58 protein-coding genes, 4 tRNA genes and 2 pseudogenes (2 of these 64 only partly in view) are annotated in these 57,671 nt (G+C 43.6%); 45 read left to right on the top strand and 19 right to left on the bottom strand.

Features of this window, described 5'->3' with window-relative positions; all coding sequences use genetic code 11:
• Positions 1–150, top strand: the 3' end of a protein-coding gene (locus tag BXO87_RS10740) for a VOC family protein (protein WP_032875338.1). It extends 231 nt beyond the left edge of the window; only the last 150 of its 381 coding nucleotides appear in the window; its start codon lies off the left edge, out of view; its stop codon occupies positions 148–150.
• A 31-nt stretch (positions 151–181) separates the two neighbouring features.
• Here the strand turns inward: BXO87_RS10740 and BXO87_RS10735 are convergent, their stop codons facing one another.
• The gene (locus BXO87_RS10735) at positions 182–1,513 is read right to left on the bottom strand and encodes an MFS transporter (RefSeq protein WP_038460605.1); all 1,332 of its coding nucleotides are present in this window, start codon (positions 1,511–1,513) and stop codon (positions 182–184) included.
• 179 nt (positions 1,514–1,692) lie between these two features.
• Here BXO87_RS10735 and BXO87_RS10730 point away from each other — a divergent pair, with 179 nt between their 5' ends.
• A complete protein-coding gene (locus tag BXO87_RS10730; RefSeq protein WP_038460603.1) occupies positions 1,693–2,589 on the top strand; it encodes a CPBP family intramembrane glutamic endopeptidase in 897 nt (298 codons plus the stop codon).
• Here the strand turns inward: BXO87_RS10730 and BXO87_RS10725 are convergent.
• From BXO87_RS10725 to BXO87_RS10715, 3 genes are all read right to left on the bottom strand, one after another.
• On the bottom strand, positions 2,586–4,655 hold the full coding sequence (locus tag BXO87_RS10725; protein WP_038460601.1) for a thioredoxin domain-containing protein: 2,070 nt from the start codon (positions 4,653–4,655) through the stop codon (positions 2,586–2,588). The two genes, BXO87_RS10730 and BXO87_RS10725, sit on opposite strands and share 4 nt — an antisense overlap.
• A gap of 411 nt (positions 4,656–5,066) precedes the next feature.
• On the bottom strand, positions 5,067–5,384 hold the full coding sequence (locus tag BXO87_RS10720; RefSeq protein ID WP_228842193.1) for a DoxX family membrane protein: 318 nt from the start codon (positions 5,382–5,384) through the stop codon (positions 5,067–5,069).
• A gap of 253 nt (positions 5,385–5,637) precedes the next feature.
• On the bottom strand, positions 5,638–6,141 hold the full coding sequence (locus BXO87_RS10715; protein WP_038464541.1) for an RrF2 family transcriptional regulator: 504 nt from the start codon (positions 6,139–6,141) through the stop codon (positions 5,638–5,640).
• Between the two features lie 195 nt (positions 6,142–6,336).
• On the opposite strand from BXO87_RS10715, the gene BXO87_RS10710 reads away from it, so the two are divergent.
• Both BXO87_RS10710 and BXO87_RS10705 read left to right on the top strand, forming a co-directional pair.
• Complete coding sequence (locus tag BXO87_RS10710; protein ID WP_038460596.1) at positions 6,337–6,978, top strand: FMN-dependent NADH-azoreductase; 642 nt, start codon at positions 6,337–6,339, stop codon at positions 6,976–6,978.
• 316 nt (positions 6,979–7,294) lie between these two features.
• Positions 7,295–7,693 carry a hypothetical protein gene (locus tag BXO87_RS10705; RefSeq protein WP_051590124.1) on the top strand — a complete coding sequence of 133 codons (399 nt, stop codon included), beginning with the start codon at positions 7,295–7,297 and terminating at the stop codon, positions 7,691–7,693.
• Between the two features lie 169 nt (positions 7,694–7,862).
• On the opposite strand, the gene BXO87_RS10700 is transcribed toward BXO87_RS10705, so the two are convergent.
• Positions 7,863–8,774 carry a DMT family transporter gene (locus BXO87_RS10700; RefSeq protein ID WP_038460593.1) on the bottom strand — a complete coding sequence of 304 codons (912 nt, stop codon included), beginning with the start codon at positions 8,772–8,774 and terminating at the stop codon, positions 7,863–7,865.
• A 127-nt stretch (positions 8,775–8,901) separates the two neighbouring features.
• Here BXO87_RS10700 and BXO87_RS10695 point away from each other — a divergent pair, with 127 nt between their 5' ends.
• Positions 8,902–10,350 carry an aminotransferase-like domain-containing protein gene (locus BXO87_RS10695; RefSeq protein WP_038460590.1) on the top strand — a complete coding sequence of 483 codons (1,449 nt, stop codon included), beginning with the start codon at positions 8,902–8,904 and terminating at the stop codon, positions 10,348–10,350.
• 42 nt (positions 10,351–10,392) lie between these two features.
• Here BXO87_RS10695 and BXO87_RS21270 read toward each other — a convergent pair.
• Positions 10,393–10,531: pseudogene (locus BXO87_RS21270) on the bottom strand (DUF255 domain-containing protein); the annotation flags it as partial.
• 426 nt (positions 10,532–10,957) lie between these two features.
• On the opposite strand from BXO87_RS21270, the gene BXO87_RS10685 reads away from it, so the two are divergent.
• The 3 genes from BXO87_RS10685 to BXO87_RS10675 all read left to right on the top strand — a co-directional run bounded on the left by BXO87_RS10685 (position 10,958) and on the right by BXO87_RS10675 (position 13,251).
• Entirely contained in the window at positions 10,958–11,917 is a 960-nt protein-coding gene (locus BXO87_RS10685) for a S8 family peptidase (RefSeq protein WP_228842194.1), read from the top strand.
• Between the two features lie 14 nt (positions 11,918–11,931).
• The gene (locus BXO87_RS10680; protein WP_038460585.1) at positions 11,932–12,717 is read left to right on the top strand and encodes an SAR2788 family putative toxin; all 786 of its coding nucleotides are present in this window, start codon (positions 11,932–11,934) and stop codon (positions 12,715–12,717) included.
• Positions 12,718–12,792: 75 nt separating this feature from the next.
• Positions 12,793–13,251 carry a hypothetical protein gene (locus BXO87_RS10675; RefSeq protein ID WP_038460583.1) on the top strand — a complete coding sequence of 153 codons (459 nt, stop codon included), beginning with the start codon at positions 12,793–12,795 and terminating at the stop codon, positions 13,249–13,251.
• A 128-nt stretch (positions 13,252–13,379) separates the two neighbouring features.
• On the opposite strand, the gene BXO87_RS10670 is transcribed toward BXO87_RS10675, so the two are convergent.
• Together BXO87_RS10670 and BXO87_RS10660 are read right to left on the bottom strand one after the other, a co-directional pair.
• Positions 13,380–13,925, bottom strand: coding sequence for a hypothetical protein (locus tag BXO87_RS10670; protein ID WP_007615038.1), 546 nt, complete (start codon positions 13,923–13,925; stop codon positions 13,380–13,382).
• An 820-nt stretch (positions 13,926–14,745) separates the two neighbouring features.
• Positions 14,746–15,531: a 3-hydroxybutyrate dehydrogenase gene (locus BXO87_RS10660; protein WP_032875362.1), complete on the bottom strand. Its 786-nt coding sequence runs from the start codon at positions 15,529–15,531 to the stop codon at positions 14,746–14,748.
• A 118-nt stretch (positions 15,532–15,649) separates the two neighbouring features.
• On the opposite strand from BXO87_RS10660, the gene BXO87_RS10655 reads away from it, so the two are divergent.
• Both BXO87_RS10655 and BXO87_RS10650 read left to right on the top strand, forming a co-directional pair.
• Positions 15,650–16,558 carry a LysR family transcriptional regulator gene (locus tag BXO87_RS10655; protein WP_038460581.1) on the top strand — a complete coding sequence of 303 codons (909 nt, stop codon included), beginning with the start codon at positions 15,650–15,652 and terminating at the stop codon, positions 16,556–16,558.
• Between the two features lie 104 nt (positions 16,559–16,662).
• Positions 16,663–17,064 (top strand): carboxymuconolactone decarboxylase family protein, encoded by a 402-nt coding sequence (locus BXO87_RS10650; RefSeq protein ID WP_076851330.1) that lies wholly within the window; start codon positions 16,663–16,665, stop codon positions 17,062–17,064.
• A gap of 208 nt (positions 17,065–17,272) precedes the next feature.
• Here the strand turns inward: BXO87_RS10650 and BXO87_RS10645 are convergent, their stop codons facing one another.
• Positions 17,273–18,139: a DUF1259 domain-containing protein gene (locus BXO87_RS10645; protein ID WP_076851329.1), complete on the bottom strand. Its 867-nt coding sequence runs from the start codon at positions 18,137–18,139 to the stop codon at positions 17,273–17,275.
• Positions 18,140–18,492: 353 nt separating this feature from the next.
• Positions 18,493–18,924, bottom strand: coding sequence for a GNAT family N-acetyltransferase (locus BXO87_RS10640; protein ID WP_047936364.1), 432 nt, complete (start codon positions 18,922–18,924; stop codon positions 18,493–18,495).
• Between the two features lie 120 nt (positions 18,925–19,044).
• Between BXO87_RS10640 and BXO87_RS10635 the strand changes: the two genes are divergently transcribed.
• The 7 genes from BXO87_RS10635 to BXO87_RS10600 all read left to right on the top strand — a co-directional run bounded on the left by BXO87_RS10635 (position 19,045) and on the right by BXO87_RS10600 (position 24,278).
• Positions 19,045–19,497, top strand: a complete 453-nt coding sequence (locus BXO87_RS10635; RefSeq protein WP_007615031.1) for a MarR family winged helix-turn-helix transcriptional regulator — start codon at positions 19,045–19,047, stop codon at positions 19,495–19,497.
• Positions 19,498–19,664: 167 nt separating this feature from the next.
• Positions 19,665–20,543 (top strand): YitT family protein, encoded by an 879-nt coding sequence (locus tag BXO87_RS10630; RefSeq protein WP_038460578.1) that lies wholly within the window; start codon positions 19,665–19,667, stop codon positions 20,541–20,543.
• 138 nt (positions 20,544–20,681) lie between these two features.
• Complete coding sequence (locus BXO87_RS10625; RefSeq protein ID WP_007409877.1) at positions 20,682–21,116, top strand: MarR family winged helix-turn-helix transcriptional regulator; 435 nt, start codon at positions 20,682–20,684, stop codon at positions 21,114–21,116.
• Between the two features lie 13 nt (positions 21,117–21,129).
• The gene (locus BXO87_RS10620; RefSeq protein WP_004393039.1) at positions 21,130–21,768 is read left to right on the top strand and encodes a nitroreductase family protein; all 639 of its coding nucleotides are present in this window, start codon (positions 21,130–21,132) and stop codon (positions 21,766–21,768) included.
• Between the two features lie 30 nt (positions 21,769–21,798).
• Positions 21,799–22,167 (top strand): DUF1304 domain-containing protein, encoded by a 369-nt coding sequence (locus tag BXO87_RS10615; protein WP_038460576.1) that lies wholly within the window; start codon positions 21,799–21,801, stop codon positions 22,165–22,167.
• Positions 22,168–22,500: 333 nt separating this feature from the next.
• Positions 22,501–23,718, top strand: coding sequence for an MFS transporter (locus BXO87_RS10605; RefSeq protein WP_076851328.1), 1,218 nt, complete (start codon positions 22,501–22,503; stop codon positions 23,716–23,718).
• Between the two features lie 50 nt (positions 23,719–23,768).
• Entirely contained in the window at positions 23,769–24,278 is a 510-nt protein-coding gene (locus tag BXO87_RS10600; protein ID WP_012118912.1) for a DinB family protein, read from the top strand.
• Between the two features lie 73 nt (positions 24,279–24,351).
• Here the strand turns inward: BXO87_RS10600 and BXO87_RS10595 are convergent, their stop codons facing one another.
• From BXO87_RS10595 to BXO87_RS10575, 5 genes are all read right to left on the bottom strand, one after another.
• The gene (locus BXO87_RS10595) at positions 24,352–25,014 is read right to left on the bottom strand and encodes a GntR family transcriptional regulator (protein ID WP_038460565.1); all 663 of its coding nucleotides are present in this window, start codon (positions 25,012–25,014) and stop codon (positions 24,352–24,354) included.
• Positions 25,015–25,093: 79 nt separating this feature from the next.
• Positions 25,094–26,638, bottom strand: coding sequence for a glycoside hydrolase family 32 protein (locus tag BXO87_RS10590; protein ID WP_038460562.1), 1,545 nt, complete (start codon positions 26,636–26,638; stop codon positions 25,094–25,096).
• Positions 26,639–26,711: 73 nt separating this feature from the next.
• Complete coding sequence (locus tag BXO87_RS10585) at positions 26,712–28,133, bottom strand: glycoside hydrolase family 68 protein (protein ID WP_032875393.1); 1,422 nt, start codon at positions 28,131–28,133, stop codon at positions 26,712–26,714.
• Between the two features lie 347 nt (positions 28,134–28,480).
• Positions 28,481–29,398 (bottom strand): DMT family transporter, encoded by a 918-nt coding sequence (locus BXO87_RS10580; RefSeq protein WP_007615014.1) that lies wholly within the window; start codon positions 29,396–29,398, stop codon positions 28,481–28,483.
• A gap of 180 nt (positions 29,399–29,578) precedes the next feature.
• The gene (locus BXO87_RS10575; RefSeq protein WP_038460560.1) at positions 29,579–30,508 is read right to left on the bottom strand and encodes a manganese-dependent inorganic pyrophosphatase; all 930 of its coding nucleotides are present in this window, start codon (positions 30,506–30,508) and stop codon (positions 29,579–29,581) included.
• 206 nt (positions 30,509–30,714) lie between these two features.
• Here BXO87_RS10575 and BXO87_RS10570 point away from each other — a divergent pair, with 206 nt between their 5' ends.
• Complete coding sequence (locus tag BXO87_RS10570) at positions 30,715–31,086, top strand: winged helix-turn-helix transcriptional regulator (RefSeq protein ID WP_007615010.1); 372 nt, start codon at positions 30,715–30,717, stop codon at positions 31,084–31,086.
• 36 nt (positions 31,087–31,122) lie between these two features.
• On the opposite strand, the gene BXO87_RS10565 is transcribed toward BXO87_RS10570, so the two are convergent.
• On the bottom strand, positions 31,123–31,608 hold the full coding sequence (locus BXO87_RS10565; protein ID WP_038460556.1) for a spore coat protein: 486 nt from the start codon (positions 31,606–31,608) through the stop codon (positions 31,123–31,125).
• A 133-nt stretch (positions 31,609–31,741) separates the two neighbouring features.
• On the opposite strand from BXO87_RS10565, the gene BXO87_RS20540 reads away from it, so the two are divergent.
• The 10 genes from BXO87_RS20540 to BXO87_RS10520 all read left to right on the top strand — a co-directional run bounded on the left by BXO87_RS20540 (position 31,742) and on the right by BXO87_RS10520 (position 41,849).
• A complete protein-coding gene (locus BXO87_RS20540) occupies positions 31,742–31,894 on the top strand; it encodes a hypothetical protein (RefSeq protein ID WP_004393059.1) in 153 nt (50 codons plus the stop codon).
• A gap of 243 nt (positions 31,895–32,137) precedes the next feature.
• Positions 32,138–33,073 (top strand): YybS family protein, encoded by a 936-nt coding sequence (locus BXO87_RS10560; protein ID WP_038460553.1) that lies wholly within the window; start codon positions 32,138–32,140, stop codon positions 33,071–33,073.
• Positions 33,074–33,103: 30 nt separating this feature from the next.
• The gene (locus BXO87_RS10555) at positions 33,104–35,083 is read left to right on the top strand and encodes a DHH family phosphoesterase (protein WP_038460551.1); all 1,980 of its coding nucleotides are present in this window, start codon (positions 33,104–33,106) and stop codon (positions 35,081–35,083) included.
• The gene (gene rplI / locus BXO87_RS10550; RefSeq protein ID WP_004393063.1) at positions 35,080–35,529 is read left to right on the top strand and encodes a 50S ribosomal protein L9; all 450 of its coding nucleotides are present in this window, start codon (positions 35,080–35,082) and stop codon (positions 35,527–35,529) included. Before BXO87_RS10555 ends, rplI begins: the two co-directional genes overlap by 4 nt.
• A gap of 6 nt (positions 35,530–35,535) precedes the next feature.
• Complete coding sequence (locus tag BXO87_RS10545; RefSeq protein WP_079891823.1) at positions 35,536–36,234, top strand: kinase; 699 nt, start codon at positions 35,536–35,538, stop codon at positions 36,232–36,234.
• Positions 36,235–36,321: 87 nt separating this feature from the next.
• Complete coding sequence (locus BXO87_RS10540; protein ID WP_004393067.1) at positions 36,322–36,978, top strand: PIG-L deacetylase family protein; 657 nt, start codon at positions 36,322–36,324, stop codon at positions 36,976–36,978.
• Positions 36,975–38,309: a glycosyltransferase family 4 protein gene (locus tag BXO87_RS10535; protein WP_038460549.1), complete on the top strand. Its 1,335-nt coding sequence runs from the start codon at positions 36,975–36,977 to the stop codon at positions 38,307–38,309. The genes BXO87_RS10540 and BXO87_RS10535 overlap by 4 nt, the downstream gene beginning before the upstream one ends.
• Complete coding sequence (locus BXO87_RS10530; RefSeq protein ID WP_038460547.1) at positions 38,299–39,486, top strand: carboxylate--amine ligase; 1,188 nt, start codon at positions 38,299–38,301, stop codon at positions 39,484–39,486. The genes BXO87_RS10535 and BXO87_RS10530 overlap by 11 nt, the downstream gene beginning before the upstream one ends.
• Positions 39,479–40,534 carry a phosphotransferase gene (locus tag BXO87_RS10525; protein ID WP_038460545.1) on the top strand — a complete coding sequence of 352 codons (1,056 nt, stop codon included), beginning with the start codon at positions 39,479–39,481 and terminating at the stop codon, positions 40,532–40,534. The genes BXO87_RS10530 and BXO87_RS10525 overlap by 8 nt, the downstream gene beginning before the upstream one ends.
• Positions 40,535–40,556: 22 nt before the next feature.
• Positions 40,557–41,849 (top strand): glycosyltransferase family 4 protein, encoded by a 1,293-nt coding sequence (locus tag BXO87_RS10520; protein WP_076851327.1) that lies wholly within the window; start codon positions 40,557–40,559, stop codon positions 41,847–41,849.
• Positions 41,850–41,904: 55 nt separating this feature from the next.
• Here the strand turns inward: BXO87_RS10520 and BXO87_RS21035 are convergent.
• Positions 41,905–42,153 (bottom strand): annotated as a pseudogene (locus BXO87_RS21035) (hypothetical protein); the annotation flags it as partial.
• 82 nt (positions 42,154–42,235) lie between these two features.
• Positions 42,236–42,379 carry a YycC family protein gene (locus tag BXO87_RS10510; protein ID WP_014306172.1) on the bottom strand — a complete coding sequence of 48 codons (144 nt, stop codon included), beginning with the start codon at positions 42,377–42,379 and terminating at the stop codon, positions 42,236–42,238.
• 118 nt (positions 42,380–42,497) lie between these two features.
• Here BXO87_RS10510 and BXO87_RS10505 point away from each other — a divergent pair, with 118 nt between their 5' ends.
• Entirely contained in the window at positions 42,498–42,707 is a 210-nt protein-coding gene (locus BXO87_RS10505) for a hypothetical protein (protein WP_076851326.1), read from the top strand.
• A 31-nt stretch (positions 42,708–42,738) separates the two neighbouring features.
• On the opposite strand, the gene BXO87_RS10500 is transcribed toward BXO87_RS10505, so the two are convergent.
• Positions 42,739–42,936 carry a DUF2188 domain-containing protein gene (locus BXO87_RS10500; protein ID WP_007407900.1) on the bottom strand — a complete coding sequence of 66 codons (198 nt, stop codon included), beginning with the start codon at positions 42,934–42,936 and terminating at the stop codon, positions 42,739–42,741.
• A 169-nt stretch (positions 42,937–43,105) separates the two neighbouring features.
• On the opposite strand from BXO87_RS10500, the gene dnaB reads away from it, so the two are divergent.
• From dnaB to BXO87_RS10415, 16 genes are all read left to right on the top strand, one after another.
• The gene (gene dnaB / locus BXO87_RS10495) at positions 43,106–44,470 is read left to right on the top strand and encodes a replicative DNA helicase (protein ID WP_004393100.1); all 1,365 of its coding nucleotides are present in this window, start codon (positions 43,106–43,108) and stop codon (positions 44,468–44,470) included.
• A 117-nt stretch (positions 44,471–44,587) separates the two neighbouring features.
• Positions 44,588–45,001 carry a VOC family protein gene (locus BXO87_RS10490; protein ID WP_070082656.1) on the top strand — a complete coding sequence of 138 codons (414 nt, stop codon included), beginning with the start codon at positions 44,588–44,590 and terminating at the stop codon, positions 44,999–45,001.
• Between the two features lie 238 nt (positions 45,002–45,239).
• On the top strand, positions 45,240–46,532 hold the full coding sequence (purA, locus tag BXO87_RS10485) for an adenylosuccinate synthase (protein ID WP_004393102.1): 1,293 nt from the start codon (positions 45,240–45,242) through the stop codon (positions 46,530–46,532).
• 202 nt (positions 46,533–46,734) lie between these two features.
• Positions 46,735–46,810 (top strand) — tRNA-Lys (locus BXO87_RS10480).
• A gap of 8 nt (positions 46,811–46,818) precedes the next feature.
• Positions 46,819–46,890 (top strand) — tRNA-Glu (locus BXO87_RS10475).
• Between the two features lie 84 nt (positions 46,891–46,974).
• Positions 46,975–47,051 (top strand) — tRNA-Asp (locus tag BXO87_RS10470).
• 36 nt (positions 47,052–47,087) lie between these two features.
• A tRNA-Phe gene (locus tag BXO87_RS10465) sits at positions 47,088–47,160 on the top strand.
• Between the two features lie 336 nt (positions 47,161–47,496).
• Positions 47,497–48,204, top strand: a complete 708-nt coding sequence (gene walR, locus BXO87_RS10455) for a cell wall metabolism DNA-binding response regulator WalR (RefSeq protein WP_004393104.1) — start codon at positions 47,497–47,499, stop codon at positions 48,202–48,204.
• A 6-nt stretch (positions 48,205–48,210) separates the two neighbouring features.
• Positions 48,211–50,046, top strand: coding sequence for a cell wall metabolism sensor histidine kinase WalK (gene walK, locus BXO87_RS10450; protein WP_004393106.1), 1,836 nt, complete (start codon positions 48,211–48,213; stop codon positions 50,044–50,046).
• Positions 50,036–51,394, top strand: coding sequence for a two-component system activity regulator YycH (gene yycH, locus BXO87_RS10445; protein ID WP_004393107.1), 1,359 nt, complete (start codon positions 50,036–50,038; stop codon positions 51,392–51,394). Before walK ends, yycH begins: the two co-directional genes overlap by 11 nt.
• On the top strand, positions 51,381–52,220 hold the full coding sequence (locus BXO87_RS10440) for a two-component system regulatory protein YycI (protein ID WP_004393108.1): 840 nt from the start codon (positions 51,381–51,383) through the stop codon (positions 52,218–52,220). The genes yycH and BXO87_RS10440 overlap by 14 nt, the downstream gene beginning before the upstream one ends.
• A 14-nt stretch (positions 52,221–52,234) precedes the next feature.
• Positions 52,235–53,029 carry an MBL fold metallo-hydrolase gene (locus BXO87_RS10435; protein ID WP_004393110.1) on the top strand — a complete coding sequence of 265 codons (795 nt, stop codon included), beginning with the start codon at positions 52,235–52,237 and terminating at the stop codon, positions 53,027–53,029.
• An 86-nt stretch (positions 53,030–53,115) separates the two neighbouring features.
• Positions 53,116–54,312: a S1C family serine protease gene (locus tag BXO87_RS10430; RefSeq protein WP_076851325.1), complete on the top strand. Its 1,197-nt coding sequence runs from the start codon at positions 53,116–53,118 to the stop codon at positions 54,310–54,312.
• 508 nt (positions 54,313–54,820) lie between these two features.
• Positions 54,821–55,033, top strand: a complete 213-nt coding sequence (locus tag BXO87_RS10425) for a winged helix-turn-helix domain-containing protein (protein WP_071392521.1) — start codon at positions 54,821–54,823, stop codon at positions 55,031–55,033.
• The gene (locus BXO87_RS10420; RefSeq protein WP_076851324.1) at positions 55,030–56,448 is read left to right on the top strand and encodes a sensor histidine kinase; all 1,419 of its coding nucleotides are present in this window, start codon (positions 55,030–55,032) and stop codon (positions 56,446–56,448) included. The genes BXO87_RS10425 and BXO87_RS10420 overlap by 4 nt, the downstream gene beginning before the upstream one ends.
• Positions 56,449–56,680: 232 nt before the next feature.
• Positions 56,681–57,671 carry the 5' portion of a ThiF family adenylyltransferase gene (locus tag BXO87_RS10415; RefSeq protein ID WP_038460529.1) on the top strand. Its footprint extends 17 nt past the window's final position, so the window shows 991 of its 1,008 coding nt (coding positions 1–991); the start codon lies at positions 56,681–56,683; the stop codon falls past the right edge of the window.

Raw genomic sequence — 57,671 nt, 5'->3', positions numbered from 1 at the left:
ACAGGCAGCAAGGAGCGGGTGAATGAATTGACGGAAACGTTTAAAAACGATGGATTTCAGGTTGTAAGCGGCCCGCGCGTGACGGGTGACGGATATTATGAGAGCGTGATAGAGGATGGGGAAGGCAATTTGATAGAAATCACAGTGTAACAGTGCGGGGGAACCCGCACTGTTTTATTGATTAAATTTGCTGTGCATTTGTTTTCGGACCGAAGAGGATTAACAGAACGGAACATAGAAGCCAGCAGCCGCCGATGAACAAAAAGACGCTGATGTAGCCGAGCTTAACGGCAATAAATCCGACGAGCAGGGAGCCGAATATATTGGAAAAACGGCCGAGCCCGTACGCCAGCCCGCTCCCGGCCGAGCGATATTCCGTAGGATACGGTTCCGATGTGTAGGCGTATAAGTTTGAGGTGAAGATCCGTTCCGTGACGTTAACGATAAATCCAAACACAATAATCATGACGGGAATAAACGTCATGCCGTATAACAGTCCGGCAATGGCAGTCAGAAAAGCGCTTGCGGCCAGAATCCATTTCCTTTGGAACGTCTCGGATATCATGGAACCGAGCAATGCGCCAAGCGGTGCGCCGACAGAGTGAAGCACATTATACCACAGCGTTTTTTCCATGGTGATGCCGTTGCTTTTCAGCAGGCTGGGCACCCATGAAGCAAAGCCGTAAAATCCAAAGGTTTCCAGAATCCATACCGCTGAAAGGATGATGGTGATCTTTAAATTCCTGCCCTGAAACAGCCCTAAGTAGCCTGCGTGCTTCACTGTATGTACTTCTGCCGCCTCTTTTGGCGCGGGAAGCGGGCCTTTTTCTTTCTCTGCACGTGCTTCAAGACGGTTCATAATGGCGTTTGCCTGATCATATGCGCCCCGATTTTCGTGCCAGCGCGGCGATTCCTCAAGCCGGCGGATAAAAAAGAAATAAATGAGACCGGCCGCCCCCCATACGAATACGAGCCGCCACCCCCATGAGCCTAAAGGGATGACAAAAGCGGAAACAACGTTTGTAACGGGAACGCCGACCAGCCCGATCATGGCGCAAAGGGAGATGTATTTTCCCCGTACGGAGGATGGAAAAAATTCCGCCAAATAGCTGTTCGTCACAATCATGGCGGCCGCGACGCCGAGTCCGGTCAAGAATCGGAAAATCATTAAGGACGGAATGTCCCATGCCAGCGCATTCAGAAAAGATGAGATCGAAAAGACAAGGACAAAACAATTCAGCGCTTTTTTCCTGCCGATCCGATCGGACAGCCTTCCGCCGATGGAGGCGCCTAAAAACATGCCCAGGAAGGATGCGGCCGTGATGTCGGCAATGGTGGACAGCTTCACGCCCCAATGCTCAATCAGCGCCGGAGCCACGTTGCTGAGCGTAAACAGATCAGCGAGATCAAAAAAATAGATGATTCCGAGAGCGGTTAATACTTGATAGTGCACACGCGAAATGGGGAGACGGTCTAATCGGTTCGCTACATTTGAGAATGTCTGATGTTTCATAAAAAACCCCCTGACTTTGCAATTGTAATCAGAAAATACTGTAAATTTATCTGACGAATATATTATAAAGGTCTTTTTTTGGCAAAAACAGAGTGTAAATCTTAAAATATATAACATTTCCTATATCTGTTTCTGTTTATATTGTAAAATGTTGAAGGAAAGGAAGTTGATGCATAAATATGAATACGTTTGTACGGCCCGCAGAGGGAAGAAATAGTGTATCGAGATATCTTCTTTCTCTGTTGGTCATTGTGGGTTTGTTCTTTTTCGGAAGCATACTGACCGTGTTTTATATGTTTCTCGCGTCCGCTTTCAATCCTTCACTGACGATAAATTGGGATGAGGGGGCATTAAGTGACCCGCTGGCGGATATTTATTTACAGCATATCGTCTATTTCATAGCGATCCCGGGCATTTGGATAGCGGTTCGTTTCATTATGAAACGTCGGTTTTTATCCATCATCACACCGAATCAGTCGCTGAACTGGAAGAGAATTTTCTTTGGATTCGGCACATATGTTGTGCTGATGTTTGTCGCAGGGCTGATTGATTTTACAATTCATCCGGATCGTTTCATGCTTCAGGAATTCCATGCTTCACGTTTTCTGCTGCTGTTAGCGGCGGCCGTCTTGTTGGTGCCGATTCAAACCTCTGCGGAGGAATTTCTCTTTCGCGGTTTTCTGCTTCAGTTCGCCGGAAAATTGACGGCAAACGCGGTGGTTCTGACAGTCATTATCGGCGGATTATTCGGCGCGCTTCATTTCGGAAATCCGGAGATGGATAATGGGGCTCTCTGGGCGGGAATCGGATATGTCACCATCGGCATGATCTGGACCTTTATCACGATTAAAACGGGCAGTCTGGAGATGTCTCTTGGCGGTCACGCTGCCAATAATATGTTTTTATTTATCTTTCTCACAGAGGATCATTCGGTGTACGGCGGCATTCCGTCGATATTTACAACAGCAGCCGGCGGCTATGAAATATATGATTGCATATCGACTCTGGTGATCAATATCATCTTCGTATGGCTCGCGTTCCGTTTTGTGAAAAAAGAAAAGCAGCAGGCCGCCTAGGCTCTGCTGCTGATTTGTAAGGTGTTCATCGCTTCATCAATATCCGTCGTCGGTCTCCGGCAGGCGAAATTCTCACAAATGTAGACCGTTGTCTTCCCATCGATCATTTGATAACCCGCGGCAAAGTCAGAAATGCCGGCAAGCTCTTCCGGATGTTCTGCGGCGAGAATCGTATAGGCGGGAGTGAAATGCTCCTGAAGCGCCTCAATGAAACGTTTTCTGTCCGGGTCATCTTTCCTTCCGAAAACAACAATTTCTTTTTGGGGCATTGTATGTGCCAGTACGCTTTGCATGAAGAAAGCGCTGCTGCTCGGATAGGCCTCTATTTCCCGTTTGAACACGGAAAACATCGCTTCGGCTTTTTCAATCAGTGATATGTCACCCGTCAGGCGGCCGAGACGAAGCAGCTGTATGGCAGCCGCGCTGTTTCCGGAAGGCACGGCCCCGTCATAAACCTCTTTTTCCCTGACAAGAAGGGTCTCAGCATCATTCCCCGTAAAGAAGAAGCCTCCGTGCCGTTCATCCCAGAACAGCTCCAGCATGCTTGTACATAACGTTCTCGCTTTCTGCAGATAAGACGGATTAAAACCCGCTTCATACAGTTCAAGGTAAGCCCAGATGAGAAAAGCGTAATCATCGATAAACCCTTTGTTTTTCACTTCGCCCTCGCGATAGCGGACCATGACGCGCCCGTCCGGCATGAGGTGCCGTTCGAGAAAGCGGATCGCTGTTTCCGCCATGCTGAGAAAGTCAGGCTCGTGAAATACCTTTGCGGCTTTTGACAGCCCGGCAATCATCAGCGCGTTCCATGAGGTCAGCACTTTGTCATCTGTATGCGGATAGCTTCTGTTTTCACGGGCCTCCAGCAATTTAGTTCTTGCCTCTTCAAGGCGTTCGGCCAGCTCATGTCCTGTGAGGCCGGTCTCTTCGAGGATGGCCTCACGCCGCGTGTAAATGAGGTGCGGGATGTTTTCGCCTTCAAAATTGCCTTGATCTGTGATGTTATACACCTTGCAGTAAAGCGGGCCGAGTTCATCACCGAGAAGGTTCATGATTTCTTTTTTGGACCATATGTAATATTTCCCCTCACGGCCTTCGGTATCAGCGTCTAAAGCTGAGAAAAAGCTTCCGTCTTCATGCATCATTTCCCGCTGAATAAACGTTACGATCTGCATCGCAATCTGTCTGTAGCGCTCATTACCCGTGACTTGGTAGGCTTCTGTATATGCGGTCAGGAGAAGGGCGTTGTCATACAGCATTTTCTCAAAATGCGGCACGAGCCATTCATTATCAGTCGAGTAGCGGGCGAATCCGAACCCGATGTGGTCAAAAATTCCGCCGTTCGCCATGCCGTCAAGTGTCTTGGTTACGCCGGCCAAAGCCTGGTTCTTGCCCGTATAGCTGTAGTAGCGAAGCAGAAACATGAGCATATGCGGCATCGGAAATTTCGGAGCCTGGCCGAACCCGCCGTACACCGTATCAAACCCGCCGGCCAGCTGGCGATACGTGTCATGAACCGCCTGTTCGCCAAGCGTGCCCTCAGCCGGGTGAACCTTGACTTCAAGATGAGCGGCGGCGTTTTCGGCGATATCCTCGACATGCTGCCGGTCATTCGCAAACGTTTCGGACAGATGTTCAAGCACATCGATAAAGCCCGGGCGGTTAAATTTGCTCGTCTTCGGAAAATACGTCCCCGCATAAAACGGCTTTTGATCTGGTGTGACGAACACGTTCAGCGGCCACCCGCCCTGCCCCGTCATCAGCTGGCAGACTCTCATATACACGGAATCCACATCAGGCCGCTCCTCACGATCAACCTTGATGGCTATGAATTTATCGTTTAACATACCGGCGATCTCTTCGTCCTCAAAAGATTCGTGGGCCATTACGTGGCACCAGTGACACGTCGAATAGCCGATGCTGACAAGAACCGGCTTGTTTTCGCGTTTTGCTTTTTCGAAGGCTTCTTCTCCCCAAGGGTGCCAGTTTACTGGATTGTGGGCGTGTTGGAGTAGATAGGGGGACTTCTCCGTGATTAGGCTGTTGGGTTTACTATTGTTTGGCATTGGATCACCTTCTTTCCTCTAAATAAAATGGTTACAATTAGATTATCCAAGTCTAAAAATTTAAACCATTTTAGCTTGATGTTTTTTATGTAAAATAGTCTCGCAATGCTTTCTTCTTTAAAAACTCGGTTATTTTTATCTTGTGCTTTGGTAATAAATTTGATTTACTTTCCAATATTTTTAATAATTCAACTAGTCTTTTCACAGGGTTTGGGCTCATAAAATGCCATGTGTATGATGTGTTATTTTCAAGAGAATCTGGGAATATCTGTACTCCTTTTGTAGAAAGATTTGAAAACATAGCATGATTATGTGAAGAGGCATTATTGCTGTATCCAAACGAGTTACCAGTAAAGCTAAATGTTATAGCTTTAACATAGGTATCCAATGAATCATCAGGTATATTATATCCTACCCTCTTCTAAAACCTAGAGCGAAAATAATCAACATAGCACCACTCAATACAGCAGTTATTCTTGTTTTGAAACCAATGATCAAAAGTATTCCTAAGATGGTTTCAAAAATAGTTGCTATCCATCCTGCTATCGGTACAAGAGCATCTGGTATAAAAGGAGTTAAGGTAGCGACATAATCCGTGTAATTTTCAATATTTCCCCATACGGCATTAGGCTTGCCAGGTGTCCCACATATTCCAAATCGATTGGCTACAGATGTTAAAAAGCTAATTCCTAAAGCGAGCCTAAGGTACAGGGGCATTAATGCTTTCATTTTACATTCCTTTTTTGAAATTAGTCCGTAAAATAAGAAGATTGTTATTCTCGTTTATATGAGACTATATAAATCGACGATTAACATAGTCTTTAATATGAGTATAACATTTGCGCTTTCTTATGCAAGAGAAGCACCAATAGGTACGGCATTGTTTTTACAAATTCAAACGTCGAGATGGAAAACGAAAAAACATAATATGACTTGTAATTTAAAGGCATCTTGAAGCACAAAAAAGCTCTGACTAATTAATTTAGTCAGAGCTTTTTTTTATGAAGTATTCCCGAGTATCTGTCCTTGTTTTTTTAGGCAATACTACGTCCAATTCTTTATTTAACCATGCGAGCGTTTTATTACGAAGATAATTACGCATCTGTTCTTCTGCTTCAAGCATTACCAAGTTAATTGTACAAGAAGAATTGCTGGATTCACAAGAGTTGCATTTGTCTCGATAAAGTAGACCATTGCTTACAATATTTTTACATTGAAAAATGGGTTTTGGTCCTTCAACAGCCTCTAATATATCCCAAAAGGAAATATCTTCTGGAGATTTTGCTAACCTATATCCTCCCTTTACACCAGGGACAGAATTTACAATACCAGCTTTAGATAATTTACCGAAAACTTTTGAAAGAAATGTTTCTGAAAGTCCTTGGAACTCTGCAAGGTCCCGAATCCCGACACTTTCCTTGGAGGGAACATCTATTAAATAAACCAGACAATGTAAAGCATATTCAACCCCAACACTGTACTGCATATAAATTCACCTGCTTTTGATTTTAAGGGTTATCACATTGTATCTTAGGAGTATTTTTGATGATAGTCAATCTTAAAACCCTTCTTTAGATATTATTTGTTCCGTTTGACAAAATAAAATACAAGGTTTATATTAGTGACCGAGTTAATCGTCGATCAATATAGTCTTTAATGTGAAATAAAAGGAGAGTTTCAAATGAGCAAAACACTTATCATTAACGCACATCCAAAAGTAGATGATACATCATCATACAGTTTACGGGTAATGAACCACTTTTTAGAGGCTTACAAAGAATTAATTCCAGAGAGTGAAGAGCTTGAGCAAATTAACTTATATAGTGATGAAGTGCCTATGATTGATAAAACAGTTTTAAGCGCATGGGATAAGGCAGGAAAAGGCGAAGAACTGACAAGTGATGAACAAAAAGTAACAGAACGCATGACAGAAGTATTGAAACAATTCAAAAGTGCAAAAACGTATGTCATTGTTTTGCCTTTGCATAATTTCAATATTCCATCAAAATTAAAAGACTATATGGACAATATTATGATCGCACGTGAAACATTTAAATATACTGACACTGGGTCAGTAGGTCTGCTTAAAGATGGACGAAGAATGCTTGTCATACAAGCTAGCGGATCAATTTATACAAATGATGACTGGTATGAAGAAGTTGAATACTCAAATAAATATTTGAAATCAATGTTCAATTTCCTCGGTATTGAGGATTATCAAATTATCCGAGTGCAAGGAACAGCCTTACTGAGTCCGGAGGATGTTTTACAAAAAGCAAATAAAGAAGTTGAAGAAGCTGCTTCAAGATTAGCAGGTAAATAAGAAATAGTATGAAGATCATTGTTGCTGGGGGGGACTGGAGTAATTGGTCGGGCCCTTCTTCCTAAAACAGAACGGCCATCAAGTATTTGCATTGACCCGAGGTAATCGGTCGAACACGTTCCTCAAAAGAATAGGGGTAACTCCTGTAAAAGCAGATGCAATGGATCGAGATGCTGTTCTTAATGCTTTTAGGAAAATTTAACCTGAGTTTGTTGTCCATCATCTTACCTCTTTAACAGGTTACAATCTTGAAGAAAAAGCGAGAATCAGAATTATAGGTGCGCGAAATACTGTTGATGCGTGTCATGAAGTTGGAGTGAAGAGGATAATTGCTCAAAGTCTTTCTTTTGCTTATGAACCCGGATTAATACCTGCCAATGAAGACGTCCCTTTAGATCTCGACGCACCGAATCCAAGGAAAATAAATGTAATTGGAGTGGCATCATTAGAATCAGCAGTTGCTGAATTACCCGATTTAGTAAACAACATTAAAACATTGCAAGAAGATGGGTTGAACAATATCTCATTTGAAGTAAATCATGACACGTTAGAGCATCTTCTAGCGTGTTTTTTTATTTGTGAAAATGAAAAACCTGTCAAGAAACAAAAGACATACAATAACCGCAATAAAAACGAAAAGAATAATTTAATCAATAGACACTTTGTATCTTTTTACATTTTAACTTTGTCAAGAAATGTTCAATCTGCCGTGTGAATTTTCGAAATTCTTTAGGGGAGTGGGGGAATTTGCTTGCAACTTGAACAAAGGTAACGCCCACAACCCCGTAAACTGGCACCCTTGGGGAGAAGAAGCCTTCGAAACCCAAGTCATTAAAAAAGAGAACTGCTTATGACTCTATTTTCAGGGTTAAACTTCATCTACCTTATTGCTTTTTAGATAAGAAATAAGGATTTAAAATCTTTATCATTTTATTTGCTGTTAGATAAGTGAAACACACCCCGGCGACTGTAACCATCCCGCCTGTCAATGCAATAAACGTGGGTACTTCACCTAACCACACCCAAGAAATGGCCAAGGCTACGGCTGGTGTTAGATAAAGTGAAATGGTTGCTTCTGAAGCACCGACGAGTGAAGTGACATATGCAAGTGCAAAGTAAGGGATAACCGTTGGTAATAAACCTAAGTAAACGATAGACCATGTGGAATTCATCGATGCGTGAACAACTTCTCCCCATAACCCCGGAAGAAATACCAGCATTGGCAATGTCGCGCCCCAAATAGTGAATGTAACGAATGGAATAAAACCATACTTTTTTATATAGCGAGTTTGAAAGACAAAATAGATACTCTCTGAAAAAGCAGCCAGCAGAATGAAAAGAATGCCTTTTGCTGAATGAGTATAGTTTCCTGCCCCAAATGAAATGATCGACACACCCAATAAACTTATGATAGAGCCAATCCATTTATAAAGCCCAAAATGTTCACCAAAAAAAAGACGAGATAACATTGCAGAAAAAATAGGTGTCATGGTCACGAGTAAGCTTGCTACCCCTGCGCTGACTGTTTTTTCTCCGATATTCAGCAAAATGTGATATAGTGCAAAACCTAAAAATCCTAAAGATAAAATAGCAGGGATATCCTTCATGTCAGGTAAACGCATATGAGTCAAAACAGCAAAAACCACCAGTGCCATTGACCCAATCAACAAGCGAAACAAAGCGAGGTGTTCCGGTGTGTAACTCTCCAAACCCGCGCGAATTCCCGGGAAAGCTGATGCCCACAACCCAATCATCAGACTGTAAGATATGCCGATTCGAACTGTTTTCTTTCGCATCCTTCTCACTCCTCTTTACAAAAACCAACCAGTTATTTAATGTGTTCTATATTAATAAAGATTTGATGATATGACTTCAACCAGTTAAATAGATTTTGATCCAACCACTTTAAGGAGGATACTTTTTATGAGCGCTCCAGAAGAAAAAAAGATGAGAAAGCTTCCTAAGTACATACAAATCATTCAATTTATAAAAGAGAAAATAGGAAATGGAGAATGGCCGATTGGAAGTAAGATTCCAAGCCAGCGCACGCTTGCCAAACACTTTGAGGTGAATAGGAGCACAGTCATTACAGCTTTAGAGGAATTGATGGCGGATGGATTAATCGAAGGCAGAATGGGCAAAGGGACAGTTGTTACGAACAATACATGGACACTTTTGGCTAAGAATTCCGCCCCTGATTGGGATCAGTATGTAACCTCCGGAATCCAGCAGCCAAGCCAAAAAATCGTTCAAGAGATCAATAAATCAGAATCAAACTCCGATCTTATACAGCTCAGTAAAGGAGAACTTTCAAAGGAGATTTTTCCTTTAGCTGTTATGAAAGAGATGATGGGAAAGGTATCTCAAAACATAGAGGCATTCGGATATGAGGAACCAAAAGGATATTTACCTTTGAGAGAGGCATTAAGCGGCTATTTAAGAACAATCGGCATTCAAGCTTCTCCTTCTTCCATTCTTATTGTTTCGGGCGCACTGCAAGCCATACAGCTTATATCAATGGGGCTTTTACAAAGGGGATCGACCGTATTTCTCGATCAGCCGTCTTATCTTTATTCGCTGCATGTATTTCAGTCAGCCGGGATGAAGCTGACTGGAGTTCCTATGGATAATGATGGACTTTTGCCTGAACATATCCACATGGCAAGGGGGGAGCGGGGGAGGGCTATCTTATATACAAATCCCTGTTTTCATAACCCGACAGGTATTTTAATGTCAGAACGGCGACGAGAAGAAATCCTTGCGGCAAGTGAGAATGCACAGCTTCCCATTATTGAAGATGACATTTATCGTGAGTTATGGATAGATGAGATTCCTCCAGATCCTATTAAAACAATTGATAAAAATGGGCATGTGCTTTACATAGGCAGTTTATCGAAAACATTAAGTCCGGGTTTGAGGATTGGATGGATCGTCGGTCCGGAACCAGTGATTGAACGTTTATCCGACATAAAAATGCAAACAGATTACGGCTCCAGTTCGTTATCCCAGAGAGTAGCGGCAGAGTGGTTTACATCCGGTGAATACCAGCAACATCTAGAACAGGTGAGAAGTCAATTAAAGGTGAGAAGACAATTGGTCATGAGTCTTTTAGAAACCAATTTGAAGAATGTCGCTGCATGGAATATGCCGAAGGGAGGATTCTTTGTCTGGGTAAAAATATTGCCTCCACTATCTATGAAATTACTTTATACAAAAGCTTTGACAAAAGGGATACTTCTCAATCTCGGCAGTATCTATGCTCAAGAAAAAGGGAATTATATTCGCTTATCATATGCTTATGCATCTCTTGAAGACCTTCAAAAGGGAATTTATGAATTGGGTTTGATGATTAAAGAATTGGCAAGCAGATAAATATATAATGATTACTTTAATAGAAAGAGACATGCTATCAATGACAAGAATCGGCTTGTTTTCGCGTTTCGCTTTTTCAAATGCTTCTTCTTCCCAAGGGTGCCAGTTTACAGGGGTGTGCGTGTTGAAGTAAATGGAGACATCTCAGCGATTAATCTATTGGGTTGTTGTTAGTTGGCATGGGCTCACCTGCTTTCATTATCCTGGGAATTTTTGGAGATAAAAAGAGAAATCGCCGGCGGTCAAATTCGATTAAGTTAAATGGCGGATTGTTCGCTGACTACGGTTGGGGTACTGGTTAAAAAGTACCGAGTGAAAGAGAACTTGATATTTAAAGAGCTGTAAGAGAAAGATTATCTTCAAAACCGTCACTAGCAGAAGTCTTCAAAGTTATTTAAGTTAATATGCCAGTCTTTATTGAGATTTGTTTTAAATATGTATTTGAAGGTCAATTTTCTTTATCATGACTAAGAATTATACTACTTTATAACTGCAATCTATTAATGAAATATTTCCTAAAATAACTTTGATTTTTAATTGTACATTGTTATAATATATTTGTTATTCTTGGCCAAGGATGAGAATATTTACAAACCTTCAAAAAGTGGTGTTAGCAATTAAAAAACCTCATATTTTATTATTTATATTAATCTTTACATTAGGTTTTTTTGCGTGCTTTTTATTCATTTTTAAGCATATAGAGAGAAATGAAACAGAAAAAGTTAATCATAACCGTGTACAAGAAGTACCATGGGGGGTGAAAAAAATCAATGCTGCTTCAATATGGACTTTAAGAGAGAAACAGAAAGTGAAAGTTGCTATATTAGACAGTGGTATTGATAAAGAACATAAAGATTTAAAAGGGAAAATTAAAGGAGAATTTAATCCAATAAACATGACTTTAACCTCAGATGATGATGTGGGGCATGGAACTGCTATTGCAGGCATTATAGCAGCTAAAGATAATAGCTTTGGATTAGTTGGAATTGCTCCAGACACTGAAATATATTCAGTTAAAGTACTAAATTCAAAAGGAAAAGGTTCGCTAGATAACCTTGTTAAAGCTATAGAGTGGTGTATTGATAATAATATTCACGTAATAAATTTGAGTTTTGGATTATCCAAAGATAAACCGTTGTTAAGAGCTGCAATTGATAAAGCAGTAAACAGTGGGATCATAATCGTTGCAGCCGCAGGTAACAATTATGGCGGGGATGTTGATTATCCAGCAGCTTATGAAAAAGTTCTCTCTATTAATGCTGTAGATAGAAATAATAAAATAGCTAACTTTTCACCTAAAGGAAAGATTGACTTTTCCGCACCTGGTGTAGATATACCGATACTATCCCTCAATAATGGATATAAAACTGAAAGTGGTACATCTTTAGCAGCTGCACATGTTACCGGCATAATATCATTAATTTTACAAAATAGAGATAAATTTGGAATTGATTCAAAAGAGGATATTTATAATCAAGTTAACCGTGTATTGTCCAAATTATCCATCGATCTTGGAAAGAAAGGAAGAGATGAAATTTATGGAAAAGGCTTTTTATCTTTTAAGTAAAGGGGTTACTTTCAATGAAATGTTTTAAAAAGAGTATTGCAGTTTTTTTAAGTCTAGTATTAACTTTTACTTTTATTTTACATAATGAATCAAAAGCTGAGGCTTTAAACAGTAAGGATTACCAAATTGTTACAAACGATGAAGAGAAATTAGTAATCACAGCAGAAAAAGGCGGAGTTAAAGGTTTAATGACTTTAGATAAAGAAAATATGAAGCTTTCATTAATAACCGATGAAATTTCGCAGAAGACTGGTGAAAAAGGTAAAGAATATAAAATTAATATTGAAAATGCTACAAATGAGAAGATAGAAGCAACTTTTACTGATACGGAAACAAATAAAAAATATGAGATTAATTCAGATGAGGTAACAGCTTCTTTTGTTTGGTTTATACCTGTAGGAATAGTTATTGGAGAGGCACTTTTAGCGCATTTAATTTCAATTGGATTAGCTGTGACTATTTCAGGAGTGACTTATGTTGCCTATTCTGAGTTTAAGAAGCGAAAAAGAACCTATTCTCATTATATGGCAGTAAGAAAGTCTAAAGGATTATTTATCGGTAATGGTTTGAAAAGACCTGCTGCAATTGCACGCCTTAAAAGGGGTGATGACACTTGGTCTACGTCGAAGAACAATGCCAAATCTATTGCTAAAGCCGCAAGTCCGATTAAAAAAATAGTTGGTCCGGAGATAGATAAAAAGGGTAAAGGTAAACATTATCATTATCACTCGATCTCTAGGTATAAACATGGAAAAGGTGTCCGTATGAAAGCTCATGCTTTCTATGGTGCAGCAAGATAATATAGATTAATTTATAAACACCTAACTTTAAAGTAATTAAAAGATAGGAGATTATAATAGGAGAAGGAGGTAACTATGTTAATTATTGATCACAACCCAAAGGATCAGCTGTATTCAGAGTTAATTGATTTGGCTTTCGAGATTTGCGATGAATTTCATTTAGTTTTAAGAAAAGATATGGGATCTTTAAAATCATTCGATTCTCTGTTAAAAAAACTTGAAAGTTCGTTGAAAGTAATGAAAGAGCAATCAGAATGGGCCAGTACTATTCTAGGAGACAATCAAAAAGCAAAAGTTTATTACTATTATACAGATGAAAACGCAAAAAACATTCTGAAAGAATCCGCAAATTCTTTATATGCTTGGGAGCAGCCACATTTACCAGAAGACTTGTCTTTTTTCAAAGATGGAAAGGAGTGGTTGGTAACATGCTCTCATGAAGAAGAAAGTTATATCGATACTGAAGATGATAAAGAAATACAAAGAATATTGAGTATACCAGGATTAAAAGTGCATTTTGAAAAATGGGATTAAAATCATTCAACTTTTTATAAAAGAGTTTCATGGTTTTTAGCGAATAATAATATATATAAGTAAGGAAACCGTATAGAATGGTTTCCTTACTTATTAAACCAACATTATTCAATTGGGATTTTTCTTGTTTATTTCTTGACTAATACATATTGTTTATCTTCCAAATAGAATATATGACTAAGGTGATTTATATCTTTAAACTTTATATGTTTTCCAAATTGTGAATTATTTAAATTGATAACGACATCCATACTTTCATCTTTATCTTCATCTTCATATCCATCTAAGCAGGAATATATTTCAATTGATTCACCTTTTGACAAGTGTTTTTCGATGAAAAGAAAAAGTGATTTAATAGATTTACGTTGGCCAGGTGTATTGTTGGCGTGTAAGTACCCTTGTAATTCATATATATAAGGATGTGTGAATTTGTTTCTGACTGCTTCATATTCAGGATCTAAATGAACAATATCAATTCCGTATGCATCTTCCTCTGTGTCATAAACCTTTACAAGTGAATTTTCGCTGTTCTTTCGATTTTTTTTAACTTGAGAGCATTTGTTGACATCAATTCCTTTTATTTTTAGTTCAGAAATGGGCTTAAGTGTAGGATTCCTGCCATACTCACCAATAGGAAGTTCTTTGTCAGCCCCAATAAAATGATGTAAAGTCAATCTATTTCCTCCTTTATCTTATACAACTAAAAATACTCAATCTGACTTTGGATAATGAGATCTTTTTTGGTGTGTTTTACTATGATACCCCGTGTTTGCTTGCCTCATCAAGGCTTGATAATGTTTGGAGACTGAAGATGGATGATGGGCCTGATTTTTAGGCACAAGTTTTTCTTTAGGGAAAGAGGAACCGAATTGAATTAATTTAATTTAATTGTTATATTGTCGACGCATACTCCATCAATGTCCATTTAGATTGTATTTTTACAGCTGCAGCTTTTTCTTCGACTATTTCTAACGGTCTTTCAAGTTGATTATATATGTATCCGGAAAATTAAGTATACCGTTTGGCCAATTTCAGCGTTATGAAGATTTCGTTGCCAGAATACCAACAATTGAAGAAAAATTGAAGCAGAATAGCATTAAATCTACTCTGCCGGATGCTCATGCTGCTAAGATGAAAAGTGCGGGCGCATTATGGGGAGAGGGGAATCTTACACACTTATCTGCAGCTTCACCGACATACTTTGTAAAAGAACCCCCCACAACTTCTTCGCATTCTGCAAGACAACAACTATTCCGCTGCTTTTTAACATTCTCACATTAAAGGATTCAGGATAAAAAAGCCGCCAACAAAGCGGCTTTTCTTAAGTTAAGATGCAAAATGTTAAAAAAAGGTTAATCTTTGCCCTCCTTGTTTTATTCAAACTTCAATCTGTATGGCTATGTCTTTCCTAGAAGAACATCGGCTTGGTTTATGAAGAGTAAATCATTCACAGAAATTCTTATATCTACAGATGAAGAATAGCGCTTTTTCAGATTATTGGGCTGTATAACCGCCGTCCATTACGACGGCCTGCCCTGTAACACCTTTAGCTTTGTCACTGGCGAGGAATACTGCGTAATCAGCGATTTCTTGCACGGTTAACAAACGTTTTTGAGGAACCAAGGGGTAAATGACTTCTTCAAACACCTTTTCTATAGAAATGCCTCTAGTCTCTGCAATATCTTTTAACTGGTTTTGCACCAATGGAGTGTCGATATATCCCGGACACAAGGCGTTGACAGTAATTCCGTATTCCGCTCCTTCTAATGCTGATACTTTAGTTAAACCGATCAAACCGTGTTTAGCGCTGCAATAAGCTGCCTTCCCTGCAAAACCAATTAAACCATTTATGGAAGCCATATTGATGATGCGGCCAAATTTTTGTTTTTTCATCAAAGGGAATACTCTTTTTGTCGCACTAAAAGGAGCAGTAAGCATTAATTTCAGCATAAATTCAAATTTATCAGTCGGGAAGTTTTCTATATCCGATACATGCTGAATCCCCGCATTGTTTACCAGAATATCCAATCGCCCAAAGGTTTCAAGTGTCTTAGAGAAACTTTTTTCAACTTGTTCTTCGTTTGTTACATCACAAACTGCAGAGAGGACTTCGTATCCTTGTCCCTTAAGTTCCTCAGCTGCATGATGCACGGCTTTTTCGTTCAAATCGGAAATTACCACTTTTGCGCCTTCTTTAGCGAATTCACGTGCAATTTCTAAACCAATTCCGCTAGCCGCGCCTGTAACAAGAGCAACTTTACTTTCCAATAATTCACTCATAGTAACCCCTCCAGGAAACATTTTGGTCTCCTAAAAGTTTACACCCGGCAATTGTATAAGTAAAATGAATAAAAAGAATATAATGTATTCGTTAAACTTATGGAATGGAGATCATACGATGGATATACGCCAAATCACTTACTTTCTTGAAGTTGCTAAATCCAACAGTTTTACTAAGGCATCAGAAAATTTGCATTTGTCACAGCCTGCCTTAAGTAAGATGGTTAAAAGTTTGGAAGAGGAATTAAAGGTTGAGCTCATTGATCGATCCGCTAGACAGATCGCATTGACAGATGCAGGCGAAATTGTATTTGAACAAGGCCAAATGATTATGAAGTCAATAGATGACTTGTCGACGAACTTATACGATCTTTTACATTTAAAAAAAGGAAAAGTGAAAATTGGAATACCGCCGCTTATCGGTGTCTTATTTTTTCCTAAAATCATTAAAGGATTTAAACAATTGTATCCTGATGTGAACATCAAGCTGATAGAACATGGGGGAAACAAGGTGAAACAGGAGGTTGAAGATGGGGTACTGGATCTTGGAGTGGTTATTGAACCAGTGGACGAAGAGCAGTTTGATATCATTCCATTGCTTAATGAAGAACTGATGCTCTTCGTTCATTCCGCTCACCCGCTTGTTCATAAAGAGATTGTGGAAATGCAAGACTTGAAAAATGAACCTTTCATCCTGTTTAGTGAAGATTTTTCTCTTCACGATCGGATTATTCAAGAGTGTATTAGAGCCGGTTTTCGTCCAAATATCGTTTATGAAAGTTCTCAATGGGATTTTATCAGCGAAATGATTGGAGAAGAACTAGGTGTCTCCATTTTCCCTCAGTCTATAGTGAAAAAGACTGATCAAAGTTTAGTTAAGGCAATCTCCATTGTTAATCCATCAATTCCTTGGAAAGTGGCGATTATTTTAAAAAAAGGTAAATACGTTTCACACGCAGTACGCGAATTTATCCGGTATATTTCATTTTTTTGTAAGAGTAATTACGTAAATCAAGATAACTCATGAAAAAAATGAATGGTTTTTATAGTTTTTATGTATTTTACGGTTAGAGAGGGCTGCGATATATTATCTTATGTCAGAAAATAAGTACCTTTCAGGAGGAAATTCAAATGGATCAAAGCCGTTACCAACAAGGTTTAGACAAATTAATGGAGTACACTTTAACAAGCGATGATAAAATCTCTACGCATTTAAAGATTTCTGAAGACTTGAAAGATATCGCCCCAGATGTAAGTAAGTACATTATAGAATTTGCTTATGGAGATATATATTCACGGCCGGGATTAACCAATCAACAGCGTGCGCTTGTTACCATTTCATCCCTTGTAACGCAAGGAACCGAGCCTCAGCTTGAACTTCATATCAATACAGGGCTTACATCCGGATTAACACCGACTGAGATTGTAGAGAGTATCACCCAATTGGTTCCTTATACAGGCTTCCCGCGTGTACTTAATGCTCTTTCAGTGGCTAAGAAGGTGTTTGCACAACGACATGTAGAAAACCATTGAGAAATAAAGAGCTTGGGGAATGCGGGATGAATTAGTATAAACTCATCAATAGAATATACACAAAACGACAGCCTATAAGGCTGTTTTTTAATAGTCTCGCTTATCATAAAAAAGTCTGTGCCAGGCCTATATATGGTCTCTTTTTTGTTTTCGGTTGATCATATGTAAAAGCGATTATTTTAATCGCTTTTTAATACTTAGAAACATGCTAACCTTCGACCTCTTTATCAGTAAGCACTTTTAAAGCATCTCTCACTTTTAAGGCGAAGTTGACAGGTTTATCAATCGATTCGAAATGAATATACATCAGTCTCGGTTTATCAAACAGCCAGTGATTGTGAAGTGACGTTACAGTCAGATCATGTTTCCGAAGGACGCTGATAAATGGATTGATTTCTTTTTGCAGAATGACAGTTTCTCCGCTGCAAAGAGCACGGCCGTCTTTTGTCATTGATTCAAATGAAAACATTTGCGGAATGAGCAAGAATGATCTTCCGGGCCGTCCAAGTACTACAGGTTTTATATTCGTTCGTGATCTCATTACTGTACAAATTCCATTTTCAAACGTATGCATGGTTCCGCCTAGAATATCGTTGAACTCGTCACAAAGACCATGCCGTTCAATCATTTCCCCGTCAGTTTTTGGTACCGCACGCACAGTTTTAGTAGTTAGAACCCTCAGGGCCTCTCTCACTTTTCTTGCAAAATTGAGAGGTTTATCAATTGATTCAAAATGCATAAACATCAGGCGCGGTTTATCAAACAGCCAATGGTTATGAACGGCAGTTACGATGATACCGAATTTGCGCAGCTCACTCATTAACGGGTTCACTTCTTCTTGCAGTAAAACAGTCTCACCTAAACATAAAGCTCTGCCTTCCCGATCCATGCTTTCAAATGAAAAGGCCTGAGGAATAAAAGGAAATGCCTCGGCTCTTCTTCCGAGTACCACCGGATGAATGTTGCTTCGAAATCTTGTCGCCGTACATACGCCGTTTACGACACTGGGCGTTGAATTGAGAATTCTAGCAAATTCTTTGCAGAGCCGTGATGGCTCCATACTCGTTTCTTCCACTTCATATCTCCTCCTGGAATCTATTTATAACGTACGTAGTATTAAAGATATGTGAAGATAGAAAAAATGTAACGCGTCAGCAGTCCATATTAGAGAGAATCAGCCTTCCTTGTATAATTTGAGATTTTCTTCCCTTTTTATAATCTCTTTAACTGTTAATTTTTAATAGATTAAAAGCTTAAATTGGTAGTTTTATTCCAGCTTTAATTTTTTTGTGGCGGCCATTTGTGACAAGCACCGGCTGAGCACACATCCCTTTTAATTTGAGTTTCAGGCTAAGAAAAAAAGCCTTTATACAAGGCTTTCGGTAAATAATTCATATACAGCCGTTTGGCTGCTCATTCAGTGACAGCTCACAGCTCTTTTGTCATCAAGACATGCGGGATGCCGTCTTCCATAAATTCCGGTGAATCTGTCTGATAGCCCAGTTTGTGATAAAAGCCTTCCGCATGTGTTTGTCCATGCAGTTTACATTGGGTGATGCCTTTTTCTTTTACCATGTTTTCTAATTCGCTTATGATGACTTTGCCCAACCCGTATTTGCGATAAGGCTTCAGGATGCAGATTCGTTCGAGCTTGCCTGTATGGTTTACAATGCGGACGCGTCCTGTGCCGGCAGGCTGATTTTCATGATAAACCAAGACATGCCCGCACTGTTCCTGAAGCGTATCGAACTGATCAAATTCATCGGATTCAGGTACTTGCTGTTCCTCAATGAATACTGCTTTTCTAATCTCAAGCGCTGCTTGCAAATCAATTTCCGTTGTTATTCTTTTTATCCTCATGATCAATCAATCCTTTTCACATATTAGTCTGGACTGCACGGCTTGCTTGTGGTCTTATAGAAGTAACGATAAAACAATTATATTGCATATGCAACAAAAACATGAAGGGTTTGAAAAGATATGACTGATATTTTGCGGGAAATCGGCATGATCGCACGGGCACTGGATTCCATCAGCAATATTGAATTTAAGGAATTAGACTTAACAAAAGGACAGTATCTCTACCTTGTGCGTATATGTGAAAACCCGGGAGTGATACAGGAAAAAGTGGCGGAAATGATTAAAGTCGACCGAACAACAGCGGCGAGGGCAATCAAAAAACTGGAAATACAAGGGTTTATTGAAAAGCGTCCTGATGATCAAAATAAAAAAATAAAAAAGCTGTTTCCGACTGAAAAAGGGAGAAAGGTTTATCCGTTATTGCAAAGAGAAGGAGAGCATTCTGCGGAGGTAGCCCTGTCCGGCTTTACATCTGAGGAAAAAGAAACCATTTTCAGCCTTCTTCAGCGGGTGAGAAAAAATATAGAACATGATTGGGAATATGTGAAGAAGGGGAATAAAAGAGATTATTGATGGTTATTAATTCCTTTTTGTGAATGATTAAAGTCATAAATGGATACGTTATCTGTGAAATCTCCTTCCTCGGTTCCTGCTTCAACTAGCCGATAGGCTTATTTTTAACGAAAAGTATCAATTATGGTATATTTAAATAAGAAAAAATAATTGAAGCGGGGAATGATATGAGTACAATCGAAAAACAAAGACGTAAGAAAATCAGAGCGAAATCAATCGTACGGGCCATCATGGTCATCATCGGCGGAATTATTGCCGCGTATGGACTGGAAACCGTATTGATTCCGAATAGTGTATCTGACGGCGGTGTAACCGGACTCAGCATTGTCTGTTCACAGCTGTTTCATTTGCCTCTTGGGATCTTAATTGCGGTGATCAATATACCGTTTGTCTGGTTAGGATATAAGCAAATCGGGAAAGGTTTTGCGTTTCTATCAATTATCGGTATTGTCTCACTTGCCGCGGGCACGAGTTTTTTCCACCACACACCGGCTATCATCGAGGGAGACACCCTGTTAATCACCGTTGTCGGCGGGATTATTCTCGGCTTTGGAATGGGATTGGCATTGCGCAACGGCGGCGCATTAGATGGAATTGATATGCTGGCTGTGCTTCTGTCACGGAAATTGCCGTTTGGCACGAGCGACCTCATTTTATTTTTAAACATGTTTGTGTTTATTTTTGTTTCTTTTGTATTCGGGCTGCAAGGCGGATTGCTTTCCGTCATTGCTTACTACATTGCATCTAAGGTGATTCATGTGGTTGAGGAAGGCTTAAGCGGTTCTAAAACATTTCAGATTATCACCAATGAGCCTGCATTAATGGTAGAGACCATTCGTGAAGAATTGGGCCGGAGCGCTACTTATAAAGAAGCATACGGCGGTTTTTCTCATGAAAAATTCCAAGAAATCACATGTGTCATCAACCGTTTGGAAGAAACCAAACTGAAAGAAATTATTAATGACATTGATAAACAAGCCTTTGTGACGGTATATGATGTCGCAGAAGTAAAAGGCAGTAATTTCAGAAAAGTCCATAATCATTAAGAAGCGAGCTGCCGTTAATCGGCAGCTTTTTTTAAAAAAGGAGAAAAAACTTGCAAAATTAGAATGGCAGCTGTATATTATTGATATGTCAAACGTTGACTAGTCAATTAATTGCGCAAAAGAAAGTGGGGATGGGTTTTGACAGCATGTTGTTCAGAGGAAGGCGAGATTTTATATCAGCTCCAATCACTGCATAAAGTGATCGGCACGAAGTTTGAAGCGTGCACCGGAATCAGCCAATCCCGCCTTGAGCTTCTCGCCGTGCTTTTTTACGTCGATGAGATCAGCCAAAGCGATCTTCAGAAAAAGGTGAATATTGATGGCGCAGCCGTGACAAGACACTTGAAACAGCTTGAAGCCAAAGAAATGGTCACAAGAAGGCGGAAGCCCGAGGACAACCGAATTATACTTGTCCGGCTTACTGAACAGGGGCGGGAGAGAATTGAGGCTTCCAAAAAGGAGAAGGAGCGTTTCATAAAGGAAATGCTTGCCGGTGTCAGCGAGGAAGAACGCAGTATGTTAAAAAACGTATTGTCACAGATGCAGAATAATATAGAAAATATGAAAGCATAGGAGTGTTTTACACATGAAAACAGAACTGAAAACAAACGACTTTATGGACATTATGAAAGGCCGCCGTTCCATTCGGAATTACGATCCGGCTGTTAAAATCAGCAAAGAAGAAATGACTCAAATCCTGGAAGAAGCAACGACAGCGCCGTCTTCAGTCAACGCGCAGCCGTGGCGTTTTCTCGTCATTGACAGCCCTGAAGGAAAAGAAAAACTCGCGCCGCTTGCCAGCTTTAACCAAACACAAGTCAGCACATCATCTGCGGTGATCGCGGTTTTCGCAGATATGAACAGTGATGACTATTTAGAAGAAATTTATTCAAAAGCGGTCGAACTGGGCTACATGCCGCAGGAAGTAAAAGACAGACAAATCGCTGCGTTGACGGCGCATTTTGAAAAACTTCCGGAGCAAGTGAACCGTGAAACGATTCTGATTGACGGAGGACTCGTTTCCATGCAGCTGATGCTTACGGCACGCGCGCACGGCTATGACACAAACCCGATCGGCGGCTACGATAAAGAAAAGATTGCCGAGGTTTTCGGAATGGATAAAGAGCGTTATGTACCGGTCATGCTGTTATCAATCGGAAAAGCGGCAGACGAAGGATATGCTTCCTACCGTCTTCCTATCGAAACAATCGCACAATGGAAATAAGGTTGAAGTGAAGCTGAGAGGAGAGGGACAGTGGACATGATTGCGGCTGTTTTCGTCGGAATTGTAGCTTTAGAACATATATTTATCATGATACTTGAAATGTTTTTTTTCAATTCGAAGGCAGCTAAGCGGTCCTTCAAATTGCCGAAGCATTTAGAAGGTGATCGGAATGTAGCGGTCATGTTTGCAAATCAGGGTCTGTATAATGGATTTCTGGCTGCCGGCCTCATTTGGGGGCTGATCCTCGGAGCTGATCCGATTGGCCATATGATTCAAATGTTTTTCGTCATCTGCGTGGTCATCGCGGCCATTTTCGGAGGCTTTACTTCAAACAAATCAATTATCGTAAAACAAGGACTTCCGGCTGTTTTAGCGCTTATTTTTCTTTTATTGGCGTAGGCAGAACGGAGTGAGGGCTTCCGGAATGGGAGCCCTCTTTTTTTATTCTGTGTTGAAAATCATTCCTGATATGTATCACTATAGATCGGGTGACGTATGGATTGGCATCAGATTCATTATTTTCAGACAGTGGCGCAATATTGCAGTCGCTTGGAATGAGTATGATTCCGGATGTGATCAGCTCGTTTCAACACATATATCTTCATGTCAATTTTCAGTTGACCCAAGCGTCAAATCAGCTGCCGCTCCGACTCCATGTCAATCTGTTTTTTAAAAAAAGCTGATCGGCAAATATGGTATGATTTACATAATCAGGGAGTGAGGTTGCAGAGGATGAATATGAAGAGGGCGTATTATGCTATTTTATACAGCCAGACCGCTATCAACTTGGGGTTCTCACTTTATACGATGGCTGTCATCTTGTTTTTGTTTACAAAAACCGGTTCGACGGCGATGGCCTCTCTTATGACGTTCGTCAGCATTGTATGTCGCGTATTGGGCAGCGCCGTTTTGCCGCTGGTCACCGGCCGGTTCACGCTTCGGTCTTTGTTAATCGGTTCTCAATTGATTCAGATCACACTGTTAGTCTGTTTGTTTTTTGTCATCCAAACCGGTTCATCCGCATTCTTTTTTCTGATGTTTTGTCTGATCGGAGGCATTTCTTTTTGCAACGGATGGTTTGCTCCGATAAAAAGCGCACTGATTGGGGAAATCATTCCTCCTGATCGAAGGGCGAAAGCGAACGGTTTATTATCTGCGGCGGATCAGACCGTTCAGTTTGCGGGGTGGTCTCTGGGCGGCGTCATCATAGCGTTCTTGGGAGAGAGCGATACAATGATCGTCACTGTCATGTTATTGGTTTCTTCGGTGTTGGGCATCATTCTGTTTCTTCAAGTACGCATGTGTGCGCCGGCAGCAGTCAGGGAACGTTCCCTTTTTGCAGATGCGGCAAGCGGCTGGGTGTATTTATTTCAGCAAAAACAGCTCAGGGTTCTCATTGTGATGGATGTGATCGAATCGTGGGCAGGCATGATATGGATCGGTTCTGTGTCCTTGACTTATGTGCATGACGTCCTTCATAAAGGAGAGGCTTGGTGGGGGTATGTCAACGGAGTCTATTATGCAGGGACGATGATCGGCGGACTGATCATCTATAAGTTATCCGGCAAGTTTCAGCATCATCTCATTCCGCTTATGCTGACGGGAGCCTTGGCATATGGAATGTTCACGTTTATTTACGGGCTGATCACAAGCGCCGTTACCGCCCTTTTTCTGGTGCTGTGCATGGGGCCGGCTTGTGTATTACGAGATCTCACGCAGGAAACATTCCTTCAAAACATCACGACCGAAAAGACACGGGTCAATATATTAGCGGCGAGATCAGCTTTAGTTCAGTTCATTTTTATGTTTTCCATTATCGGAACGGGGGTTATCTCGGATGTATTCGGCGTGCGGTTTATTTATATTGGCGCAGGCCTCCTCTTATTAATTTCGGCTTTTATCGGATTTTCTCAGCTGCGAATGAAGAAGATGGTACAAAGCCGCATGTAGTGTAGTATAATTAGGAACGTACGTTCTATATCGAGAGAGGAGAGGGTAATGTGGGACATCTGGCACTGCAATTGTATGATTATCATCTTTGGGCAAATCAGCAAATATTCACCCGGCTTAAAGAGCTTCCGGAGGATGTGTACCGTAAGGAGATTCAAAGTGTCTTTCCGTCGATAGCCGGTGTATTGACTCATGTGTATCTGTCGGATAAGGGGTGGTTTGATGTGTTCTCCGGAGAGCGTCTGGAGGATACGCTGAAATCAGCTGAACAGCAAAAAGAGGACATCTTGTCTAAAGAGATAGAAGAGCTGGAAGATATGTTTTTGGAATTATCAGATCGATATCAATTATTTTTGCAAAAGGAAGAAAATATCAGTCTCCCTCTTGAAATAGAGCATCCGTCAGGTGACATCATGAAAACCGCAGCAGCCGATATGATCCTCCATGTTGTGAACCACGGAACGTACCATCGCGGGAATATAACAGCCATGCTCAGACAGATGGGGTATGCTTCTGTGCCGACGGATTACGGTATGTATTTATATATAAACAAAAAGTAAACAAGACAGCCAACGCGGCTGTCTTGTGATATCCGTAAAAAAGCCAAATCATATGATTTGGCTTTTTCATTTGCTATGCCATGTTCTGCAGCCGTTCTAAACTGTTTTTCCAATTCGCTTCAAGCGCTGTAAAAGCAGCGGCGGCATCTTGCTGTTCTAATGCGTGAATGATATCAGAGTGTTCATTATATGATCTGTTTAAAGCGCCGTTTTCACTGAAATAGCGGATTTCCATTCTCTGAATTTTGACTTTCAGGCTTACAAGCAATTTGTGAAGTTCGGCGTTGTCCGCAAGCAGAATGATGCGATGATGAAATGCATTGTCCGCTTCCAGGATGGCCGGTTTATCGCCGTCTTTCATTGTTTGAAGAAGATTTTCATTCAGCTGTTTCAATTCCTGAATCACGGCATCGTCCATACGCGGGAGGGCTTGCTGCAATGCGAGTTTTTCAAGCGTCCAGACGATGGAATACAAGTTTTCCGCTTCTTTTAACTCAATCGGAGCGACAAGCGTCCATCTGTTCGCTTTTGTTATCACCAAGCCGTCATCTTCCAGCCGCAATAAGGCTTCCCGTATCGGGGTGCGGCTGATTCCCAATGTTTCCGACAAATCCTTGTCCTTTAACTTTGTTTCCGGTTTGAGCTTGCCCGTTATGATCCAGTCTCTGAGTGTGCGATACACTTCGTCCCGCATGATGGTTCTTTTCAGCACAGGTTCTTTGTTTTGATTATCCAATGGAACACCTCATGAATCGTAGTATACATATTTGCATTTTACCACAGTCCGGGCGCTGGTTAGAAATGAAGAGGGACGTCTAAGAATGAATCGAACCGAGATGCTTCATCTCAATATGCTGAAAGTCAGCGGAGCCGTCTTCAGAAAAGAGCGTGATTCCCTGATCTTCGTGTTTTGGGAACACTTCATTTGTCAAAACGGTTTTTCCGTCGTCTGCAAATACTTCAATACTTGTTTTGTCCACGAGAATTTTCAGGTGGACGCGCCCTTTGTTTCCGTCAAATGGGGCTTTGCTTTCGGCGTATGCGCCGGTTTTATCAGGCTGGTCTGTAAACGATCTGTTCACATAGGCATAGCCGTCTTCTGCTGAAATACCGACATCAATATGCCGACTTTGGTCTGCGGATTCTCTGAGTCTGACGCCTGCATTTTTGATATCTGACCAAGCGATATCCATATCAAGCTGATATGTATCACCTTTGATCGGCAGTGTCTCTGAACCGTTCACCTGTTTATGTTCTATGCTGTCAGTTGAAGATGTTAATTGGTTCAATGCTTCAACCGGCTCTGACACAAGGCTGTATGTACCGCCGTCCTGCTGCTGAAGGCGGATTTCACGGACGATAGAATCCGTGCCGTTAAAGCCGTTTTTTAGTGTCGGTGTTTCATTCGGATAAGCCCAATTGTTCATCCATGCCAGCGCATAGCGTTTTGTCAGCGGATCTTCGCTATTACCGTCTTCAAATGTGACGCCGCCGTACCAGTCAAAGCCGTAATCGAGCCATTGCGGTTCTTCTTGATCGGCGGTAAATTCCTTCCCGTCAAAGTTTCCGGTCCAATACGCGTACGTATTCGGTTTGCCTGCGGGTTTGCCGTTTGCGCTTACGCCCAGAACCCACTTGGCTGTTCCGTCATCTGCACGCATCATATAAAGGTCGGGGCATTCGACGAGGCCGATCTGCTGAGTGATAAAACCGCCCGTGTATGTCCAATTTTTTAAATCGGGTGATTCATAAAAACCGATTTTTTCGCCTTCGGCCATGGCCATCACCCATTTGTCATCCTGTTCATCCCAGATCACTTTCGGGTCCCGGAAATCCTTAGTTCCCGGATTTTTCATCACGGGCTGATCACTATAGGAAGTAAACGTTTTTCCTTTATCCGTGCTGTACCATAAATATTGTTCCTGGGCTTTTGTTTTGGCTGTCGGCTGCGTTGTGACGGCGACCAGCGCGTTTTTGCCGAAGCCCGCGGTGTTGTGTTTATCAATGACGACAGAACCGGACCATATATCGCCGTTTTCGTTGGTGTATTTCGGAATAGCCGTGCCTTCGTCCGTCCAGTGCACCAAGTCCTCTGATACGGCGTGCCGCCATTCTGTGCCGTTGCCGTTCGGGTAATCCCGATTATAAAGATAGTAGTAATGATATTTCCCCTCGAAAAAAATGGGCTTTTGAGGGTCGTTTTTCCATTTGTCCGGGGTCGTAAAATGATACGCCGCCCGGTAATCTTTCTTATGCTCCGTGTTTGTGTCAGAGGAATTGTGGCTTTTGTGCGGCAGTAAGCCGACAAACAGGAACGCACCCAAAAAGATCAATATTACAATGGGCCATTTTCGTGCCATGATTGAATTCACCATCTTGTTTAGAAATAAAAGAAAATGCCAATGAAGTATCGGCATTTTCTTTTTGTTGTTATTAGTTGTTAACCGTAAGCTGTCCTTGTTCAAGGATGCTGTTTTTAACAACGGATGTTTTCTTGTTTTTGATGTTCAATAAGAAGCTTGGCGCAAATGTTGCCTTTTTATCCTCAAAGAAGCCTCTGTTTGTCATGTAGCTTGTGATCACGACATTGTTGCCTTTGGCTTGCGGCACTGCGAAGTGAGAGTAAGTGAATGTTACATCGTTAGGATCAAGACCCATTTGCAGTACAAGACCAGTTTTGTTCAGCGGCTTGTAAGGACCTGTTAAAGAGTTTGATACATAACCAAGCATGTAAATATCGTTTGAGTTAATACCGTCGATCGTCATTTTTGAACCGCGTGAATCAGTGAACAGGTACCATTTGCCGTTCATTTTGAAAACATTCGCGCGCTCGATTTCATCAGTTACCGTGTTTGAAGTGATCAGCGGCTTCATGACTTTTTTCAATGTGTAGTCATTGTTTAATTCTACGATACCGAGGGCGCCGTTCGCTAATTCAGCATCGCGTTTTTTAGCACTTTGCTGAAGCTTCTGACTTTCTTTACGGAAGAAGTTTGTGCTGCCGCCGTAGTATGCTTTGTTAAATAAAGATTCTTCGCCTTGGTATCCGTTATCTGTTCCCGTGTTGGCTTCGAATACAAGGTATTTATGGCCTTTGTCTTCAACGTAGTGAGGGTCTCTCAGCGTATGGTTGTCGCCGGATGTATAGTTCCCTTCATCGATAAACTGCTGAACGTTTTGGTATGTTTTTCCGTCACCGTCAAAAATCGTTTTATGATCTTCCACTCCGTTGATCTTGAGCGTGTCATCAGATTTTGACACATTTACCTGCGCCGTTGTCAGGCTTTGTTTGCCGTAATGTGTACCGGAAAAGTCAGTGTAGAATAAACGGATTTTTCCGTCAGATGTAAAAGTTGCAGAACCGGACCATTCTTGTGTCTGTTCTTTCAGGATTTCATCGTTGGCGTCGAACTTATCGCTGTCTTTAAAGACACGGCCCGCGTTTTTCCAGCTGTCGATCGAGTTGTCGCCGACTTTTTGATAAAACATGTAGATGGATGTGTCATCAGCGTCTTTCGGGCTTCCGGCAAGAGCAAACACGACGTGATAGCCGTTGTATTCAGCTACTGTTCCGTCAGCGTTTTGGAGCGGCCAGCTGTCCCACACATCCAGTCCTTTTGCGGACTCGATATTTTTAATTGTTGATTGGTCGAATTGAGGCACTTGGTATTTTTCACTTTGCTGCTGTTTAGGGATCTGCAGCATATCATGGCGTGTGATGTGAGAGACGCCGTACGTTTCTTTGTAAGGTTTTTGGGTATTTTCTTTCGCGAAGGCTTGAGTCGCTCCTCCTGCCAGAAGTGCAGTCGTAAAAGTTAGAACTGTGGCTCGTTTTGCAAATTTTTTGATGTTCATGTTCATTTCTCCTTTTGTATGTACCTTTTTTTGCGATCTGCCGATTCGATCCTCCTGCATTCATGGATGGCAGGTTTGTTACAGAAAAAAAGACCTAAAATATGTAAGGGGTGACGCCAAAGAATACACTTTGCCCTTAACACATTTTAGGTCTTGCCTGCTTTATCAGTAACAATCCTGCATGATTTACTTGTCGACATCATTCTATTAGACTCTGATTCTATTGACAACTGGTCTATTTTCCTCTTTTGGATGATAGTAAAATGAAAAAAGGCCTTTTAATATATGGGTAATTGAGACTAAGGGGTGCTCTGGGCCTAGGAAAAAACCTCTCTAAAAAAGAGAGGTTATTTTTTCTTGATAGATAATAAAGCGATGGTGGCTAAAATCAGCAAAGTACCCAGCCATTCTGATATTCCGAAGGGAACATGCAGCCAGATAACAGCTAAAAAAGCTGCCGACAGCGGCTCTGCACAGGCGAGCAGGCTGGTTTCAGAGGCACTCAGATATTTCAGGCTTTCCAAGTAGCAATAAAAAGCGATGAGCGTTCCGAAAATGATGATAAACACAATCGCGGCGTATGCCGGCAAGGACCACTCGCCTTCAAATTTCCAGGGCGGGCGGATCAAGCTGAGGGCGGCCCCGCCGATCAGCATGCCCCATCCGACAATAATGGCCGATCCCCATTTCTTCAGCAGACGATGCGGCTGAAGGGTGTAAAACGCCAATGCAAACGCCGAACTGATGCCCCAAAAGACGGCCAGACCGGATATGGACAGGCTTCCGACATTCCCGTGCGTGACCAAAATGAATGTGCCGGCAACCGCCAATAAGACGGCCAGAAGCTCTTTTGCTGAAGGAATTCTCTTTGCGCGAATCGCTAAAAAGCATGTAATGATCGCTGGCCCTAAATACTGAAGAACGGTAGCAGCGGCCGCGTTGCCGTACTCAATTGCCGCGAAGTAGGTGTATTGAACGCCTAACATTCCGAAAATCCCGAATAAAAGAAGGGGAATTCTGTCCTGTCTGTCTTTCCAAACAGCCCATATCCGCCCTTTTTCTTTACGGTACGCGATGCCGAGCAGAAGCGCCCCTGACACCAGAAGGCGCACCGAAGTCAGCCATTCTGTATTAAAATGGCGGTGCTGAAACAGATACTGGGCAACCGTTCCCGAGACCCCCCATAAGATAGCTCCTGTCAGCACAAGCCAAATGCCTGTTGTTCGTGAATAAGAAAGAGCAGCGTGTTTTTCCAGGATAGACACCCCCGATTCTGATGTTGCGACATTAACTTACAATAATTAGAAAATGACGTCTTGCATGTGATATATTATATATTACATATTAGTTTTCGTCAAAATGATTTTTGGAGAAAGCGCTTACGAACGGCTGTCTGATGAATGAGCAATAAAAAAACACCCCGGCGGGTTTCCGGGGTGTTTTGGTTATTCTGAAATCGCGTCTGTTAAAACAGGAACGACTTGTTTCTTTCTGGATACGACGCCTTTTAAAAGAGCCGTGTTGTTTTCTAAAGTCACGTTGAATGCTTTTTCCACTTTTGACGCTTGATCACCGATGGCAAGCGCAAGGGAATCGTTTTCCAGAATATCCGTAATCACGAGAAGGAACAGGTCAAGGTTCTTCTCGGCAATTACTTTTGAAAGAGCCGCTTCTAATTCCGGCTGCCGCTTTTTAACATCTTCAATATCAACTGTGTTGACTTGGGCGATTTCGACTTTTTTGCTGCCGAGCGTGAACTCTTTCGCATCAAGAGAAATCAGTTCTTCCACAGTTTTTTTGCTTAAGTCGGCGCCCGCTTTCAGCATGTTTAAGCCGTACTCTTCCGCATCTACGCCGGCAATTTCAGCAAGCTCTTTTGCCGCTGCGATATCTTGCTCCGTGCAAGTCGGAGATTTAAATAACAGAGAGTCGGAAATGATTGCTGACAGCATGAGGCCCGCAATTTCTTTCTCGATTTTCACGTTATTTTCTTTGTACATTTTGTTTAAGATCGTAGCCGTACAGCCGACCGGCTCAGCACGGTAGTAAAGAGGTTCCGCTGTTTCGAAGTTGGCGATACGGTGGTGGTCGATAACTTCAAGAACCTGAACGTCTTCGATATCCTTGATGCTTTGCTGGCGTTCATTGTGGTCAACAAGGATGACGCCGTTTACTTCGTTTGCGGCTGTTTCCACCAAACGCGGGCTTTCCTGTTTGAAATAATCAAGCGCGTATTGTGTTTCGCCGTTGACTTGTCCAAGGCGGACGGGCTCAGCATTGAAGCCGAGTTTATTTTTTAGATCAGCGTAGGCAATGGCAGAGCAAATGGTATCTGTGTCTGGGTTTTGATGTCCGAAAATAAGAATTTTTTCCATAATAACTCCTTGTCCTTTTTTGTAGTGTAAACAATCTTTTTATAGTTTAACACGTCTTGAGGAGGGTGTAATCTTCAAAACCTTAAAAATTGATGTGAAAAAGAAGCATTTTTGTTGAGAGGTGGGAAGGATTGCGAGTAAAATACTGGGTAAGTCAGATGCTAATCAGCATATAGTATCAAAAAAGGTACTATGGAGGATGAAAAATGAACATATATCCGAATAAAGAAGGTTGTCCGGTTGAACTGACGCTTTCCGTTATCGGCGGAAAGTGGAAGGGTATTTTGTTTTATCATATGATCGGCGGAAAAAAGCGGTTTAATGAGTTTCGGCGCATTTGCCCCAGCATTACGCAGCGTATGCTGACGCTTCAGCTTCGCGAGCTTGAGGCGGACGGCATCGTGCATCGCGAGGTATATCAGCAGGTGCCTCCAAAGGTGGAGTATTCTCTTACCGAATTCGGCAGGTCGCTGGAACCGATCGTTTTGCAAATGAAGAAATGGGGAGATGCCAACCGGGAGTTTCTCGAGGCATACCGGGAAAAAACGTCTCCTCAAGATCAGTCCGCTCAAAAATAAGAAGCAGCAAAGGATTAAATTCCTTGCTGCTTTTTTTTATTTCATCGCGATGGCCTTTCTGGCGTTGCGCACGTCATTCTTCAGCAATTCGCTCAGGTTGTAAGCCGGATATTGACCGCGTTCTTCCATATACTCAAAGACCATTTGATGCCACTTGATGGCCGCGTTTAAGTGCTTGACGAAAACGTGTCTTAATTGAGGTGTGGCCGTCTCTGTAATGGCTCCGGCGTAATTGCGGACAGATGTTTTGGCCAGGGTGAGCAGGCCGCCGCTGTAAAAGGAGGAATCAGCGCGCTCTTCTGTTTCATCTTCACGAAAAGCGGGAGCTTCAGGGAAGAAAGGAAGCAGTTCACGCAGATTTTGTTCCAGCGAATGGATGGAAAATCTGTAAAGCTGTTTTAATCTGGCATCGCTTACGTCCCGCTCTGTTCTTTTTAATTTCACAAGTCCGTTTGCCTGGAAAGCTACTAACTCATGCAGTTCTAACGTTTCATGCCATGCTAATGTTCTCCGCTCAGTCATGGTGTAAGAATCTCCTTTATCCTTCATTTTCACTTTCAGCATATGCCCCGGTCCCGATGTTGTTCCTGATGTTTTGAAGTTTCCAGAAAGGGAAAATCAATCTAAAGGAAATACGAAATAGAGGTGAAACTATATGTGGGACATGATAAAGAACTTCTTCCTTTTCAGCAGCGGTGTTTTGCAGGCGACCACTCTCTTACTTATCGTTATCGTCTTGTTATATGTACGAAAAACCAAAAAGAAAAACAGAGATACTTCTGGTTTCATGGATGATCAGGATCACTGATACAACGGGCATTCTTTCACTGGGATGTCCGTTTGTCTGTTTTCATGTTTCACATGGAACATTGAGGCTGTCCGCGCTCATTTTACTTGCGATTTCGACTTATGTTAAAATATATACGTGTATTTTGGAGAGTTTATGGAAAATTCAGGTCTTGAAAGAGACATTGCGGCGTCAAAAGAGCAGTCGTCTAAGCTGCTCTTTTCTATTCGTATGTTCGAATGATACAAGGTTTGAGGTGAGTAAGTGAAAAATACAAGGGCTCTAATAGAAGGCGCCATTTTGATCAGTATTTTTGCAATCATTTCCCTTTTGGTCGTGTACCTCCCTTTACTGGGGGCAATTCTTCTCTTTGCTTTGCCGCTGCCGATCATTCTTTACACCATTCGGCACGGTCTGAAGCCCGGGGTATGGATGGGGCTTGCCAGCCTTCCTGTCAGCTTTATTGTAAGTTCGTTTACCGGGCTTACAGGCGCTTTTACGGCGGCCTGTACGGGAATCGCCATGGGATATTATTTTAAAAAGAAACAGCCCGGCTATGCGGTTGCTGCCGGCGCTATGGCGTATGTGTTGTGCGGCGTCGTTTTTTTTGTGGTCAGCATCGTGTTCCTTAACATGAATGTGGTTGATACCACCATGTCCCAGCTTCGGGAGTCGCTGTCTGTGGCTGATACCATGTCAAAACAGCTCGGTTACGGAGACCAGTTCGGGAAGCAGATCAAGCTGATGGAAAGTCAGCTGAGCACGGTTCAATATCTTTTTCCGGCAGTGCTCGTATTGACCGGCATCGTTTTTTCTTTCCTCAGTTATGCTATGGCAAGGCCGCTTTTACGGCGATTTTCCCCTGATCTTCCGAAGATGAAGCCTTTTAGAGAGCTCAAACTCCCGCAAAGCGTTGTCATTCTGTATTTTATTGTGACGATATTAGGGTTTCTGCCTTTAGAAAAAGGGCATATGCTGTATTCGGTTTCATTGAATGGGGGATTTATTCTCAGCTTGCTGATTTGTATTCAAGGATTAGCGTTTATTTTTTTCTATTGCCGCGAAATGGAGATGCCGAAAGCCGTTCCTGTATTAGCAATTGTGCTGGGGGTGCTTTTTCCGCTCATCTTGTCCGTGTATCTCCTCTTAGGCATCATTGACATAGGCTTTAACATAAGAAATAAGGTGACGCGAAATTGAGTGTGACTTACAGGTGGGGAGTTGATAGAAATGCCTAGTTTTTATGAAAAACCGTTGTTTCGGTATCCCATCTATGCATTGATTGCATTGTCAATCATCATAATCCTCATCAGCATTTACTTTAACTGGCTGATAGGAGCCATCGGCGTTGTGCTGCTCGCCGTGATCTTGTTTTTCATTAAGCGTGCGGATTCTCTGATCAGAAAAGAAATTGACGATTATATCTCCACGTTATCGTATAGATTGAAAAAAGTAGGCGAAGAGGCATTAATGGAAATGCCTATCGGGATTATGCTGTTTAATGATCAATATTACATTGAGTGGGCGAATCCGTTTTTGTCTTCCTGTTTTAATGAAAGCACGCTCGTCGGACGCTCGCTGTATGACACATGCGAGGCCGTCGTGCCGCTGATCAAGCAGGAGGTCGATTCGGAAACGATCACCTTGAATGAGCGGAAGTTTAAAGTAGTGATTAAAAGAGATGAGCGCCTGCTTTATTTCTTTGATGTGACAGAACAGATTCAGATTGAAAAGCAGTACGAAAATGAGAGAACCGTGCTGGCATATATCTTCTTAGATAACTATGATGACGTCACACAGGGGCTGGACGACCAAACGAGAAGCACGATGAACAGCCAGGTCACCTCATTATTAAATGCGTGGGCGCAGGAGTACGGTATTTTTCTGAAACGGACGTCCTCGGAGCGGTTTATCGCGGTGTTAAATGAACACATTTTAACGGAGCTTGAAAACGCGAAATTTTCAATTTTGGATGAAATCCGAGAAAAAACATCCGTTCACACTGTATCTTTGACCCTCAGCATCGGGATCGGCGCATCGGTTTCTTCCTTGAAGGAGCTTGGAGATCTGGCGCAGTCCAGCCTCGATTTGGCTCTCGGCCGCGGAGGCGACCAAGTGGCGATCAAAATGCCGAACGGCAAGGTGAAATTTTACGGCGGCAAAACGAATCCGATGGAGAAGCGCACAAGGGTGCGCGCCCGGGTGATTTCTCACGCGCTCAAGGAAATTGTCTCAGAAAGCAGCAATGTCATTATTATGGGGCACAAATTTCCTGATATGGACGCAGTCGGAGCCGCAATCGGAATATTGAAGGTGGCGCAGGCCAACGGCAAAGAAGGCTACATCGTCATTGATCCGAACCAGATCGGATCAAGCGTTCAGCGCCTGATTGAAGAAATTAAAAAATACGAAGAGCTGTGGTCGCGGTTCATCACGCCGGAAGAGGCGATGGAAATTTCAAATGACGACACGCTGCTTGTCGTCGTTGATACACATAAACCATCCCTTGTGATGGAAGAGCGTCTCGTGAACAAAATCGAGCACATCGTTGTGATTGACCACCACCGCAGAGGCGAGGAATTTATTAAAGACCCGCTGCTCGTTTATATGGAGCCATACGCTTCATCCACCGCAGAACTCGTGACGGAGCTGCTTGAATACCAGCCGAAGCGGCTCAAAATCAATATGATTGAAGCGACGGCCCTGTTAGCTGGTATAATAGTGGATACGAAGAGCTTTTCCCTTCGCACGGGCTCGCGGACGTTCGACGCCGCTTCTTATTTGAGAGCGAAAGGCGCAGATACGGTTCTGGTGCAGAAAGTTCTCAAAGAATCCGTCGGTTCTTATATCAAGCGGGCGAAGCTGATCCAGCATACGTCTCTTTATAAAGAACATATCGCGATTGCTTCTCTTCCTGAGAACGAAGAGGAGTACTTTGACCAGGTGCTGATTGCGCAGGCGGCTGATTCCCTCTTATCGATGAGTGAAGTGGAAGCTTCATTTGCGGTAGCCAGACGGGATGAGCATACGGTGTGCATCAGTGCGAGATCGCTGGGCGAGGTCAATGTGCAGATTATTATGGAGGCGCTGGATGGCGGAGGGCATTTAACCAATGCGGCAACCCAGTTATCGGGCATTTCTGTCTCAGAAGCGCTCGTCCAGCTGAAGGAAGCCATTGATGAATATTTTGAGGGAGGCGTTCAGAGATGAAGGTTATTTTCTTACAAGATGTAAAAGGTAAAGGAAAAAAAGGCGAAATGAAAAACGTAGCAGACGGTTATGCACATAACTTTCTCATTAAAAAAGGCCTCGCTGTCGAAGCAAATGCGACAAACATCAGCGCATTGAAAGGACAGAAAGAAAAAGAGAAAAAAGAAGCGATTGCCGAGCTTGAAAGAGCGAAAGATTTGAAAGAAACGCTTGAACAGCTGACTGTTGAGCTGAGTGCCAAATCCGGTGAAGGCGGCCGTCTATTCGGATCTGTCACAAGCAAACAAATTGCAGAAGCGCTGCAAAAAACGCATAAGATTAAAGTGGATAAACGGAAACTGGAGCTCCAAGACGGTATCCGCACACTGGGATATACAAACGTTCCTGTAAAGCTGCACCCTGAAGTTCAGGCTGTGCTGAAGGTTCACGTAAAAGAAGAAGCGTAATACACAATGAAAAACCCGCCGATCCGGCGGGTTTTTTTCATGTCAGCAGACGGTGCAGCGCAAGAAAATGATGAGATTGTTTCATTTCCGATCATCACCAGAGTGCATATTATATTACATCATAACGAAGGATGTGTCGGTATGAAACGATTTTTTTCTGAAACATATTTTAATAATCCGGAGAATAAAAAGGCGCTGGAGCATTATCCGCTGATCGGAGACGGAAAAGACGGGGAAGTCTACCGCTTAACACACGACAAATGCGTAAAATACTTCTTTGAAAAAGGGACATGCAAGAAGGAATTGGCGGCTTTAAAGACCGGACAAGGTTCCCCGGTGATTCCAAGACTGTATGAATACGGAGATCGTTATATTGTGATGGAATATGTCCAAGGCACCTCTCTTGCCCGCCATATCAGAAAAGAAAAATCCCTGTCCGTCAAACTGACTGCTGATATTTTAAATATGCTGGATGAATTAAAAAGAATCGGTTTTACCAGATGGGATGCCGAAATCAGGCACATTCTGATTAACGAACACGGAAATCTTAAAGTCATCGACCATAAAAGAGCTTTTTCCGCCATTACCCGGTTTCCCGTAAAACTATTAAAAGGACTGGACAAATACGGCTTGGCGGATGAGTTTTTGAACACTATAAAAAAATTAAATCCGTCACGTTACCTGGAATGGCAGCCGCACATGTAAGTTTCTGAAAATCCGCATATGTAAGTTTCCTTTTTTTAGGGTCGTCATATGATATTTGTAACATTTGTTTGGTGGAGTGTGGAAAAAATGGCAGAATACATTATGGTTATCGGCGCTCATCCCGATGATGAACTTTTGGGAGCAGCGGGCACCATAAAACGGCTGATCAATGAAGGATATAAAGTGATTTCCATTATTACGGCATTAGGAAGAAAAGAAGAAGCTCATCATATTAAACAATTAGGCGAACGCGCGAATCAAGAGCTTGGAATTGAGAAAGTCATCTTTTTGGAGCATACGAATTTAGAGCTGGAATGTATCCCGCTTCATAAGCTTGTCAAAGAATTAGAGCAGCTCATTCGCGTCTATCAGCCTGATAAAATCTTTACACATCATTACGGCGATATCAATATGGACCACCAGAGAACATTCCAAGCAGTTTTAACAGCCGCCAGACCGCTTCCGAATCAAAAGCCTATCGAACTGCTTACGTTCGAAACGCTATCTTCAAGCGAGTGGGAGAGGAATACGGCTGATAAACTCTTCAAACCTAATTACTTCGTTAACATCACAGACACAATGGATGCTAAACTCGCGGCGCTTCACCACTATGACGTAGAAATGAGGGATTACCCTCATCCCCGTTCATATGAAGGCGTTAAACATTTAGGAAGAGTCAGAGGGATGACGGCGGGTGTGGAATACGCTGAAGCTTTTGAAGTCGTGCGGAGGATCTGGAAATGATCAAGACATTTTCCGTCCCGTATCCGTATATGGTTCAGACGCTTGACCGCTACTACGGGGTCAAAACGCGCCCTCAAAAAAAGGCGGCAGTAAAGACACAGTTGAAACATGAACATCATATTCCGCGGTTATACAGGAAAAAAAAGAAGTTATCCATTTTGATTGCCACGTTTTGGGACTACCCGCACACGGGCGGTTTATCAAACTATATTAAAACGCTTAGTGAAGGCCTGAAGAAGAGGGGGCATAAGGTGGATGTCATCTCCCCTAATCTGTTTCCGTCCGCACAGGTAAAAGAACTGCGGGCGGCTGTTGTTCCGAAGTTAAAAGATTTCTTTAAGGACAGATATGGGGATTATAACAATCATATTTTGAAAAATAATAGGCTGATGTTTATATACGAGCAAATGCTTCAAAAGATTCATTTGGAAAAATATGATGTGTTTCATGCTCAAGATTTATTTACAGCCAACATATTAGGCAGGTTCAATCAAATCTATAAGAAACCTTTATTTTTCACACCGCATGGCATGTTTACTTTCAACAGACTTAAATTTCACATCTTTAAAAAAGGATCGGTAGAAGAGTTTTATTATAAAAAACTAGAGATGAAAGCCATTGAATACGCAGATCGCCTGATTATTATCAGCGATACGTTCCGCAGCCCGCTCATGAAGCTCGGAGCCGAACAGGAAGACATGGCAACGGTGATCACAGGAATCGATTACGATGCAAAAACAGGCGGGAAAAGAAAAACCCCGATACCGAAAAATAAGCTCATCATCTCGTGTATTGCAAGATTAGGCCCGAGAAAAGGTCACAAATATTTACTGGACGCACTTTCGAGAATTCCATCTGATGTACTCGAACATGTTGAAGTGCTGATCGCTGGCGACGGAGAGATGAGGAGCGCCTTAGAGGAACAGGCTCGAAAACTGAATCTATCTATGGTTTCCTTTTTAGGAAAAAGAGATGATGTTCCCGCTATTTTGAATATGACGGACATATTCGTACTGCCGACCATTAATGATAGCCTGCCCATCTCGATTATTGAAGCGATGTTCAGCGGCTCGGCTATCATCGCGACCGATTGCGGGGGTATTCCGGATCTGATCCGCCATAACAAAACGGGGCTTATTGTCGAGCCGGGAAATGCAAAGGTTCTTGCCCGGGCTTTAGCGTTTTTTATCACTAACAAATCTGCGCGGAAGATAGCTGCTTCAAACGCAAAGGCCTACGCGGAGAAATATTTAAGCAGTGAGACGATGATAAAAAATATCGAATCGATTTATCAAAATACCAACAGCTCGGAGGGAGATCATGAAACATGAACATGCAGCCGTTGTACTTGATTTCAGTGCAAACGGGATTGGGATCATTCGCAGTCTGGCCCGAAGAGGAATCGATGTTTACGCGTTTGACACGGAGGGACCTTATCGTATCGGAAAATCAAGGTTGGCAGATTGCGGGATATGTCCCAGCCCTTTAACACAAGAGGAAGAACTGCTGACATTTCTGACTGATTTCGGGAAGCGATTCCAAGCAAAGCCGGTTCTGTACGCAGGATCTGATGATTATGCGGGATTTATATCTAAATTCCGCGAGACATTAGCCGGTTTTTTTTTATTTTTGCTCCCGAGCCACTCTCTGTTAGAAACGGTTTTAGATAAAAGCAAAGCATATGAATTAGCGGTCAAGCATAACATCCCCTGCCCGAAAACCTTTTTTCCGAACAACCAGGATGAGCTGGAAGAGGCCATCGCCAATATTGACTTCCCGTGTATTTTAAAACCGGTGGCCGGCCATGAATACAGAAAAAAAGTAAACAAAAAAGCAATTGTAATGAAGGATGCCGCACAATTGCGCAAGGAGTTCAGCTCCTACAGAGAAAATGGAGAACTGCTCGTGCAGGAGATCATCCCCGGAGACAACCAGTGTTTTTATAAAGTCGCCACTTTTTATGATGACCAAATGAAATTAATGGGCTTATTCTCTCTGCAAAAGAACCATCAATTCCCTGCAGATTTTGGCGCGGGGGCCCACGTCGTCAGCAAACGGCTTCCTGATTTAATCGAGAAGACCCTGCCGTTTTTTGAAGCGATTCAGCTGAAGGGAGTAGGCATGGCGGAATTTAAAAAGGATCCCCGGGACAATGTTTACAAGTTTATCGAAATTAATCCGCGCTTTTGGCTCAGCCATAGCCTGACAGAACCGGCAGGCGTTCACTTCGTTTACATGTACTATCTGTATTTGACCGGACAACATGTGAAGCCCCAGCTCGAACAAAAAGACGGAATCAACTGGATTTATGAGGTGCGTTATTTCTTAACGTTTTTGAAGAAACGAAAAAGAGGAGAAATGACGTTCCGGGATTTTTGGAAAGGGTGTAAAGGAAAAAAAGCGTACGCTCTTTTTGCTTGGAATGACCCGATGCCATTTATCAGAAACACTTGGTCTCATCTCAAAAACAGCTGGAAACGGAAGCGGAAGGAAGATCGGCATGTATGAAAAGGATCTTTTGTATGGCGCATTTCAAAAACTGAGAATTGACGAAAAACTGTCGTATTCGTTCGGTGAAAGGGCCGCGGTGAATCCGGATGACATCACGTGCCTGAAATCGACGGACAGAAGCGCCATTTATAAACTGTCTGTAAAGAAAAAATCCGGCACTGTTCCGCTGATATTGAAAGTATATAAATCTTCCCGTGAAAAAAATAAGGTCGAGATTAATATATACGGGAAAGCCCGTTCTGTTTTAGGGGATTTGCTGCCGGACATCTATCATATAGAAGAAAGTGACCATGAAACGTGGATATTTATGGAGTTTGTCAGCCAGATCAGGGGACAGCTTACATTTCACCCGAAGCATTTCAAGTATATTATTCCGTCTGTCGCAGAACTGCACAGCCGCACCTTTGAAAACAAGACTATTTCTGACGGTAAATGGCGGTCGTGGCTGCCGGTATACGAATCGGAAACCATGAGAAAAGGGCGTAAAAAGCAGATCAAAAAGACAGCGGAATTTTTGGATAGAGCGCTTAAAGATGAGCGTACAAAAGATATCGTGAAGCCTCATTATCGGCAAATCACAAACTTGCTTGAGCAGGAGGAGCCGGATTTTTTCCCTGAATTGATACAAAACGGCTCAGCCATCACACACGGTGATCTTCATATGCAGAATATCTGCACCCACGATGCGTCCGGACATGAACCGTGGGATATTCAATTCATCGATTGGGAATCCGCAAAATACGCGCCGGTTTGGTTTGATATGACAGTGCTGGTCGAAATTCTGCTTGGCTTCAGAAAAGATTGGAGCCGGCACGCAGAAGATATTCGGACGTATTGCGTAAAAGTGTATACGAAAGAAATGAAAAAGCGGGGCATTCATTTTCAGACCCCTCCTATGACGCTTTATAAAATGGCTTATTTGCAGAGAACACTTGAGAAAGGGCTTCATACCCAATTGCGGAGAATCTTCGACAATCGGGGAGGGGAACTGCTGCCGTATCATGTTGACAAAGTGTCAAAATGGGGACGGGAATTAGGATTATAAGTTTGAGAGAGGGGGAGCGGATGTGAAAGAAGAGATCGGCAAGCCGAACGGTCTGGTGCCTCCAGCCTTATTGCGCGTCATGGATCAATTTTACGGGATCGAACATCAAAGTGAGCCGGAGATGCTGTATTCGTTCTGTGCGGAAGGAAAAAGCTCCCCCAAACGAAAAAAGCCATTGCGTATTCTGTACGCAACCTTTCTCCGTTACCCGAATGTCGGAGGGTTGGCGAGTTATATCACATCAATTAAGACCGGTTTTGAGCGCATCGGTCATCAGGCGGATGTCATCTCGCCGCTCCAAATGCCGCCAACTGTTTTTCAGGAAGATATCCCGCGGGCCGCTGACGAGATCAGAGCGTTACTTGTTGGCAGATACGGTGCCGCAAACGAAAAGTTTGTGAAGAATCTCAGCTATTTGCATGTCTTTCAAAGATTTTTGAAGGAGAAAGACTTAGAACAATATGACCTGTTTCACGCGCAGGATTTATTTGCGGTATTTTTGCTGGGATACCTTAATCAAACGTACCAGCGTCCTCTTTTTTTCACGCCGCACGGACATTTTACGAAAAGCCGGATGAAGTTTCATAAAATCCAAAAGGGTTCAATAGAAGAGGCATATTTCAGTGAAATAGAAAGGCAGGGTATTCGGGCTTCGGATAAAATCATTACAATCAGCGACTCCTTTCACGAGCCCTTGCTGGAGTACGGAGCGAAGGAGGCTCAGCTGACGACTGTTCATACCGGCATTGACATCCGGGATGCACCCGAGCCAAAACGTGCTGAAAAGCTCGTGATTGCGTGCGTTTCCCGTCTGACCGAGCGAAAAGGACATGATGTGCTGCTGGACGCTCTCGCCCGCATCCGGCACCATTTATCCGGAGTGGATATATGGATCATCGGAGACGGAAACATGAGAGGGTTTCTGGAAGAGAAGAGACGGAAACTGGGCCTCTCAAACGTGTTTTTCCTCGGAAAACGACATGATGTGCCGGCGCTTTTGGCTGAATCATCTATATTTGTCCTGCCGACATTGAATGATAATTTCCCCATAGCGATCATCGAAGCGATGTTCTCAGGTCAAGCCATTGTCGCAACTGACTGCGGAGGAATCCCTGAGATGATCCGGCATGAGGACACAGGGCTTATCTGTCAGCCCGGCAACAGCCGCGAACTTGCTGATGCCCTCGTAATGCTGATTACGGATCAGTCTCTCAGGGAACGGCTTGGAAAAGAAGCGCGCTCCTATGCCGTCCGGCATCTGCGTCAGGAACTGATGGTTTCAAAAATAGAAAGGATTTATCAATCATTTTTCTGAATGATACCGGCGCCGCATGGCAGGTGCTTCAAGAGCAAAATAAAGAGGCCGGCGTTTAACTATCCAGCCTCTTTCCGAGCTGTTTTTTCATCTCATACAGAGTCTGCTGGCTTTGTCCGCCCGGGCCGCCTGTCATTCCTCGCCGGGCTGAGCGTGTTTTTCCGGTGCTGTATCGGTCAGCTGAGATTTTTGTGCCGTTCTTTTTAATTCATGAGACAAGCTTTGTGTTGCCTGAATTGTTTCCGGATTATAAGAAATAGTTCACTTTTCCTTCGTCAACAAGTTGTTTCAGCTGTGAGACGGTTTTACCGAAATTTTCTTCACGGAAAAAAGAGACGGAAAGCCATCGCTTCCGCCTCCCGCACATATATATGAGAGAGCGGCCTTTATTTGTGATCGTTCTCTTTTTGAATTTCAGCTAATTTGGCAAGCAGAATGTGCTGAGGCATGTGCATGATTCTCTCAAGCGGCATATTCAGTGATTCTGCGAGCTTTTGCGCCGTTTCGGCGGAAATTTGCAGCGGTTTCATGTGATCACTCCTTCCGTTTCTTTATTGTACTAAAATCAGAAATCTATCGTAAGAGGATATGACAAAGGAATGGAGGTTTGAAAAGCGGGGCTTTATAACAGAATGGGGGAGGTTTTTTATGCAATCGCCATTGATGTTATTACAGCTGAAGCTGGCTGATTATCAGAAAAAAGCCGCAGAACTGCGGACAATTGACGAATTTATCATACTGAAACAGACATTGCAGGACATGATGAAAGTATTCGCCGCCTGTGAAGAATGGGAGCTGTATCAAAAAACGGCCGATCTCATAGCGCAGACGGTGCTGCACATCCGTTTCATCGAATAAGGAAAAGCCCTCGCTCGGGCGAAGGCTTTTCTTAAAAGGACCGTTCTTCTTCAATGTTTTTATGCTGATCATAAATGACAAGCTTAGACGGGCTGTTCTCTTTCGCCGTCTGCTCCGCTTTCTCGATCGCCGCGTCCTTTGATGTATAAAGAGCCGTCGGCGCCACATTTTCCACCTTCACAAACCATCCGTCCGCATCAACACTGGGTGTTACAGCATATGTTTTCATCCTTCTTACCTCCCGGTTTCGATTTATTTATTTGTTTCCCGGCATTCGGAACGGCAAAACACATAACCCTCTCCTCCAAATACAGGGAAAGTGATATTTTTCTATTCTTTTTCATGAGAAATGGTAAAATGGAGTTTGGATATTTTTTAAGGAGAGGACGGTGCTTAGCATGACAGACCTTCTGAATGATCGGCTGCCGCCGCAAAACATAGAAGCTGAGCAGGCCGTGTTAGGTGCTGTTTTTTTACAGCCGTCTGCGTTGACACTGGCTTCTGAAGTGTTGATTCCGGATGATTTCTACAGAATGTCACATCAAAAAATTTACAATGCCATGCTCGTGCTCGGAGACCGCGGTGAACCGGTTGATTTGGTCACGGTAACGTCAGAGCTTGCGAATACCGATTTGTTAGAAGAGGTGGGCGGCGTTTCTTACCTGACGGATATCGCGAATTCCGTTCCGACAGCGGCTAATATAGAATATTACGCGAAAATCGTTGAGGAAAAATCCATTCTCCGCCGTTTAATCAGAACGGCGACCTCAATCGCCCAAGACGGGTATACGCGCGAGGATGAAGTTGAAGATTTATTAAGCGATGCGGAAAAAACGATTATGGAGGTCGCGCAGCGAAAAAATTCGGGCGCCTTCCAAAATATTAAAGACGTGCTTGTGCAAACATACGACAACATTGAGCAGCTTCACAACCGGAAAGGCGATATTACCGGGATTCCGACCGGCTTTATCGAGCTTGACCGGATGACGGCGGGTTTTCAGCGGAATGATTTGATCATTGTCGCAGCCCGTCCGTCCGTGGGGAAAACGGCGTTTGCCTTAAATATTGCGCAAAACGTGGCCACCAAAACGGATGAGAGCGTCGCGATATTCAGTCTTGAGATGGGTGCCGAGCAGCTTGTCATGCGTATGCTCTGCGCTGAAGGGAATATTAACGCCCAAAATCTCAGAACGGGTAATCTGACGGAAGAAGATTGGGGCAAGCTGACGATGGCGATGGGAAGCCTGTCAAACAGCGGTATCTTTATAGATGACACCCCCGGCATCCGCGTCAGCGAAATCCGTTCAAAATGCCGCAGGCTGAAGCAGGAGAACGGATTGGGCATGATTTTAATTGACTACCTGCAGCTCATTCAGGGAAGCGGCCGTTCGAGCGACAACCGTCAGCAAGAGGTATCGGAAATTTCACGGGCGCTAAAAGCGCTGGCGCGGGAGCTCGAAGTCCCGGTCATCGCCCTGTCTCAGCTCTCCCGGGGTGTTGAGCAGCGGCAGGATAAACGTCCGATGATGTCAGATATCCGTGAGTCGGGAAGTATTGAGCAGGATGCCGACATCGTCGCCTTCCTGTATCGTGATGATTACTATGATAAAGAATCCGAAAACAAAAACATCATCGAAATCATTATCGCCAAACAGCGTAACGGCCCGGTGGGCACCGTCTCACTGGCTTTTGTGAAAGAATACAATAAGTTCGTAAACCTGGAAAGGCGCTTTGATGACGGCGGTGTTCCGGCAGGTGCGTAAAGCCTCAAGCAATGTCTTGAGGCTTTTTTTCATCCGAAAGAATGAGAGAATGCCGTCCGTTCGGCAGACGAAAAAAAGAAAGCGCTTTTATATAATGGCATTAAGGGAGGGATGATGATGACAATTGAATTTCCGCAATTCCAAGCGGCGCAAATCCGGATTGCCCGGCCGACCGGACAGCTCAAAGAAATCATCAGGTTTTATGAAGAAGGCCTCGGATTGAAGAGAATCGGCAGTTTTTCCGGACATGAGGGCTACAGCGGCGTCATGTTCGGCCTGCCGCATACGCAATATCACTTAGAATTCACCGAAGAAACCGGCTCGTCTCAGCCGGCGCCCGTTCCGCACGGCGACAGCCTGCTTGTCTTTTACATCCCTGATCAGCAGGAGGTCATTCGCATCAGCACGAAATTAAAGCAGATGGGATATGAGGAGAAAGAATCCGAAAATCCGTACTGGGAAGAAAAAGGCGTGACCATCGAAGATCCTGACGGCTGGCGGATCGTCCTGATGAATACAAGCGGAATATAAATGACTGTCTGAAGAACCTGGGATACGGGTTCTTTTTCATGTTAAAGTATGAAAGTTTCGGGAGTAATAGATAGCAAATGAAAGAGAAAACGCTTTTAATCAGGTTTAAGGCGAACAAATATAGAAAAATAAGATTTAAACGTTCGGATTTACGATTGACTTTCTGTTTCGGCACTGATACACTTAATTTGTTTGAATGAGATATCGTTTTGAAAGGTTAACGGAGGTGCACGGATATATGTCTTCAGTAGTCGTAGTAGGTACGCAGTGGGGCGATGAAGGAAAAGGTAAAATTACAGATTTCCTATCAGAAAATGCAGAAGTGATCGCACGTTATCAAGGCGGAAACAATGCAGGACATACCATCAAGTTTGATGGCGTCACGTACAAGCTTCATTTAATCCCATCAGGAATTTTTTATAAAGAAAAAGCGTGTGTCATCGGGAACGGAATGGTTGTTGATCCGAAAGCGCTCGTAACGGAGCTTGCGTATCTTCATGAACGCAATGTGAGCACGGATAACTTGAGAATCAGCAACAGAGCCCACGTCATTCTTCCATACCATCTGAAACTGGATGAAGTAGAGGAAGAACGCAAAGGGGCCAACAAGATCGGCACAACGAAAAAAGGCATCGGACCTGCTTATATGGACAAAGCGGCGCGGATCGGCATCCGGATCGCAGACCTGCTAGATCGTGACGTGTTTGCAGAAAAGCTTGAACGGAACCTTGAAGAGAAAAACCGTCTGCTGGAAAAAATGTATGAAACGGAAGGCTTCAAAATTGAAGATATTCTGGATGAGTATTATGAATACGGCCAGCAGATTAAAAAGTATGTATGCGATACATCCGTCGTTCTGAATGACGCGCTGGATGAAGGCCGCCGCGTTTTATTTGAAGGCGCTCAAGGGGTTATGCTTGATATCGACCAAGGGACATACCCGTTTGTCACTTCATCCAACCCGGTCGCCGGAGGGGTGACGATCGGTTCAGGCGTAGGCCCGACAAAAATTCAGCACGTCGTCGGTGTATCGAAAGCGTACACAACCCGTGTCGGTGACGGTCCTTTCCCGACTGAGCTGAAAGACGAAATCGGGGATCAAATCCGTGAAGTCGGACGCGAATACGGCACAACGACAGGACGCCCTCGCCGTGTCGGCTGGTTTGACAGCGTTGTTGTCCGCCACGCCCGCCGCGTCAGCGGAATCACAGATCTTTCTTTGAACTCAATTGATGTGCTGACTGGCATTGAAACGCTGAAGATCTGTGTCGCTTACCGCTACAAAGGTGAAGTGATTGAAGAATTCCCGGCAAGCCTGAAAGCCCTCGCTGAGTGTGAACCGGTATATGAAGAAATGCCTGGCTGGACGGAAGATATCACAGGCGCAAAAACATTGAGCGATCTTCCTGAAAATGCGCGCCATTATTTGGAACGCGTATCTCAGCTGACAGGTATTCCGCTTTCTATTTTCTCTGTCGGTCCCGACCGTTCACAAACGAACGTCATCCGCAGCGTATACCGCGCTAACTAAGAATTTGCAGCAAACAAGCCTCCGGTCACGGAGGCTTGTTTTTTTATGTAGGAAAAAAATAATAGATTTTTTTCAAAAAAGTAGTTGCCACTTTCGAATGTTCTATGATATTATAAATCTCGTTGTTACGGAACAGCTTCAATAGAGTACTGCAAGAAAGCTTTTGTCTCAATGCTCTATGATACATAATCCGACACATCAAGAGCCATTAGCTCAGTTGGTAGAGCATCTGACTTTTAATCAGAGGGTCGAAGGTTCGAGTCCTTCATGGCTCACCACTTTTTATGGCCCGTTGGTCAAGCGGTTAAGACACCGCCCTTTCACGGCGGTAACACGGGTTCGAATCCCGTACGGGTCATTGATTTACTTTAGCGTTATTGCTAACTCCTTATTTGTCCTCGGAGGGCCGCCACGATACGGTTCTCCGGACAAATTACTGTAAGGTCCGGTAGTTCAGTTGGTTAGAATGCCTGCCTGTCACGCAGGAGGTCGCGGGTTCGAGTCCCGTCCGGACCGCCATTTTACTTTACTTTATAGTATAGAAAAGAAACATCTGGCTCGGTAGCTCAGTTGGTAGAGCAACGGACTGAAAATCCGTGTGTCGGCGGTTCGATTCCGTCCCGAGCCACTTACCCAAACGCATCTGCAATAGTAGGTGCGTTTTTTCTTTTGTTATAAAAAAGGGAGAGCCGGCTTTTCAGCCGGCCCAGAAGAAGACGTCAAACACTAGACGGCGTTTTTTTTCGTGAGGTTTCAAAAAAATATTATTTTTTAAAAGAAAATAAAAAACATGACAAAAGGATGGCAGTTCAATACGTTTTTGCGCTGTTCTCTTTAATTTTTTTATCTTTTGACCTGAAACCGTTATAATAGACGGGGAACGTTTTTCACGATGCGAATTGTGATCATCATGAAACATCAATAGATGAAATGAAGTCATTCTGGCAGGAGGAAAATCAAGATGATGGATAAGAAAATCCTTGTAGTCGATGATGAAAAACCGATTGCAGATATATTAGAGTTTAATTTAAGAAAAGAAGGCTATGACGTGCATTGTGCGTACGACGGAAACGAAGCCGTGGAAATGGTGGAGGAGCTTCAGCCTGATTTAATTCTTTTAGATATTATGCTTCCGAATAAAGACGGAGTTGAAGTGTGCCGGGAAGTCCGGAAAAAATATGATATGCCGATTATTATGCTGACGGCAAAAGACTCGGAGATTGACAAGGTCATCGGGCTTGAAATCGGAGCGGATGACTATGTCACGAAGCCTTTCAGCACGCGTGAGCTTCTGGCCCGCGTCAAAGCGAACCTGCGCCGCCAGCTTACGGTTGCGCCGGCTGAGGAAGAATCAGCTTCTAATGACATTCATATCGGTTCTCTCGTCATCTTCCCTGACGCTTATGTCGTATCAAAAAGAGAAGAAACGATCGAGCTGACTCATCGTGAGTTTGAATTGCTTCATTACTTAGCCAAACATATCGGACAGGTCATGACGCGTGAGCATCTGCTGCAGACTGTGTGGGGCTATGACTATTTCGGTGACGTGAGAACGGTGGATGTAACAGTGCGCCGTCTCCGTGAGAAAATCGAGGATAATCCGAGCCATCCGAACTGGATCGTCACAAGACGGGGTGTCGGTTATTACTTGAGAAATCCTGAACAGGACTAACCGGCGATGAATAAGGTTGGTTTTTTTCGGTCGATTCAGTTTAAGATCACGCTGATCTATGTGCTTCTCATTATCATCGCCATGCAGATTATCGGCGTGTACTTTGTGAAACAGGTGGAGAATTCTCTTCTCAAGTCCTATGAATTATCGTTAAATCAGCGGATTGACAATCTTTCCTATTATATTGAGCAGGAATATAAAGGAGATAATGACAGCACCGTCATTAAAGATGACGTCAAACGGATTTTGAATGATTTTACGAAAAACAATGAAATACGGGAGATTACATTTGTTGATAAAAGCTATGAGGTCGTCGGTTCTTCGAGGCCTTATGGCGAGGAAATAGCGGGGAAACAGACGACTGACCCGATTTTTAAACGGATTTTCTCAACAAAACAGGCCTATTCAAAAAAATATTATGATCCTAAAAGCAAAAACAGAGTGCTGATTTCAGCAAAACCTGTCGTCACAGAGAATCAGGAAGTTGTCGGCGCGATTTATGTCGTGGCCAGTATGGAAGATACCTTTAACCAGATGAAAACCGTCAACTCGATTCTTGCTTCAGGAACAGGCTTAGCCCTTGTTCTGACGGCCCTTCTCGGTATATTTCTCGCCCGCACCATCACCCATCCGCTGTCGGATATGCGGAAGCAGGCGATGGAACTGGCAAAAGGGAATTTCTCCAGAAAGGTGCGGAAATACGGGCATGATGAAATCGGTCAGCTCGCAACGACGTTCAACCATCTGACGAGAGAGCTTGAAGATGCCCAAGCCATGACGGAAGGGGAGAGAAGAAAGCTTTCTTCCGTTATCGCGTATATGACGGACGGTGTCATCGCTACGAATCGCAATGGAGCTATTATTCTTTTAAACAGCCCTGCGCTTGAGCTGCTGAATGTTTCACGTGAAACGGCTTTAGAGATGCCGATTACGTCTTTATTGGGCATAAAAGAGAACTTTACATTTGAGGATTTAGTAGAACAGCAGGATTCAATGCTGCTGGAGATCGAACGTGACGATGAAACGACTGTACTGCGGGTGAATTTTTCCGTTATTCAGAGAGAGCACGGAAAAATCGACGGTTTAATCGCGGTTCTTTATGATGTCACCGAACAGGAAAAACTCGATCGGGAACGCAGAGAGTTCGTTGCCAACGTGTCTCATGAGCTGCGGACACCGCTGACGACCATGCGAAGCTATTTAGAGGCGCTTGCAGAGGGCGCGTGGGAAAACAAAGATATCGCTCCGCGTTTCTTAATGGTGACCCAAAATGAGACTGAGCGCATGATCAGATTGGTGAACGACCTGCTTCAGCTTTCTAAATTCGACAGCAAAGATTATCAGTTTAATCGGGAGTGGATTCATATGATCCGCTTTATGTCACTGATTATCGATCGTTTCGAAATGACGAAAGAACAGCATGTTGAATTTATCCGCGAGCTTCCGGACAGAAATCTGTACGTGGAGATTGATCAGGATAAAGTGACGCAGGTTCTCGATAATATCATTTCTAACGCACTGAAATACTCACCGGAAGGCGGGCATGTCACTTTCTCAGTCGATGTGAACGAGAAAGAAGAGCTGCTTTATATCAGCGTAAAAGATGAAGGTATCGGCATTCCGAAAAAAGATGTGGAAAAAGTCTTTGACCGTTTCTACAGAGTGGATAAAGCGCGCACGAGAAAACTCGGCGGCACCGGGCTCGGCCTTGCGATTGCAAAAGAGATGGTTCAGGCGCACGGCGGAGACATTTGGGCCGACAGTGTAGAAGGCAAAGGAACGAAGATTACATTTACTCTTCCATATAAAGAAGAGCAAGAGGATGATTGGGATGAGGCGTGAAAATATAAAAACAGTCATACTGTCAGTGCTGGTCGTCATTAGTCTTGTTTTAACATGGGGAATTTGGACATTCCAGCCCAATTTTTCAGAAGGCACGGCCTCAACCAAATCGACTGTCCGGGAAAAGCATAAAATTGATAAAACGAGCCAAAAAGTGTCGCAAACGGTAAAACCCCGGGATATGTTTATTCATACAAACGGCTCTCATTATAAAGTGGATGATGAGACGCTCTTTAATGACCTGTGGGCGGATTTGCCGCAATGGGAAGTAAAAGGGATGAAGGATATTTCCGATCAATACGACAAGCTCGGTTTTAAAAATTGGCTTTACGGCAGAAACGGCAATTCGGCAAAGCTCGATCTGCAATTCAATGACACCATTCCGATTGATTTCTTCCAATCGATGTTTAAATGGTCGAATCCGTCAATGGAATACAGCTCATTTGACCATATTGTCATTCCGTTTAATGAGAATAAGACGAATAAGAAGATTTACATGGTCTCATACAGCAAGCAGCTGATTTTGGAAGTGACTGTGGAATCGGCGAATTACCGCAATCTGATGAATGAGCTGTACAGCAAAAAGTCGAGTATGCCGTTATACCACCTCTATTCGGTCGGAAAAAGCAAAGAATTTCTCATGCCGAATGCGCGGTTTAATATGAAGGAAAAAGAATTTATCACTGAAACCATTAAGACGAACCTGTTTAAGCAGACGCTTTTTAATGATCCGAGCACGGTCAGAGAGGACCCGAATTACAATCGGAATGTGCTGACTGACGGAATCAGCCGTCTGGAAATCAATTCGACACAGCGGCAGATTCAATTCCAGCATCGGAACCTGGCACAAAGCGCTTCTTACCAAACGGGTGAGCTGATTAAGAAAAGCTATAAATATTTAGAGGATACGGGAAGCTGGACGGATCATTATCAATTTTTCAATGTGAGTGATAACCAGCAGCTGAGTTTCTACATGTTTAAAGACCAAATGCCTGTGATCAACAGCACGTCTAAGCCTTTCGGATCCGGACCTGTTTTGACCCTGCAATGGGCCAATGACGAGGTTCTCAGCTACAAGCGGCCGAACTATGTTCTCGGGCCGAATCCGATTAAAACAAAAGACGTAAAAATGATGAACGGCAATGAGGTTGTGTCTCTGCTGGAGCAGCAGGATAAATACGACGTGAACAAAATCGACCAGATCTTCCTGTCCTATCAAATGGTCTCTTCGTCAACGAATGATCTCGTTGAACTGGAACCCGTCTGGAGTATGAAAATCAACGGGAAGATCGTCCCGATTACGAAAGATCTGCTGGGGAAGGAGGAGGACGATAATGGAGTGGAATAAGACAAAAACGATCTTCATCATTGCCTTCCTCATCCTCGATATTTTTCTCGGCTATCAGTTTTTTGAAAAACGCTCGAGCAGTGAATACGAAGTGATTAAAAATTCAAACGTGGAAAAAGACATGGAGATGGATCATATCACATTTGGCAACCTGTCTTCTGATTCCGCGACGGGCTACCGGCTGACGGCGGGCCAAAAAGTATTTACCGCTGAAGATATTGATGCTTTGAAGGATCAAAAGCCGTTAATGGAAATGCCGGCGGATGATCACAAGGTCACAACGCTGAAAATGAAATTTACCGATCCGGTCGGTTTATCGAAGCAAAAACCGCAGGAGGATGCGGAATCGCTCGTCAGCTCTAAAGTAACCGGCGGTGAAAAATATAAACTGTGGAAAGTCGACAAGGATCAAAAACAGATCATTTTTTACCAGACGTATGACGGACAGTTTATTTATCAGGATTTTGACTCGTCCACGGATGCGATCGGACAGGTGATTCTGCATCTGAACGATAAAAACCAGGTCGTATCCTACGAGCAGACCATGCTGGAGTCATTCAAGCGAATCCAGACCGAGAGCCTGATTCCTGAGCTTGATGCGGTCGAATTATTGTATTCTCAAAATTACTTAAAAGCGAATTGCGCCGTTAAAAGCGTCAAGTTCGGCTATATTGCCCAATACCCGCTGACAAGTACGCAGGTGCTGGCGCCGGTATGGAGAATTACAATTGAAGATAAGTCAAAAGGGACGAAGAAAAAGACACAGCAAACGTACACTGTGAATGCATTGGAAAGCACAGTCATTGATAACAATCAAAATAAATAATGGAGTGAGACACAATGGGCTTGCAATTTAGCGTGCTTGCGAGCGGGAGTACCGGAAACGCGTTTTATCTGGAGACAGAGGAGCACTCTTTTCTGGTGGATGCCGGCCTGAGCGGTAAAGCGATGGACGGGCTGATGGAGAGAATCGGCCGTAAGATAGACGACGTCGACGGCATCTTTGTCACTCACGAGCACAGCGACCATATTAAAGGGCTCGGCGTCATTGCGAGAAAGTACGGTCTACCCGTCTACGCCAATGAAAAGACGTGGAAAGCGATGGAGAATCAGATCGGCAAGCTGGATACCGGACAAAAGTTTTTGTTCCCGATGGAAAGCGTGAAATCTTTCGGCGGGCTTGATGTTGAGTCATTCGGCGTCTCTCATGACGCGGCCGAGCCGATGTTTTACGTTTTCCACTACCAAGGCAGAAAGCTCGCGCTGATGACGGACACCGGATATGTGAGCGACAGAATGAAAGGCATCATCCGTTCGGCCAATGTGTTTGTGTTTGAAAGCAACCATGACGTCGGCATGCTGCAAATGGGCAGATACCCTTGGAGCATTAAGCGGCGGATTTTAAGCGATGTCGGCCACGTCTCGAATGAAGATGCGGCGCTCGCCATGACTGATGTCATCGGCGACGGCACATCGCGCATCTATTTGGCGCATCTGAGCCAAGACAACAATATGAAGGAACTGGCGAGAATGTCCGTGCAGCAGACATTGGCTGCGAAAGGATTTGTCGCCGGGGAAACGTTTCAGTTATTTGATACCGATCCGAAAATTCCGACGCCGCTGTGCGCCGTGTAATTTTTCCAAATGAATCATGATTATTAATCCGCGATCTGACCCACACTATAAGCAAATCGAGTACTCTTGAAAGGATTTGAGATAGGGTGGATTATAATCGCGATGATGAACAGTACGCCTCCGAACAGCCCCGCCGAAGCAAGAGAGGATACTTTCTATCAAGTCTGATCGGCGTCATCGTCGGGGCCGCGCTCATGGCTATCCTGCTGCCGTACTGGACAGGCGGAGACCATGGAGACAGCAGCAAAAGCACCAGCCAGCGTCTCGGCAGCGAACAGGTGAAAACAGTCAACGTAAATGTCAATGACGCTGTCACGAATATGGTCAGCCGTGTATCGGATTCGGTAGTCGGCGTTCTCAATATCCAAAAGACCGATATTTGGGGAGAGGGCGGCGAAGCGGGAAGCGGGTCGGGCGTCATTTATAAAAAGAACGGAAACACTTCTTATATCGTAACCAATCATCATGTCATTGAAGGTGCGACTGAGATTGAGATCAGCCTGAAGGATGGCTCGCGCGTGCCTGCTGAGCTGATCGGGAGCGACCGTCTGATGGATCTCGCGGTACTGAAGGTGAAGTCTGATAAAATCAAATCGGCCGCCCAGTTCGGCAATTCTGATCAAGTCAAAGTCGGAGAACCGGTCATTGCGATCGGAAATCCGCTCGGACTTGAATTTGCGGGTTCAGTGACACAGGGGATCATTTCAGGCACGGAAAGAGCGGTGCCCGTTGACTCAAACGGCGACGGACATCCGGATTGGAATGCGGAAGTGCTGCAGACCGACGCCGCGATTAATCCCGGCAACAGCGGCGGCGCTTTGATGAATATATCGGGCAAGGTGGTCGGCATCAACTCAATGAAGATCGCTGAATCCGCCGTTGAAGGAATCGGCCTGTCCATTCCGTCAAAGCTTGTCATTCCCGTTATTCAGGATTTAGAAAAATACGGAGAAGTCCGACGGCCTTTCCTCGGTATTGAGATGAAATCCTTAACGGATATTGCGAGCTACCATTGGAGCCAGACGCTGAAACTCCCGAAAGGCGTTAAAACCGGGGCGGTCATTATGGGTGTCGACGCGTTTTCACCGGCCGGAAAAGCGGGTTTGAAAAAGCTCGACGTGATTACCGGGTTCGACGGACATAAGGTCAATGACGTTGTGGATCTCCGTGAGCGCCTGTATCGCAAAAAGATCGGCGACCGTGTGAACATCACATTCTACCGTTCGGGAAAGAAAAAAACAGCGGAAGTCAAACTGACAGAAGCGGATCGATTACAGAAATAAAAAAGCAGCCCGGACATCCGGGCTGTTTTTTATTGATTTATTTGTTAATATTATACTATTGTGAAGCGGGGAGGTGAAACATATGAAAACGGCTGATGTGATCATCGTATTGAATGAAATCGAGGGTGAATGTGAAGGAAGAATTATTTTAGAATGCAGAATTTAAGAAAACGAAACACGTCATATCAAACGTCCTTTTCGGGGGCGCTTTTTTTATGCCTTTTTTCAGAAGCCATAAAAAAGAACTGAACGCGGGTCTCAACACGTTCAGTTGAAAATGGGTATGTTTAGAAAAAGGCAGACATGACCTTAGAACTTTGTGATTGAAACAGACTGGTGCTGAATTGAAGCGGCAGCTTATTGATTATGATTTGCAGATGGCTCCGTTTTCAGCGTTTACTTTCACCAATTCAGCTTAGCTTCCGTTTTGTTTCTGATAAAAGCGAATAATAGAAGGGGAAGCGAAAAAAATAAACACAGGCTGATACATCTAAGGAGAGACTGCATCATGAATAAGTTGAAAGGCATCAAGCTGCTGAGTGCAGACGGCGAGACTGCACTCATTGATTCTTTAACGATGGGGCTTCATCACGGAACGGTCCTCGGGGAAGACAATATCGTCGAGGTGTACATCCGTTCTTTGCGCGAAAAGCTGAAGGACAAAGAACACAAGGTGATTCGCACGGTTCGGGGCGCCGGGTACAGGGTGGATCTGGCATGAAACGGCTTTACAGAACCCTGCGGTTCCAGCTCCTGTTCAGGTCACTGGCGATGTTGACCTTGCTGTTATGTTTCATCGGCGGCACACAGTACATGTTGATGAAACGGACGATGTATGAAAATCAGGCGATCAGCATTCAGAGTGATATCAATTCAATGGATCAAAGCGTATGGAGGTCAATCAAAACCCTTGCCCGTTCCGAAACACCCGCTCATCCGAAGGTGATTTACCCCGGGGTGACGGTTGCTTTTATCAATCAATCATACAAGATGTCAGTTTTATCAGAAGACCCGCACGCGGGGGCCGCTCCTTCTTTTCCGAAAAACGTGTATCGGGATGCGCTGACAAATACAATGGCGCTTCACTACCAGGTGGCTCACAATAAGGCGGGTGAGGAAATCATCGTCGTGTTTCAGGCGATTTCCGTTGACGGAAGGCAGGCGGGAGTTGTGCAGATGAGCACGCTGACCCAGCCTCTGAATGATTCGCTTTTCCGCCAGATCAGCATTTTCGCGGTGCTTTCCTTTGCGGCTTTGGTCATCGGACTGTTTGTTTTCTTGCCGGTGATCCGGCTCACACTCAAGCCGCTGTCCCGCATTGTGCGTATGATGGGTGACATTCATGCCGGAAGTCTCGATAAACGGCTGCCGATCGATAGGAAGCAGGCCGAAATTGAGTCATTGGGCATCTCCATCAATCAGATGCTGGAACGGATTGAAACCTCTTTTCAGGCGGAAAAAGAAGCGAAGGAACGAATCCGGCAGTTTGTATCAGACGCATCACATGAGCTGAGAACGCCGCTTACCTCCATTCACGGCTTTATCGAAATTTTAATCCGCGGAGCGGCGGAGAAGCCGGAGCAGAAAGAAAAAGCGCTTCAAAGCATGTACGCGGAATCCGCCAGGGCGAATAAGCTGATAGAGGATCTGTTATTTCTCGCGAAGATTGACCGGGTGCCGAGCTTTGAAATGAAAAAAGGCGCATTGGGAGACGTCATTTTGGAAATGGAGGCTCAGCTGAAGCTGCTCGCGAGAAACCGGAAGCTCGAGTTCTTTGTCGATCAAAAGATAGAAGCCGTTTTTGACAAAGACAAAATGAAGCAGGTCATTCTCAATCTCTTTTACAATGCGGTGCAGCATACGGATGAAGACACGGGTGTCATCACCGTCTCCCTGCAGAAAGACGGAGGAATCATGCTTATGATTGCGGATAACGGAACGGGAATCGCTCCGGAGCATGTGCCTCATTTGTTTGACCGGTTTTACAGGGCGGAAACCTCCCGATCCCGTCAATCCGGCGGCGCGGGGCTGGGTCTTGCCATTACAAAAACCATTATCGACAGCCATAACGGAACAATTGAAGTGAAAAGTGAGCAGGGAAAAGGCTCCGTGTTCATCATCCGGCTGCCGGGATAAAACCGGAAAGCAGGAAGAAATATCACAATTTATATATAAATTCTAAATTTTCAAAAAATAACTTGTCCTTTTCCAATATTGGTGATAATATCTAGTTATTGGTAAAGGGGGTGTGTACTGATGAAGATTGAAGAACTTGATCTTGATACAGAAACAGCAAGCTTGGTGCATCGCTGCTAGTAAAGCCGTGACTCCCCTCATTGGGGAGTTATTATCTTTCAGGGGGTATGTCATGATGTCAACGGACTGTAAGCGCTGGAAGTTTAAAGACAGCGTGCAGGTGCTGACCTACGCGGCGCATATTATCATTCAAAATCGAAAGGCGATTAAGCTTCCGCATACGAGTGAGATCAAGGAGGCGGTTGAACGGCTGATCACCGGCTGTGAGAAACAAGAGCTTTCTGATCTTTTGGGGGAGAAAGCGGGAAACCAGTTTTTCGATGCGTTAATGAAATTGGATGCTTTAATAGAGCCATGGCAAAACGGCCGTGAAGGCCGCATCACTGAAAAGCAGCTGTACCATTTTGAGAAATACAACCAAAACCCCAATCTGATCCAAAACAGATTAGACGGCAGCAGGGCAGCGATCGTGGGTCTGGGGGGCGTCGGAACGATCATTCTTCAAAACCTTTTGGCGGCGGGCATGCAGCATTTTATTCTCATTGATTTCGATGCCGTATCAGTACATAACCTGAACAGACAATTCGTCTATAATAAATCTTCTGTAGGCAAATTAAAGATCTCAGAATGCAGAGATTATATTGCGGGTATCAATTCCCATGCGGACGCAGCACTTTACCATAAGGAAATTACACAGCCGCAGGACCTGCGTGTGTTAGATCCGTATGAAATTGATATCGTCATAAATGCCGCTGACAAACCCCATAACATTTCTGAATGGGTTTACCGGTATTGCAAGGAGCGGAGTATTGCATTTATGACCGGGGGTGTCGGCAGCTTCAGCGGCCAATGGGGGCCTCTGCTCACGCCTGAATCCTATCAATCCGGCATCACCTATGAAAAAAACATGCCGGCCGGACTTCTGAACTGTTACCCCAATGAGCCGATCAAAGGTTCCTTAGGAGCGACAAACGGTATTATATCCTCGTTTATGTCTCATGACATTATCACATACCTTGCAGGCGGAAGCCCGAAATCCCTGAATACCCGCATCGGCCTGGACTTTGACGGCCTTCATATTACAGAAACGAAGCTTTCTCAAA

It is taken from the genome of Bacillus sp. GZB (assembly GCF_001975995.1).
Classification (GTDB): domain Bacteria; phylum Bacillota; class Bacilli; order Bacillales; family Bacillaceae; genus Bacillus; species Bacillus velezensis.
The sequence above is the reverse complement of the archived record's forward strand: the minus strand, read 5'-3'. Positions and strand labels throughout refer to the sequence as shown.

Coding starts and splice junctions, on each gene's coding strand:
- BXO87_RS10735 (WP_038460605.1), bottom strand. CDS start 1,513: ATGAAACATCAGACATTCTCAAATGTAGCGAACCGATTAGACCGTCTC.
- BXO87_RS10730 (WP_038460603.1), top strand. CDS start 1,693: ATGAATACGTTTGTACGGCCCGCAGAGGGAAGAAATAGTGTATCGAGA.
- BXO87_RS10725 (WP_038460601.1), bottom strand. CDS start 4,655: ATGCCAAACAATAGTAAACCCAACAGCCTAATCACGGAGAAGTCCCCC.
- BXO87_RS10720 (WP_228842193.1), bottom strand. CDS start 5,384: ATGAAAGCATTAATGCCCCTGTACCTTAGGCTCGCTTTAGGAATTAGC.
- BXO87_RS10715 (WP_038464541.1), bottom strand. CDS start 6,141: ATGCAGTACAGTGTTGGGGTTGAATATGCTTTACATTGTCTGGTTTAT.
- BXO87_RS10710 (WP_038460596.1), top strand. CDS start 6,337: ATGAGCAAAACACTTATCATTAACGCACATCCAAAAGTAGATGATACA.
- BXO87_RS10700 (WP_038460593.1), bottom strand. CDS start 8,774: ATGCGAAAGAAAACAGTTCGAATCGGCATATCTTACAGTCTGATGATT.
- BXO87_RS10695 (WP_038460590.1), top strand. CDS start 8,902: ATGAGCGCTCCAGAAGAAAAAAAGATGAGAAAGCTTCCTAAGTACATA.
- BXO87_RS10680 (WP_038460585.1), top strand. CDS start 11,932: ATGAAATGTTTTAAAAAGAGTATTGCAGTTTTTTTAAGTCTAGTATTA.
- BXO87_RS10675 (WP_038460583.1), top strand. CDS start 12,793: ATGTTAATTATTGATCACAACCCAAAGGATCAGCTGTATTCAGAGTTA.
- BXO87_RS10660 (WP_032875362.1), bottom strand. CDS start 15,531: ATGAGTGAATTATTGGAAAGTAAAGTTGCTCTTGTTACAGGCGCGGCT.
- BXO87_RS10655 (WP_038460581.1), top strand. CDS start 15,650: ATGGATATACGCCAAATCACTTACTTTCTTGAAGTTGCTAAATCCAAC.
- BXO87_RS10650 (WP_076851330.1), top strand. CDS start 16,663: ATGGATCAAAGCCGTTACCAACAAGGTTTAGACAAATTAATGGAGTAC.
- BXO87_RS10640 (WP_047936364.1), bottom strand. CDS start 18,924: ATGAGGATAAAAAGAATAACAACGGAAATTGATTTGCAAGCAGCGCTT.
- BXO87_RS10635 (WP_007615031.1), top strand. CDS start 19,045: ATGACTGATATTTTGCGGGAAATCGGCATGATCGCACGGGCACTGGAT.
- BXO87_RS10630 (WP_038460578.1), top strand. CDS start 19,665: ATGAGTACAATCGAAAAACAAAGACGTAAGAAAATCAGAGCGAAATCA.
- BXO87_RS10620 (WP_004393039.1), top strand. CDS start 21,130: ATGAAAACAGAACTGAAAACAAACGACTTTATGGACATTATGAAAGGC.
- BXO87_RS10605 (WP_076851328.1), top strand. CDS start 22,501: ATGAATATGAAGAGGGCGTATTATGCTATTTTATACAGCCAGACCGCT.
- BXO87_RS10590 (WP_038460562.1), bottom strand. CDS start 26,638: ATGGCACGAAAATGGCCCATTGTAATATTGATCTTTTTGGGTGCGTTC.
- BXO87_RS10585 (WP_032875393.1), bottom strand. CDS start 28,133: ATGAACATCAAAAAATTTGCAAAACGAGCCACAGTTCTAACTTTTACG.
- BXO87_RS10575 (WP_038460560.1), bottom strand. CDS start 30,508: ATGGAAAAAATTCTTATTTTCGGACATCAAAACCCAGACACAGATACC.
- BXO87_RS10570 (WP_007615010.1), top strand. CDS start 30,715: ATGAACATATATCCGAATAAAGAAGGTTGTCCGGTTGAACTGACGCTT.
- BXO87_RS10565 (WP_038460556.1), bottom strand. CDS start 31,608: ATGACTGAGCGGAGAACATTAGCATGGCATGAAACGTTAGAACTGCAT.
- BXO87_RS20540 (WP_004393059.1), top strand. CDS start 31,742: ATGTGGGACATGATAAAGAACTTCTTCCTTTTCAGCAGCGGTGTTTTG.
- BXO87_RS10555 (WP_038460551.1), top strand. CDS start 33,104: ATGCCTAGTTTTTATGAAAAACCGTTGTTTCGGTATCCCATCTATGCA.
- rplI (WP_004393063.1), top strand. CDS start 35,080: ATGAAGGTTATTTTCTTACAAGATGTAAAAGGTAAAGGAAAAAAAGGC.
- BXO87_RS10545 (WP_079891823.1), top strand. CDS start 35,536: ATGAAAAACCCGCCGATCCGGCGGGTTTTTTTCATGTCAGCAGACGGT.
- BXO87_RS10540 (WP_004393067.1), top strand. CDS start 36,322: ATGGCAGAATACATTATGGTTATCGGCGCTCATCCCGATGATGAACTT.
- BXO87_RS10535 (WP_038460549.1), top strand. CDS start 36,975: ATGATCAAGACATTTTCCGTCCCGTATCCGTATATGGTTCAGACGCTT.
- BXO87_RS10530 (WP_038460547.1), top strand. CDS start 38,299: ATGAAACATGAACATGCAGCCGTTGTACTTGATTTCAGTGCAAACGGG.
- BXO87_RS10525 (WP_038460545.1), top strand. CDS start 39,479: ATGTATGAAAAGGATCTTTTGTATGGCGCATTTCAAAAACTGAGAATT.
- BXO87_RS10510 (WP_014306172.1), bottom strand. CDS start 42,379: ATGAAACCGCTGCAAATTTCCGCCGAAACGGCGCAAAAGCTCGCAGAA.
- BXO87_RS10505 (WP_076851326.1), top strand. CDS start 42,498: ATGCAATCGCCATTGATGTTATTACAGCTGAAGCTGGCTGATTATCAG.
- BXO87_RS10500 (WP_007407900.1), bottom strand. CDS start 42,936: ATGAAAACATATGCTGTAACACCCAGTGTTGATGCGGACGGATGGTTT.
- dnaB (WP_004393100.1), top strand. CDS start 43,106: ATGACAGACCTTCTGAATGATCGGCTGCCGCCGCAAAACATAGAAGCT.
- BXO87_RS10490 (WP_070082656.1), top strand. CDS start 44,588: ATGACAATTGAATTTCCGCAATTCCAAGCGGCGCAAATCCGGATTGCC.
- purA (WP_004393102.1), top strand. CDS start 45,240: ATGTCTTCAGTAGTCGTAGTAGGTACGCAGTGGGGCGATGAAGGAAAA.
- walR (WP_004393104.1), top strand. CDS start 47,497: ATGGATAAGAAAATCCTTGTAGTCGATGATGAAAAACCGATTGCAGAT.
- walK (WP_004393106.1), top strand. CDS start 48,211: ATGAATAAGGTTGGTTTTTTTCGGTCGATTCAGTTTAAGATCACGCTG.
- yycH (WP_004393107.1), top strand. CDS start 50,036: ATGAGGCGTGAAAATATAAAAACAGTCATACTGTCAGTGCTGGTCGTC.
- BXO87_RS10440 (WP_004393108.1), top strand. CDS start 51,381: ATGGAGTGGAATAAGACAAAAACGATCTTCATCATTGCCTTCCTCATC.
- BXO87_RS10435 (WP_004393110.1), top strand. CDS start 52,235: ATGGGCTTGCAATTTAGCGTGCTTGCGAGCGGGAGTACCGGAAACGCG.
- BXO87_RS10425 (WP_071392521.1), top strand. CDS start 54,821: ATGAATAAGTTGAAAGGCATCAAGCTGCTGAGTGCAGACGGCGAGACT.
- BXO87_RS10420 (WP_076851324.1), top strand. CDS start 55,030: ATGAAACGGCTTTACAGAACCCTGCGGTTCCAGCTCCTGTTCAGGTCA.